This is a genomic window from Pedococcus sp. 5OH_020 (genome assembly GCF_027812955.1).
GTDB lineage: Bacteria > Actinomycetota > Actinomycetes > Actinomycetales > Dermatophilaceae > Pedococcus.
Map to the genome: position 1 here is coordinate 167,644 of NZ_JAPYZV010000002.1, position 57,671 is coordinate 225,314.

Below are 57,671 nucleotides of genomic sequence, written 5' to 3' on the forward strand. Positions count from 1 at the left end.
CTTGGCGAACAGGTCGTAGAAGCTGTTCTCCTGCGGGGTGAGGCGGAAGCCCACGGTTCTCTCCGGTCATGCGGGGGGATGGCCGTGGATGATGCTACGGCCAAGCGCGGTCAGGAGCGCAACTCGGCCGGGGACCAGTTCAGGCGTTCTGCCGGGTCCAGGCTTTGAGGGGGTGTCCTGCCGGCTCGCCGGTCGTGATCGGGTGGCCGCGCCGGATCCCCAGGGCCCGGTCGATCTCCTCCTCGGTCAGCTGTCGCTCGCTCGCAGAGGCAGCCACGACCAGGTCGCCCACCAGCTCGATCTCGTGCTGGAGCGCGTCGTCGGTGAGCTCTGCACCGCCGTGCGGGTCCGTGGTCATGGGAAAACGCTAACGGAGGTTCACAGGAACCCGACATCAAGTTTGCTATCTCTTGACCAGTGGACGGTTCGAACCACCCATTCGGGTCATGGACGGACTATCCGGACTAGTCACAAAGGCCTATGCCACATAGTGGTCGCATGCCGTCCCCAGAAGACGCGCCCGCCGTTCCGGAGAGCGGCGACGTGCAGGACCGTGGCTCCTTCAGCCACGGGGTATGCCGCTGGTGCGGCTGGCGGGGACCAGGTCGCCGCTCGCGGCATGTCTCACGCCAGGACGCGCTCACCCATCAGCTGGGCTGCCCCTCCCGGCCCGTGGACTGACGGAAGTCTTCGCGCGTCGGGCCGGGAGCGCCTCACGGCGCGTGGCCGCTCGTAGCGGCTTCAGTTGGGACCCGGGGCTACCGCGGCCCGACGCACAGTTGACTCTAACTCGCCGAACCCCCTGAGTGTTCCCCGTTCCCCATGCGAGTGTCAGATGAGCTCGCCGGCGATCTCAGATCAGCTCGCCCGAATGCCACAGGGCAGCGCTGGCTTCGAGGTCACCGGCGGTGGACAGCATGGAGGCCGCGCGTGCCGTCTGCCTCCCCGCAGCCTCCCGGTCCTGGACATCGGTCGTGTGCGCTCGGTCCGCGCGCCCGGCGGCGACCACCCGACAGAACGCCGCCGCGCGTTGCAGGGCTACCGACAGGTCGCCCTCGAAGACGCCCCGAAGGATGGCGTCGGTGAGAGCGCGCAGCTCGTCGGGCCCAGGGGGCTCGGCGACGCCCGCGACAGCATGGTTGACGTCGGTGAAGCGGACCCCGGCGGAGTAGTCGGCGCTGGCCTCGGCCGGGTCGCTCTGCACCCACTCGCGGAGGGCATACAGCCGCCACAGCGCGCCGGGCAGACTCCGCGCCGGCCGGTCGGCCCATAGCTCCGCCACCGTCGACAGCCCGAGCTCGTCGACCAGGGAGACCAGCCTCGCGGTGAGCTGGGGGTCGTCGGAGGCCCGGCCCGTGCCGACCAGCACTGCCGCCGTCTCGTGGGCGATCTCGGTGACCTCGGCCGGGTCAGGGACCGTGCCACCCTGCGACTCCATCGCCGCCGGGCTGAAGAACGCCGGCCGCCGGGGGCCCGGCCGACCACTGGGCTCGTTTCTCATCGCCCCAAGTCTCGCACCGACGAGGGCCGACACAAGTGCGTGGCGACCTGCGGTGGTCGGCTACGGAGTTCGGGGGTAGGCATGGGGAGTGGCTGACAGAGGGCTGGACCGCTACCGCAGCATGCGCGACCCTTCGCGGACACCCGAACCGGTGCCGCCTCCCGGACCGCTCCCCGTGGGGCACGACACCACGTTCGTGATCCAGGAGCACCACGCGACTGCCCTGCACTGGGACTTCCGGCTGGAGCGGGACGGAGTGCTCGTGTCGTGGGCCGTGCCGAAGGGCCTGCCCCTGGACCCGAGGTCGAACCGTCTCGCCGTTCCGACCGAGGACCACCCGATCGAGTATGCGGACTTCGAGGGTGACATCTCCGAGGGCGAGTACGGCGGAGGACGGGTGCGGGTCTGGGACCGCGGCACGTACGAGACGGAGAAGTGGACCGACCGCGAGGTGAAGGTCGTGCTGCACGGCTCGCGGGTCGAGGGCCGCTACGTGCTGTTCAAGACCGGTGGACGAGCCTGGATGATGCATCGCATGAGCCCGCCGCCGCAGGACTACGAACCTCTTCCCGAGCGCATCGCCCCGATGATGGCGACCCTTCGCGAGGAGCTTCCTCCGGACGACGACCGCTGGGGCTACGAGATGAAGTGGGACGGCGTGAGGGCGGTCGTCTACGTCGAAGGTGGGCGCCCGAAGGCTATGTCCCGCAACGACATCGACGTGACTGCCACCTACCCGGAGCTGCGCGCCATGGCGGAGTCGATGGGCTCCACGCAGGCGGTCCTGGATGGCGAGCTGGTCGCCCTCGACGCGGCAGGGCGCCCCAGCTTCGAACGGCTTCAGCCGCGGATGCACGTGGTCGGGGAGGCCGCGGTGCGGCGGCTGACGAAGTCGGTGCCGGTCACGTTCTTCGTATTCGACGTGCTGCACCTCGACGGTCGGTCCACCCTGTCCTTGACGTACGCCGAACGGCGAGTGCTCTTGGAGTCCCTGCAACTCGACGGTCCGACCTGGAGGACTCCCCCCGCCTGGTTCGGGCAGGGCGCGGCCGTTCTGGCGGCTGCGGTGGAGCAGGGGCTCGAAGGCGTGGTGGCCAAGAGACTCGACTCGCCGTACAAGCCGGGGCGCCGCGCCGAGACGTGGCTCAAGGTGAAGAACCTGCGCACCCAGGAGGTGGTCGTCGGCGGGTGGAAGCCCGGGGAGGGGCGCCGGGAGGGCACCATCGGGTCCCTGCTGCTCGGCATACCGGGTGATGGTGGCCTGACGTATGCCGGCAAGGTGGGCACCGGGTTCACGCAGACGTCCCTGGTGGACCTCCAGCACCGGCTGACGCCGCTGGAGGTGGCGTCGTCACCGTTCACGACGACAGTGCCGGCGGCCGACGCCCGGCTGGCCCACTGGGTGCGACCGGAGGTCGTGGGCGAGGTCCGTTTCGCCGAGTGGACGCGGGACGGCCGGCTACGTCACCCGGCCTGGCGAGGGCTGCGACCCGACAAGGCGCCCGGGGACGTGGCGCGCGAGACATGAAGAGAGCCCTGGAACGGCGCCGACTCGGGCGAGGTCGCTGAGTCGCACAGCAGCGCGTCCGTGCCTGTGCCGGCGCCATGCTGAGCCGGGTATCCTCGCCGCACGTAGGGGTCCTCCACGGTGCGCATGCTCATCGAGCCGTGACCGCGCTTTCCCTACCGGGCCTCTAGCTCAACGGCAGAGCTGCGGACTTTTAATCCGTAGGTTGTCGGTTCGAATCCGACGGGGCCCACTCATGTTTCTGCAGGTCAGAGCGCGACGGCGCCATGGAGCAGGGCCGGAAGCGCGCTAGCCAGGGGAGCGTGGTAACCGTTTGGTAACCCGCATACCGGCAACAACACTCTTGCCGAAGGGGGCCGCGACGAGAGACTCCGATTGATAATCGGAAGGTCGGCAGTTCGACCCCGCCCCTGGCCACCACCCGGAGCCGCAGGTCGCAACAACGCTGGTCTGCGGCTTTGTGCATCCAGAAGTCCCGTCGAGCGGCCGGCTGAATACCGTGACTCACCCTTCCAGAATGCCGCGTGGTTATACGCGGAGGGCGGGAGCCTGCCGACGAGCAGGTCCAGGTCCTCCCAGCTCAGAGTGACCGAGTCGGTGACAGTGGTGAGCAGGGCTCGCAGCGGTCTCCAGTCGGCCATGGGCAAGTCTGTCCCAGTTGTCCGACAGAACTCCGGAATACGGGCAAGAACCTCCACTACGCTCCGCCATACCCAGCAAGAACCGGTTTCGCTACCTGGAAGGCCACGTCGCCATGCCCGAGCCTTGGCTGTCTGCCGACGACATCGCCGTCCACCTCGGCGTCACGAAGGACACGGTCTATTCGTGGATCTCCGACAAGGCGATGCCGGCCCACAAGGTGGGGCGCCTCTGGAAGTTCCAGGCGAGCGAGGTCGATGCCTGGGTCCGGAGCGGAGGCGCCGCGGTCGTCGATGACGCACACCCGCCGGGCTGATGAGCTCCGTCCGGCGGTTCTGTCGGACGGCCAGGATATCCTGATCAACTTTGTTCAAGGCAGAGGGGAGGCACACACCATGACCGCAGCCGCGCGCTATGCGCTGTCGTTCACCAGCGGTGCCCTTCTTGTGCGTGAAGCCCTGGTGGCCGCACCGCTCTACCTGAGAGTCCAGGACTGGGCGAAGGTCCGTGAACTGATCGAGGAGGACAACCTCCTCCAAGCCCGCACGCGCTCGTCGGGCTTCCGGCTCGCCCGTGAGGTCGCTCAGCGGCTTTCCGTGCTCACTGATGGCGAGCTCGAACTGCTCCTCGACGCCACGCCGACCGAGCGTGGCTACCTGATGTGGGCCGCCGCCTGCCGCCGTTACGACCTCATCGGCGAGTTCGCCGAAGAGGTTGTACGCGAGCGGTACCTCGTTCTGGCCCAAGCGCTCGGCCACGACGACTTCGACAGTTTCATCCGGGGCAAGGCGCTCTGGCATGAAGAAGTGGCCAACCTAAAGGACACGACCTTGCGCAAGCTCCGCTCCACCGTCTTCCGCATGCTTATGGAGGCGGGCCTGATCGCGGACGACGGCCGCCTCAATCAGGCCGTCCTGTCCGCGCGGCTCAAGGACGCCCTGTCCGACGACCTCCACTTCTTTCCGACAGGCGGCACCGCATGACGAGTGCCGCCGATCTCCACAAGCAGGAGGAGCACCTGTTCGCTGTCCTCAGCGGGAAGCGCTTCCTCCGGATGGAGGGCCTGAGCAACGAGGTCCCGTTCTTCATCTACCCCTACCCACCAGAGGCGTCACTCGCGGTGGCGCAGGTGAAGAAGCGCATCAAAAGCAAGCTCTCCACGAAGCACGGCATCACCGTGCGCGAGGTCAACCTCTACGACCTGGCCGTCGAGATCCTCAAGGAGCGCGGCGTCTGGGAGCGGATCCTCCAGGCGGAGCCAGACCTGGAGAAGGACGACTTTCGCGAGATGCTCCAAGGGATGCTGGACCCGCAGCTCCACATCGCGCCGGCGATCCGCGCCAAGATCGAGGACGGCGAGTTCGACATCTTCTTCCTCTCCGGTATCGGTGAGGTCTTCCCGTACATCCGGTCCCACAACGTGCTCAACAACCTTCAGAGCGTCGTGACCGGCAAGCCCATGCTCATGTTCTTCCCCGGCCGCTATGAGCAGTCCGACACCCTCGGCTCGTCTCTCGTGCTCTTCGGGCGCTTGAAGGACGACCAGTACTACCGAGCCAAGAACATCTTGGAACAGGAAGCGTGACGCGATGCAGCTGAACGAAATCTTCGCCAAGGACGTCCAGCGCCCGATCGAGGGCGTCATCAAGGCGGACGACGTCGCACACCTTGGCACCGAGGTTGAGGAGTACGTCCTCACCAACGAAGCCGCCAAGGGCCTCGAGCTTCTTCTTGAGGCCTACACGAACTACACCAACGCCAACGGTGTCTGGATCTCGGGATTCTTCGGCTCCGGTAAGTCGCACCTGCTCAAGATGCTGGCGCACCTCCTCGGGGACGTCGAGGGTCAGGAGTTCGACCGTGCACAGGTCTCCGAGAGCTTCCGGTCCAAGGCGACGGGGGCATTCCTGCCCGCCCTCCTGACCAAGGCTGAGCGCATCCCAGCAACGAGCCTCCTGTTCAACATCGACCAGAAGGCAACGCTGATCACCAAGGACCAGACCGATGCCTTGCTCAAGGTTTTCGTAAAGGTTTTCGACGAGAGCCGGGGCTACTACGGCAACCAGGGACATGTCGCGCGCTTTGAGCGCGACCTCGATACGCGGGGCCAGTACGAGGCGTTCAAGGAGGCGTTCGAGCGCATCGCTGGCATTCCGTGGTCGCAGGGTCGCGAGCAAAGTGCCCTGGAGGGCGCGAACATCGACGCCGCCTTCGCTGAGGTCAACGGCGAGGCGGCTACCGGCATCATCAAGCAGTACCAGGCGTCGTATGCCGTCTCGATTGAAGACTTCGCCGACGGGGTCAAGGCGTGGCTCGACAAGCAGCCTCACGGCTACCGCCTCAATTTCTACGTCGACGAGGTCGGCCAGTTCATCGGCTCCAACACCCACCTAATGCTGAACCTCCAGACCATCGCGGAGAGCCTCAACACGAAGTGCGGCGGGCGCGCCTGGGTGATGGTCACCTCGCAGGAGGACATGGACAAGGTCGTCGGCGACCGCACCCGGCAGCAGGGAAACGACTTCTCCAAGATCCAGGCGCGCTTCAAGACCCGCGTAAAGCTCACCAGCGCGGACGTCGAGGAAGTCATCCGGAAGCGACTGCTCGATAAGAACAGCAAAGGTCAGACCGCGCTCGAGGGGATCTACGCCGTCCAGTCGGCCAACTTCAAGACGCTTTTCGACTTCGTCGATGGCGCGAAGACCTACCGCAACTTCACCGACGAGAGCCACTTCGTTGGCACTTACCCCTTTGTCAGCTACCAGTTCCCGCTGTTTCAGGCGGCGATCGAGGGCATCTCTGACCACAACGTCTTCGAGGGACGCAACAGCTCGGTCGGTGAGCGGTCGATGCTCGGTGTCGTCCAGCAGGTTGCCAAGGACATCGGCGACGTTGAGGTCGGCACGTTGGCCACCTTCGACCACATGTTCGCCGGCATCCGAGCCTCGCTGAAGTCCGCGGCGCAGCGTTCCATCGACGTCGCGGAGCGCAACCTGGACAACCAGCTCGCCATCCGGCTCCTCAAGGCACTGTTCCTCGTGAAGTACGTCGACAGTTTTCAGGCCACCCCACGCAACCTGACTGTGCTCGTTTACGACCGGTTCGGCCTCGACTTGCCCGCGCTCGCCGAGGACGTCAAGGGGGCGCTTGCCGAGCTGGAGCGGCAGACATACATCCAGCGCAACGGCAACGTCTACGAGTACCTGACCAACGAAGAGCAAGTGATCGAGGAGGAGATCAAGAACGTCGACATCGACGCCTCCGAGGTCAGCGCCCAGCTCTTCAAGATCCTGTCCGGCGACGTGGTCAAGACGAACAGGATCCGGTACGCCAAGAACGGTCAGGACTTCCCGTTCGGCTTTAAGCTCGATGACCAGGTCCACGGCCCCCAGCGCGAACTCTCGGTCCACTTCATCACCCCGGAGTACCCGTACGAGGCGGCGCAGATCCGGATGCATAGCGCGGGCAAGGACGAACTCCGGGTCATCCTCGACCCGGACGATCGTGTGCTTTCGGATCTTCGTCTGCTGCTGAAGACCGACAAGTACACCAAGCGGAAGCGGATCTCTTCGCTCTCAGCGATTGAGGAGCAGATCCTTCAGTCGAAGGCCACGCTGAATCGCGAGCGTGAGAAGCAACTGGTGCAGCGGATCCGGAGCGCGGTGGGCAAGGCCTCTCTAGTCATCAACGCGGCCGATGTTCCCGCGTCCTCGCAGGATGCAGTCGGCCGTGTGACCGAGGGGTTCCAGGAACTCATCAGTCGCAGCTACACCCAACTCAGGTTGCTGGGTGGCGTCACCTACACCGAGCAGCAGGTGGCGGGTGCTGCCAGTCCGGACAGCGGCCTGTTCGACGCCGACGCGCTGCTCAAGACCAGCCAGCCCGCCGAGGAGGTCTTGTCGACAATCCTTCGCAAGGACGGTCAGGGCGAGCAGGTGACGATGAAGGCCATCGTCGACACCTTCCAGGCGAAGCCCTACGGCTGGGATCTCGGGTCGATCGAGGTCATCGTGGCTTCGCTGATCGGTGCATCGAAGATCACCGTGACAGTCGATGGCAACGTCCTCAAGCGCAGCGAGGTCGCAAACGCGCTACGCAACACACAGAAGCACGGTCACGAGATCCTCGCGCCGCAGAAGACGTTCGATGAGCGCAAGGTCGCCAACTTCCGCAAGTTTTGCACCGACTTCTTCGACGAGGGCAACGCGCCGAAGGACCCGTTGGAGCTCGCCCGCCACGGGGCAGACAAGCTGAGAGGCAAGCTCGATGAGCTGAAGGCGACAATCAGTGGTTCGAAGTACCCGTTCGTCGAGCAGCTCGGCGCGCCCATCGCGCTCCTGGAACAGGTCATGGGCAAGCCCGACCACTGGTACCTCACTGGCTTCGACCTCGGTGACGACCTGCTGGAAGCCAAGGAGAACCTGATCGACCCCATCCAGTCGTTCCTGCACGGAGCGCAGAGGTCAATCTACGACGAGGCGGCGACACTCCTTTCGACGCACGGCAGCAACCTGAGCTACCTGCCGCCGGGCAGCGACGAGCCGATCAAGAGCGCTCTCGCGGACCCAAATGCGTTCCGGGGCAATAGGATGGCCCAGCTCAAGCAGGCAACCGATCACCTTCGCAGCCAAATTGACGACATGGTTGCCACGAACCGAGCGGCGATTACAGCAGCCATCGAGGGGCGCAGGAACGAGCTGCTTGGCGGGACCTACTACGCCAACGCAACGCCAGAGGCGCAGCAGCGAGTGAGGCAACGCATCGACAAGACACTCTCCCGTGTCGCCACCGAGAGCCAGGTTGCGCTCATCCTCCAGATCGGCGCGAACTTCGAGGCGAGTGACTACCCAAGCCTGCTGGACCTGCTCGCTGCCTCGCCCATGGAGCCGGACCCCGAGCCCACACCCCAGAAGCAGACGGTGTCCGTGAAGACGATCGCAGTTTCGGGCACTTCAGGCATTCTCGAGTCCGAGGCGGACGTCGACAAGTACCTCGCCGCTCTCCGTGGCGCGCTCATCGAGACCCTCAACGACGGAAAGCGAATCACCCTCTGATGGAAACCGCTCGGCTGAAGAACTTCGCGACCTGGGCTCGCAAGGAACTCATCCGCGAGGTCACCGCGCGCATCGCCGCGGTGCTGGCGCCCGGATCGTCAGAGCGAGTGGAGCAGGCGAAGGCGGTTGCCGCCTTGGAGAAGGCAGTCACGGCTGCCGGCGGCGGAGACAAGGGCCGCGCTGCGGTGGCGGACAAAGTCGCCTACACCTGGTTCAACCGGATCATCGCGCTCCGCTTCATGGACGCCAACGGCTACACCGGGATCGGCGTTGTCTCGCCACAGGCAGCAGTGGTGGTGGGCCAGCCCGAGATCCTAGCCGAGGCAAAGCGCGGTGTCATCGACGCCCCCGTTGTCAGGGACGCGACGCGCGGGGCCGTTGCCGGCTTGCTGGACGGGACCCGTGCGAGTGGTGATCCACAAGGCGAGGCTTACGCGCTGCTCTTGGAGGCGTACTGCAACCATTGGCACAAGGCCATGCCATTCATGTTCGAACGCGAGGGTGACTTCACCGAGCTGCTTGTCCCAGCGAACCTGCTCGCTGACGACTCAGTGCTCAACCGGTCCGTCAAGGTGCTGAGCGAGGACGTCTGCAAGGACGTCGAGGTCATCGGCTGGCTCTACCAGTTCTATGTCTCGGACCGGAAGGACGAGGTCTTCGCTGGGTTCAAGAAGAACAAGAAGGCCGGCGCCGACGAGCTCCCGGCCGCCACCCAACTCTTCACTCCACATTGGATCGTCCGCTACCTCGTCGAGAACTCCCTAGGCCGACTTTGGATGCTCAACCGCCCGAATTCGGGCTTGGTCTCGCAGATGGAGTACTACATCGCCCCGGTCCAAGACGAGACCGACTTCCTCAAGATCACGAGGCCCGAAGAGCTGAGGGTCATCGACCCCGCTTGCGGGTCGGGCCACATGCTGACCTACGCCTTCGACCTGCTCTTCGCGATCTACGAAGAGGAGGGCTACAGCCCCGCGGAGATCCCGAGCCTGATTCTTGCCAACAACCTGTACGGCACTGAGATCGATCCGCGCGCGGGGGCGCTTGCCGCATTTGCGCTCACGATGAAGGCCGCCGCCAAGCGCAAGCTCTTCCTCAAAAACGCCGCCGGGCCGAACGTCTGCGTGATCGAGCCGATCTCCTTTGGCCCCGACGAACTCGCCTTCCTGGTCACCAAGGACGGTGACAAGCACGCCGAGGAGGCGTTCTGGAACCAGTTCGCCGAGGCAGACACGCTAGGCGCTCTCATCGGCCCGGACGGCGAACTATGTTCTCGCCTAGCGCGTCATCTTGAGTCCATGCGTGGCGCGCAGGACCTCATAACTACGGTCACGCTTGGGTCAGCTGAGCGAGTGATCGACCAAGCTACATACCTTACACGTCGCTACTCAGTCTTGGTCGCGAATCCGCCATACATGGGAGCCGGAAATGTGAACAGTGGGGTCTCCCAAGAACTAAAGCGGCGCTTCGCTGGCTTTCATGGGGATCTGTTTTCCAGTTTCATCGCACGGTCGGCGACTCTTGTCATGCAGGGCGGGCGCGTCGGGATGATGACCCCCAATGTGTGGCTGTACATCGCAACGCAGGTGTCGGTGCGTAGGCTGATGATGGGGAAGTTCCCGCTTCGGACTCTGGTTGAGTTGCCACTGGGCGGCTTCAAGGGAGCAACGGTCCAGGTCTGCGCGTTTGTCTGTGGCGTCGGGACGGCCGCTCGCAACGTCGATTTCGTCCGGTTGGCGAAGGAGCCGGGTAATGAGGAATTGCTTAGAGGCCTGCTGGCCCAAGCCCTGCGAAATCGAGATAATGATTGCCGATACTTCGAGCGCGATCTGACGCAATTTGATCATCTGCCGAACAATGCATTCGCCTACTGGTTGACGGAGGGAATGCTCCGCGCCTTCAGGAAGGGCCGTACCGTCGCTGAAATTGCGGAGCCTCGCGTCGGGCTACAGACCAACGACAACGGGCGGTTCATTCGGTACTGGCACGAGGTGTCCGCAGAGAAGATTGGTCGGGGGCTGTCGCGTCCCGAAGCAGCCGCCTCTTCGTTCAAATGGTTCCCATACAACAAGGGTGGCGACTACAGGAAGTGGTACGGGAATCAGGACTTCGTCGTCAACTGGGAACGCGACGGCGCGGAGATCATCGAATTAGCCGCAGCCAAGTACGGTAGCGCTACCCGAACAGTGAAGAACCTCAGGTACTACTTCGAGCCTTCAGTTTCCTGGTCTAAGATCGGGACTGGGATGCCAGCGTTCCGCTACTTTCCCAAGGGGTTCATCTTCGATCACGCTGGAACATCTGCGTTTAGTAGTGCGAGCGAACTCGTGAAGTTGGCCGGAATATGTAACTCCAACGTCGCACGTCAGATGCTCGCAGCGACGTCTCCGACTCTCAACCTCGAGGTTGGAACGTTAGCGCAACTTCCCGTCGTGGATCTGTCAGCACGGAGTTCGGAGATTGTCAAAGACCTCATTGAGCTTCACCGTGACGACTGGAATCGATCCGAAACTGCTTCCGACTTTTCTCGTCTTGATCTGCTCTGCGCCGGCGAGAAGTCGGTCGCACTAGCCGTCGCTGACGCACTCAAGTGCGGCGAATCGTGTGCGGAGCATGCACGCACACTCGAGATCGAGCTCAACGCCGAAGTAGCCCGCCTCTACGGGATCGATGCTGAGGTGGAATCCGATGTCCCGCTCAACCGCGTGACTCTTGATGGGAATCCGGCATTCAAATACGGCATCGGGGTCAGTCCTGCGGACGCGACGCGCCGGTTTGGGGAGGACCGCGTCCTTGACCTCGTCTCATATGCAGTCGGCTGCATGTTCGGTCGCTTCAGCCTCGACCAAGCGGGCTTGATCCTCGCTGATGAGGGCGGGACGGTGCAGGACTACTTGGGGAAGGTTCCCTCGCCAACATTCATGCCGGATGTGGACAATGTCATCCCAATCATGGACGGTGACTGGTTCGAGGACGACATCGTCGAGCGGTTCCGCAAGTTCCTGCGCGCCGCGTTCGGTGAGCAGCACTTTGAGGAGAATCTGCGCTTCGCTACCGAGTCGCTCGGCGTCAAGAACCTTCGCGACTACTTCGTAAAGTCGTTCTACAAGGACCATGTGCAGCGATACAAGAAGCGTCCGATCTACTGGCTCTTCTCAAGCCCGAAGGGCTCATTCAACGCCCTGATCTATATGCACCGGTACACGCCATCGACCGTTTCGACCGTGCTCAATGAGTACCTTCGCGAGTTCCAGGCCAAGCTCAAGGCGAGCCTTGAAAACGCCGAACGTTCGAGTAATGCGAAGGAAGCCGATGGGCTCCGCAAGATCCTGCTGGAGCTCGATGAGTATGAGCACGACGTGCTCTACCCCCTGGCCTCCCGGAACGTCGCCATCGATCTCGACCACGGTGTGAAGGTCAACTATCCGAAGTTCGGCAGCGCTCTCAAGAACATTGTGGGCTTGGAGGCGACTTCATGAGCGAAGTATCGGCTGTCCGTCCGCACCTGGAGCGCCGATTCGCGGACCAACGAGTCGTGTTCTGGCACGACCCTCTAGGTCAGTACGCCGCCGACCTCGACGGCCTCGACTTGGCGGGCGTCACGACCCTGCGTGTCGCCAATGACGAGTACGGCATCAAGCACCGGTTGCTCCAGAAGCAGCCTGACGACAAGTTCCTGGTCTACCGCACCGGTCAGCCACCCGTCGGCACCCGCAACTGGCTCCTCGATCTCGAGCTGGCCTACGGCGTATTCACCGCCGACCGAAGCTCGCTTGTGTCGCAGGACCTCGGGCTGAGGGCAGACGGCATCGACGAAGTCGTGCAGGCTCACGAGAAGTTCTTCAACGCGAGCAAGCGCGTCCAGAGCCTCAAGGCACTGTTGACACCTGACGATGACGCAGCCCGGCTTCGAGCCAAGATGTCCGCCGTTGTGCTCGGTCAGAAGGAGCACAGTCTTCTTGAGATCACCCGGACACTGTTCATCGAAAACGGCAAGGGCGGGCGCACCAAGTACGACGCGCTCGTCGACTATGGCGTGGAGGATTTCTACTGGCGAGGCGTCGCGTCGATCTATGGCTACGAGGCGACCTCACCGGGCATTGACGACTTCATTCTCTGGATCTTCCGCAAGGCCATCGATGGCTTTAGGTCCGACCGCCCCGGCGGACTCCAGAACATCCAGCTGGACTTTGCGAGCTTCCGCAACGACCGGCGCAGCCAGCAGGCACTCGCGATCCTGGCGAGGCGGGCGTCCGCCGACCTCGACTACAAGGCAAGTATCGAAGAGGCCGGATTCCGCGAGCTGGTAGCCGTCGACCTGTTCGAGGAGACCGATCGCAAGATCATCGCGGACCTCGCGCGGGCTGTCACGGAACAGGCGGTGACGGCCCGTGAGGTAGCCGAAGTGGTCCGTGCCCGCCAGAGCAGCGTATGGATCGACGGCTATCGCCCGCTCTATACGGCCATCGCAGCGGCAGCAGACCTGTTGTCGGAGTTGGGCACGATCGACTTCACGTTCTCGACGTTCGACGAGGCGTTGGAGCGTTACCGCAGCGAGTGGTTCCGCATCGACCAGCTCTACCGCCAGTTCACCTACGCCCGCCGAACCTTCGAGGGACCTCACCCACTCGACTCGCTGCGCGAGCAGGTCGAGAAGCGCTACACCAACAAGTTCGTGTACGAGCTCGGCAACGCCTGGCAAAAGCAGGTAGACCAAGCCGAAACCTGGCGCTCCGCCACGGTCAGGTCTCAGAGATCGTTCTATGGCGACTACGTCGAGCAGCTGGTCCGCGAGGACAAGAAGGCTGTCGTCATCGTCTCCGACGCGCTCCGCTACGAGGTCGCCGACGAGTTGCGCTCGCGCATCCGGCAGGAGGACCGATTCGATGCAGAACTCGAGGCTGTTCTGGGGGTGCTGCCCAGCTACACCCAGTTGGGGATGGCCGCCCTCTTGCCGCACCGGACGCTCAAGCATTCGCCGGACGGCAAGACTGTCCTCGCTGACGACCAGCCGACCAACGGGACCGCATTCCGCAAGAAGATCCTGGAGACGGTCGGCGGGACGGCGATCCAGGCCGAGGACTTCAAGGCGCTAAGCCCGGAAGAGCGGCGTGAGCTCTTCAAGAACAACCGCGTCTTGTACGTCTACCACGACGTCATTGACGCCACCGGTGACAAGCAGGGCACCGAGCGCCGCGTGTTCGAGGCGGCTGAGCAGGCGCTGAGCGAGCTGGTCGACCTGGTGAAGAAGGCGGCGAACGCGAACGCGACCAACATCTTCGTGACCGCCGACCATGGCTTCCTGTTCCAAGACGACGAGCTGCCACAGCAGTTCTTCCTGTCTGAGGCGCCCCACGGAGACAAGATCCTGGTCAAGAACAAGCGCTACGTCCTTGGTCACGGACTCAAGCTCGACTACGCGTTCACCACGTTCAGTGGAGTCCAGCTCGAACTCGACAGCGACATCGAAGTGCAGATCCCCAAGTCGATCCACCGACTCCGCCTGCCCGGCGGGGGAACACGATTCGTGCACGGGGGAGCGACCTTGCAGGAGGTCGTCGTCCCGGTGCTCGCGGTCAACAAGAAGCGCAAGAGCGACACCCGGTTGGTCAACGTCAAGGTGCTGCCCGACACCGACAAGATCACCACCGGGCAGCTTGTTGTGAAGTTGTTCCAGTCCGAACCGGTGAGCGACAAGGTCCAGGCGCGCGTGCTGCGAGCTGGCCTCTACGTTGGGGAGACCTTGATCTCCAACGATCCTCAGCCGGAGCTGACCTTTGACTCCGCTTCGGGCGAGCAGCGTGACCGGTACCAGAGCATCCAGCTCCTGCTGAACAAGGATGCCAACGACTACAACAATCGCGCCGTCGAGTTCCGGCTCGAAGAGCGCATCCCCAACACGAACCAGTGGCGCGTCTACGAGAAGGCGATCTACACCCTCAAGCGCTCCTTCACCTCGGACTTCGACTTCTAGGGCGGGCTGACATGACTGAAGACACCGATCTCCATGTGATCGATGACGACTTCCCCGACGACCTCACAGCGGAGCAGACCGAGGACCAGACCCCTGAACAGTCCGAACTCGACAAGAAGATCAACCAGCACTTCGCCGGCGTCGTGGTTCGCAAGGATCTGGTCAAGGCGGTCAAGGGCAACGCCATCGTCCCGTCGTACGTCCTCGAGTACCTCCTTGGTCAGTACGCCGCGTCGGACGACGAGGCCACGATCCAGGCGGGCATCGGTTCGGTGCGCCAAATTCTGGCCGACCACTACGTCCACCGGAACCAGTCGGAGCTCGTGAAGTCGACCATCCGCGAGCGCGGCCGGTACAAGATCATCGACAAGGTCACGGTCACCCTCAACGACAAGGAAGACCGATACGAGGCCGAGTTCTCCAACCTCGGAATCAAGGGCGTCATCGTCGAAGCGGCCACCGTCAATGCCCACCCCAAGCTCCTGGTCGGCGGCGTCTGGTGCATCTGCGACATCGACTACTTCCACTTCGACGATGCACGTGTCGTTCCGTGGCAACTCGGCTCACTCAAGCCGATCCAGCTGTCCAACTTCGACTTCGACGGCTACACAACTGCGAGGCGCGAGTTCACCACCGACGAGTGGATCGAGGTGCTGATCCAGTCAATCGGCTTCAACCCCAAGCTGTTCGGCCGGCGCGCCAAGCTCATCCAGCTCGTGCGGCTGATCCCCTTCGTCGAACGCAACTACAACCTGGTCGAGCTCGGCCCCAAGGGAACGGGCAAGTCGCACATCTTCTCGGAGTTCTCTCCGCACGGCATGCTGATCTCCGGCGGAGAGGTCACCGTCCCCAAGCTCTTCGTCAACAACTCCAACGGCCGCATCGGCCTGGTCGGCTACTGGGATGTCGTGGCCTTCGACGAGTTCGCGGGGAAGAAGAAGCGCGCTGACAAGGCGCTCGTCGACATCATGAAGAACTACATGGCGAACAAGTCGTTCTCGCGTGGTGTGGAGACGCTGGGTGCCGAGGCGTCGATGGTCTTCGTAGGCAACACGTCTCACAACGTGCCGTACATGCTCAAGCACTCCGACCTGTTTAATGAGCTGCCCGAGAGCTACCACGACTCGGCCTATCTCGACCGTTTGCACTTCTACATCCCAGGATGGGAAGTCGACACCATCCGCGGGGAGATGTTCTCGGAGGGCTATGGCTTCGTCGTCGACTACATCGCCGAGGTGCTCAAGTCGATGCGAAACGCTGACTACTCAGATCGCTATCAGCAGCACTTCACTCTGGGCTCCGACATCTCCACTCGCGACCGCGACGGCATCCACAAGACGTTCTCCGGCTTGATGAAGATCCTGCACCCGCACGGCGGCGCGACGAAGGAGGACATCGCCGAGATCCTCGAGTTCGCCATCGAGGGACGCAAGCGTGTGAAGGACCAGATCCTCCGCATCGACACCACGATGGCCGACGTCAGGTTCGGCTACCTCGACAAGGCCGGCGACTGGCACGCAGTCACGACCTTGGAGGAAGACGAGTACCCGGCGTACTACTACAAGAGCCGTCCCGACCATGGCGACGGGGACACGGCGGGCGCGAAGGCACCTGGCGGCGTCGAGGTCGCGGACGCGGTCCTCGGCAAGGACGCCGCAAGGACCGAACCACTCTTCGAGGGCCATCGCGAGCTCCAGGAAAACCAACGCGGCGTCTCCTACGAAACCCTCCTGCTGCCGTATCTCGCCGGGGCCTCCGAGATCACGATCGTCGATCCGTACATCCGCCAGTTCCATCAAGCTCGCAACCTCATGGAGCTGATCGAGGCACTTGCCCTCGTGAAGGACCCGGCGGATGAACTGAAGGTCTTCCTCGTGACGAGCGAGAACACCGACGGCCCCGAGAAGCTGCAGAAGCAGATGGAGTTTCTGCTTCGCGTCAAGCAGGCTGCTGCGGTCGCCGGGATCACGCTCGACGTGAAGTTCGATGGCACGATCCACGACCGCTCGATCGTCGCCAACTCCGGCTGGCGCATCAATCTCGGGCGGGGCCTAGACATCTTTCAGTACGTCGCGAACGACGCGTTCGACCTCGCGGTGAAGCTCCAGCAGTACCGCCAGGTCAAGGCCTTCGGCGTAAGCTACATCAGGGAGACAGCGGGCAGCGAAGTGGGCTAGCCACCTTTGTCAGACCCGGAGGCGAACGCGAGGGCGGTGCGCGCAACTCTTGCCGAAGGACCTGGTGCAGGTTGGTGGTGGCAAGATCGCGGTCCTCGAGCGTTGCCGCTAGGGCGTGTTCTGACTTTCGTAGGTCGGGTCGTTGCGTGCGGATCTGCTGCACAAACAGGTAACCGTGGTTAGTCACGCCGCCTGAGTGGCGGGCGTGGTCATGATGGGCTCATATTCCATCGGGGTCAACCGGCCGAGAGGGTCCTGGCGACGTCGTCGGTGATATGTCCGTTCGACCCAGGCCACGATCGCGATCCGCAGGTCCTCACGGGTGGTCCAGGGTTGCCGGTTGAGGACGTTCTTCAACGTCAAGGTCGTGCCGCAGGCCGAGTACGAGGCCCTTTTGAAGCAGGCTGAAGACCGACTCCATCGCTGCGTTGTCGCCCGCGGCGCCGACGCGGCCCATAGAACCCACTTCACCAGGTCGTCGTGTCGGCGGACCGACCTTCTTGCCCCTGCCGCGCTTCTTCCCGAAGGCCGACGTCCGAGCAGATCCGCCACGCGGTCCGATCAGCCATCTACTGCCCTCCGTGACGGGCTTCATTGGCGAGGATTCTGTGGCCGAACTCGGAGTCGTCCCTATGGGCGTCGAACAGGGCGTTGGCGCGATACGCCTGCTTGAGCGGCGTCGGCGACCGAGCCGGCCAGCCAGCGGTAGAAGGGCTGGCGGGCGATCTTCAGCACCCGGCACCCTCACCGTCGCGGATACCGTCTTCGGCAAGGACTTGGACGAGCGGGTAGCTCATGTTTCCGGCAGATGCGTCTGCGAAAAGTAGCCGCAGCCCCACGCAGGACCTCAACCTCTTGCTGCAAGGTCCTATCCGCCGCTCCGCCTCCCGCAGCTCAGCCGAGTGCACGGCCGTCGGCCCGTCGCGGTTGCCGTCCTCGACCTCGGCCTTCTTCATCCACGAGTACAGGGTCGTGAAGCGGATCCCGTAGTCCGCCGCAATCTCATCGAGGCCGACACCCGGCTCACGGCTACGGGCAAGCCGACAACGTGCTCGCGAAACTCCCTGGGATGCGGCTTCGACACGGTGGCATCCTTCCAGCCCAACCATCGGGTTAGGCAGATCGGTTGTCACCTATCCGTGCAGCAGACCCCTCACCCCTAACGCTAGCCCTGGTCGCTGGTCACGCATGTGCGTCTGAGCCGAAGACTGTCTCGGCCGCCCGAACGGCCGCCTCTTCACCGAGGGCCGGTAGGACATGGGAGTAGGTGTCGAGGGTCAGCGCGATCGAGGAGTGACCGAGTCGCTCGCTGACCACTTTGGCGGGGACGCCGTTGGACAGCATCAGCGTGGCGTGGGTGTGGCGCAGGTCGTGGAACCTGATCCGTTTCAGGCCGGACTTGAGGACCAGGAGGTCGAAGTGATCACTGACGTGGTCAGGCTTCTCGGGCGTGCCGTTCTCCCGCGCAAACACAAGATCGTGGTCCTCGTAGGCACTCCCCCAAGCGAGCCTGTTCTCTGCTTGTCTCGCTCTGACTCGCCGCAGCACTTGGATGGTTCGCGGATCGAGCGCGATCGACCGAAATCCGCTGCGTGTCTTGGGCGCTCCCTCCTCGAGCAGTCGCCCACGCTGGGTGATCTGCCGTCGTATCGATACTCGGCCAGCGTCAAGGTCAACGTCTGACCAGCGCAACCCAACGGCCTCGCCTCTACGAACGCCGGTCATACCCACGAAGAGATAGACCGGATAGAGCGGATCGTCGGTAACTGCGTCGAGGAAGGTCCGCAACTCGGTGCCTGACCACACGACGATGTCTGGCTTTCGGGGTACTTCGAGTTTCAATCCGACGGCCGGGTTGCGGAGGATGAGGTCGTCAGCGAGTGCCGCGTTGAGTGCTACTCGGACTGTCGCGTGCACCCGTCGCAGGGTCGAAGCAGATAACGGCTTTCGGACCCCGTGTCCGGCGAGGGTAGCGAACATGGTCCTGAGATCCCCCCGCGAGAGTCGTTGGAGCAGAACATGACCTACGTGCGGGATCAGGTAGATGTTGACGTGGCTCTCATACGCCCGCTTGGTGCTGGGCCTGACGGTCAGCGAGGGCAGCCATTGTTCTGTGAGGTACTCCCCAACGGTCGTCCGATCGGGCTGGACGTAAGCGTTCTTCTGAAGCGCGGCCAGGACGTCGGTCAGGTGGGACTGCGCCTCTCGGCGGGTCGTGAAGCCGCCCTTCTTTCGTTGCCTGCGCTTGCCGTCTGCGCCACGCGGCTCGTCCCACATGACGGCCCATGTGTTGCCTCGCTTGTGAACGTGACCTCTCACGCCCTCACCTCCAGTCCATCGATGTATCAACTACTTCTGGCGTGCATTTGACAGCTACAAATCCGGAACTTCACGCCACACAGTTGCTCCTTCGCCTTTCCGGCCTCTCGAAACGGCGACCGGTGGTGGCACACGGCGACATCGGTTGGCATGTCGGCAGCCGTAGTAGTTACTCATTGCACCAGTCAGCCCTGACAGGCTCGGTCGGGCGCGTATTCATGATCGACCTAGGCTTTAGGCAGTGGCCTGAATGGCAGCCGAGGCGGCTACCGCTTCGCGTGCAAAGTAGGCGTCAGCGTCGCGGTAGAACAAGGCCCCGGGGTTCCGCATGCTGTCGTCCTCTTGGCGGTCCGCAAACCACTGCGTCACTGCCGCGACTACCACTCGCCTGCCAAGTCGCTCCGCTCCGTGGTGCATGACCCCGGCCAGCAATGAGATGTCGACGGGGACGGTCTCCGGCAGCGAGTGTGCGGCCTTTAGGGCGAAGATAGACGCAGCCTTCAGGCTCCAGTCCGTCGTCAGGGAATCGGAGCCCGCATCTGGATAGGCGGCCGCGAGCTCCTCAACCGTGGTCTCCTGGGTCACGGTGAGGACCGGCCGCAGAGTACGTGCATTGCTAGTCTTCCGCGCCCCAGCATCCATGGTGGTGTGTTCGTTAGAGACGTTCAAACCGTTGGTTACGTTAGTAGGACATCCGGGGGACGCAGACATCTCCTTCGGGCCTCCGCCGGCCTCGCCGACTTTCTGCGCTGCGAGGGCCCTGGCCAGAGGACCAGCAACGCTCGAGGACTGGATCTGCCAACCACCGGCGGCCGGAGAGGGTTGGCGGATCAGGTTGTAGTCGATCGAGTAGTTGTTCGCTCGGCCCCCGGGACGCGGCGTGATCAACATCCCCTGCGCGTTGCGCGGCGCGCTGGCCAGCCGGTCGACTCTGATCAAACCCATCGTCTCTAGCTCGCCGACGGCCCGCTGAACGGTCTTGGCCGAACGTCCGATCTCCTTGCCGATCTTCTCGCAGCCCCAAAACGAGGCCCCGGTTTCGTAGTTCTGCCAACGGGAGATGTGGCGGAGGACTTTCTGCTGGGATGGCTTGGGCAGCACCGGACACCAGTGGTCGAGCCAATCATTCTTCATCTCAACGAACTGCTCCTTGGACAGCTCCGCCCACGGGGTGACGACCTCCGAACCGTGCCGCGCCATGCTGCTCTCTCCTTTCAAGGGTGATGCGTGCTGTGACTGCCTGCCTCGGCCTTCGACCTGGTTCGACTGGGCTTGGGCAATGCCTGACCGGGGCCTCGGTGGCGGCCCTGCCCTGCCCCACCCGTCATGTTGTTCAGGGTTGGGGCAGGGGCAAGGCGGCCGTCCGCCCACTTCTAGAGGGATCGGGTTCCCGGCGCTATGGGTGGGAGTCGCTTGCTTGACGTCGCGGCCTGTTCGAGGAGGGCTTCTAGTGAGGCGGCCGGCACAACGATGCGTCTGCCAAGCCGAAGGCTCGGCAGGTGGCCTTGCCGCACCATCTCGTACGCGAGCCCGCGGCCAATGCCTAACGCCTCCGCGGCCTCGATCACGGTGAAGGTCAGCCGGTGACGCGCGCGGGCGCCCTGCTCGGCGGCCGCGGTGGAGGCGCTCATCCCTTAGCCCCGACCGCGTCGGCCGTGTGATCCGCCGCGGCCGCTTCTTCCCTGGCGGCTCGGCTCTGCGCTCGCTGGGCCAGCCTCTCCGCATAGGTGCTGGTGGGTGAGAGTTCGACCTGGAGATCGTCAATCTCCTGCGCCTGGTCGTCGAGGATGTCCTCCAACCACGCCACCTGACGCAGCAGGATCTCTACTGCTCCCCACGCATCGTCTGCCGGGATCGGGTCATCAGGCAGTGGCCCGAATTCGTGTAGCGCGTTCAGCGTGACCATCTTGACGCCGTCAACCATGCGTTCCATTTCAAACTTCATCGGTCATCCTTTTCTAGTTCACCTTGTGACGACGACTGCCGCCAGGGTGAAGTAAAGAGGAAATGTCGAATGTCAACCAACACAGCTGAAATGCTTGTCACTGCCATTTAGTTGCTACTTCAAAATCAAAGAAAATCGTCAATAATGCCAAAAATTGGCAATCGAACCCAAACGGCCACGCAGAGACTCGCTAGATGTGACCTGTATCACGTTGCCGGATCGCGCCTCCGTCCCCGGCTGTGCACCGTAGGATTGGGGTAGCTCACGAGCGGCAGCGACAAGCACCTGGCTAGCTGTCCAGCAACCTCCTCCGCGGAGGTGCTCCAGGGGAAGAGCAGACCGCACCCATCAGAGCGCGGTAAAGGCGGATCTCCACGGGCGACCGAGGGGTCCAAGGACCCTCGAGGAGCACTTCCTATGCCCACCAAGAACACCCTCAGCCGCACTCGAGCCACGCAGACCGCGTCCGGGAGGCGAGCCTCACCCCATAACGGGGACTATGGGAGCTACGGGGTGGTGCTGGCCTTCCCCGCCCGCCTGCCCAATCCGGGCACCCGGGCCCAGTCGCTGGTAGCCGACTTCCTGACCTGCCACCGCGGCAACACCGCAGCCGCCTACCGGCGCGACCTGGCCGACTACCTGGCCTACTGCCACCGGCACGCCCTGGACCCGCTGCGCGCTCGCCGCGTCGACCTTGCCCGCTACCTGCAGGACTGTGAGGACCGGCCCTTGGCCCCGGCGACCATCGCCCGTCGCCTGACCGCGGTCAAGGGGTTCTACCTCTACTGCCACGACGAGGACCTGATTCCCGCCCCACCGGCGGCCCGGCTGACCTACAGACGTCAGCGCTCGCAAACCCGGATCCACGCCCTGACCGCCGCTGAGCTGTCCACCCTGCTGACCGCCGCGGACCAGCATTGCCCCCGCACCTCCGCCCTGACCTGGCTGCTGGCCACCACCGGCCTGCGAATCAGCGAAGCCTGCAGCGCACGCCTCGAAAACTTGCGGCACACCTCCGACGGCACCTGGCTGGACGTCACCTGTAAGGGCGGGGTGCGCCGCAGTGTCCCCGTGCTTGCCCCTGCACTGCAGCGGATCCAGCTCTGGACACGTGAGGCTCCAAGCGGACCAGTCTTCGCCACCCGCACCGGCACCCCCCTGGACCGGCACGCCGCTGCCCGGACCCTGCGAGCCGTGGCTGCGGCCGTCGGGATCGCCCCGTTCAGCCCCCACGTGCTGCGCCACACCTTCGTCACCTTGGCCCGAGCCAACGGGTGCGCCCTCGAGGACGTCCAAGACGCCGCCGGCCACGCAGACCCAGCCACCACCCGCCGCTACGACCGGACCGTAGCCGGGACCGCCAGGCACCCAGGTCTGCCACTGCTGGCCACCCTCACGGACCACGGCCGGAACGGCACTTCTGACCTCGCCGACCACGACTGACTAGCTCAACAAGGGGGCACCCTTAAGCGCTCGCTCCCGTAAACCGGTCCCCCGCCCACTCGAACGCCACTCCCTCAGCGGCCGCCGGACAGTGGCCGTTGCCCACACCAGCACAGACCTCACCCTGCGACCCGAAAAGGAACTCGATGCATGACACCGTCACCGCACCCCCACATCCACTCCCGGCGAGGTCGGACACGCTGTGGGGGGTGGACGCCGAACGGCCGCTGGCCAACGAGGACTCCTGCACCGGGCGGCCCAGTCACCACGCCCAACTCGTGCACAGACCGCCGCCGCAGCGGTCCACTGAACACCGCCTCCCGGCCAGGAGCACTCTCGCCAGGACGTCCGCAACCGGCCGGGTACGCTTGACCTTCCATCCGACGTCAACTCGGGCTCAGTCGGATACGCCTGACACACCCGCGCGACACCGGCACCCCGCCTGCCTCTCAACGCCGCCCATCGCGTTGACGGCGACAACGACGAGCAGCGGGCTGTTCAGGGCCCCGCTTCCCACGAGCGGGCCGAGGCGCGCCCATGAGCGCTGAGCCGTCGACCGGCCACGAGGACATGCTGGCGCTCGCCGGTGTCGTTGCCCGCAACGCCCAGTCCGTGCTCGGCAATATCGAAGGCGGGGATCTGCTCATGGCGCACGGTCACACCATCATCCTGACCAGGCAACTCACGGAACTGGTGAAATCCCTGGACGAACAGGTCGACCAGCTTCCTCCCCCACTTCGTGGTGGCCACGACAGCAACCCCTACACCGACCCACTCGAGGGTCGCTTCGGAGACCCAGGCGCCTTGCGTAGCGCGCTCACCGCAGCGCAGCTGTGCGAGCACGCCGGGTTCTGGAACTGGCCTACTACCGGCAGAAGGACGGCCACGGGCGCTGGTGGTGCTCCAAAATCATCTCCGCAACCCAGCGCGAACTCGCCGATCGCGGTGAGGATCCACAGTCTTGGCACACGGGGAAGGAGCAACGATGAGGCACTCGCGACTCAGTTCGACCCTCGGTCACCGCGGTGCTAAACGGGACCCACGACTGTTCGACCGCGCACGGCCGCAATGACGTCGGCCAGCGAGTCTTCTCTGACCGTGCTGATAGATGACGCCCGGAACTTCAAGGATGGCCGACCGGTCATGACGGCCCGAACCTCGGCGAATGCGATCACCCTCCTCGCATCCCTTCAAGGCAGCCGGATCGGTGACCTGTGGTTGGACAACGACCTCATCGGCGGAGACACCGTGCAACCCGTCCTCGACCCCCTACTGGCCCTCGCCACGATGGGTACCCCCTTGGACGTGGTCAGGATCCATGTCCACAGCTCCAACATCCGCGAAGGCCACCGGGTATGTGCGGAGCTGGTCCAAGCCGGATACCCGGCCCGACGCAGCTACGCCGCGAACATGTGGGTCAGGGCACGCTTTCCGTCACCGCCGCGAGGCACTTCGTTGCCACGGCCGCACCGGGACGACCAGCCAGTGCGCACGGCGTCGCCGACCAGGGTGTTCCATGACTAGCACCACTTCCAGGTGATCTTGGCTGATGAGGCGAAGGCGAACGGACTCCTCGCAGAGGGCACGCGCAGCGGCCCCAATCAGCCGCGGCCCCGGTTGCTCATGTAGTCCCAGATGGCGGCATCCAATGCCCCCACGTCCCAGGTCCGTTGTTTCGCAACCGCCGCCAGCACACCCTGCAACTGGTCATAGCGCAGGCCTTGCACGCCGGCCTCTTCGCCGAAACGACGAAGGTGGATGTCGATTGCCGCCTGGTCCGTCAGGCCCACCAAGATCCCCAGGTAGTCGAGGGTCTTGGGGCCGACTCCCTTGACTTGACTTAGCCGAGACACCGTCGCCTCTAGGGTGCCCTGATTCGTGAGGCGAGCCTTAAGGTCGTCGACTGTCTCGACCCGCAGGTCCTGCATCGCGTCTACGAGCCCCAATAGAGTCACCAGCTTCTTTCCACGCCAACGGAGGACTACAGCGACATCCTCGTTTAACAATCTACTGGCCATCCCCGAGGTGGTGTTGGCATCGGGCCACGCGCTCATGAGGTGGACTACCCGAGGGCGCACCGTGGTGCGGTATCCGACGCCTGCCTGAAGCGAAGCGTCAACCAGGACCGCCCCCATATGCGGCCACCCTCGAGCCACTGCCACCGGCCGCAGACGGAGGGCGTCGATGTGGTGGGCAAGCTTCCGCACTTCATCAGGGTCAGGCACACCGCCAGTATGTCGCCCGGCGCCCCGCGCGCTCAGGTGCGGTGTGTCGGCCGGCACTGACACGCTTCTCGAATGCACAAACACCTAGCTGATCAGGTGGCGCGATGACGCAAGCCCCGTGGCAGCAGATACCGGAAGGTTGGCCAGTACTGCACCCCCAGATGCGCGCGAGCGCCCGGACAGTGGCCGCTGCGCTGCTGGGCGAGCGCGAGGGTGCGGTGGCTGCCTAAGTGTTGATCAAATGGCTGCAGCCCTGAGACGGCGCGCGGGCCTGTCCTGTCTACCCTCCTTCCTATCGATCCGCATGACCTCACGGCGGTCGACGTGCTTGGGGTCAACATGGCGGGTGTGTCGATCCCGGCTCGTGCCGCGCTAGCACTCCTAACCCTGGCCGTCCTCGCCGCCGAGCACTGGAAGCGCTTGCAAGCGTTTCCAGTGACGGTGAACTGCATGTTGCCGACTCCTCGACCTCATCCTGATGGACGAGGCCCACCTCACCCTTCGCGAGACGCCTACTGCATCTGGTGATCAGCAGCCCTGGGTTTCGGTCCTGTTTGCCCGCAAGCGTCCAGACCTTTCCCATTCTTGGACGGAACGCTCCAACTACTCACGGGCAGCGGAACCACATTGCCTGCCACGAGCCAGCGGTTGCTCTGCCGGGACCTGCTCGGCGATCCCCTGGTGGCCAATGCCCTAGAGAACGCGGTCAATCGCTCCCGGCAGATCTGCGGCAAGCGGCTTCACCTCGGGCCGTCCCGATTGCGCATCCTTCATACGGTTCTAGAGCGACTCGTCGGCTTGATCATCCTCGCTAGGCCCATGGAGACGCAGTCTGCTGACGTGACTGAGTGACACGCAACCGAGGAGCACCGCCCGTGCGCCTGCCGCCAGGGACTCCGGTCCACGCGAAGTCGGCCATTTGGGGTGCCGGTCGATCCCTGAACGGATACCGTCGCCGAATGTCCGCTGAGGTGCGATTTGCCTAACCTGTCCGAGCTCACCGACCCGCGTGCAGTGAGACGTGCCGCTGAGGAGTTCAGGGACCTCGGGCGCGATGCCTTCCTGGCCAAGTACGAACTCACGCGGTCTACGGACTACTACGCCCTTATTGAAGGGCAGCTCATCGACTCCAAGCCTCTACTCGCGGTTGCCTACAGCAATCAGTATCCCGATCGAGGCCTGCTTCCCGTTGCCCGCTTCAGCGGTGGCACGGGGGGCGCGGTCCGGGCTCTCACGCGCCTGGGATTCGCAACGACGACACGCGCCCTCCAGCAGCCTCCAGAGCTGGGCGATGAGTATCGAGACCGCACGGCCATCCAGGATGCGTACGGCGGTGACAGGGTTGCGGGCATCATCCGCTTCCCCGGTGACGCTGTCGTGAATGTCTTCTCTGACGCCAGCGGTCCCTACGCCGATGACTCCCCATCGCTCCTGACTCCTTTCGGGTATCGCGGCGAAGGGCTCAGCGGGCCGCAACGCCTGGACCGAGGCGGCAACGCCCGCCTCGACGCGGCATTCCAAGCCGCGGTGCCTGTCCGGTTCTGGTACCGGCCAAAGGGCGAGCCGTTTCGGTTTCTTACGTGGGTGGTAGTGCTAGGTCGGGCGTGGGTGGCCGGCACTGGCCAGGATGGGCTGGACCGACCCGAGATTGAGTGGGAACTGGAGGCGGTTCCGGGCCCTGACTCGCACACGTGGCCCACGAAGGTGCACGAATCGCTAATTGACGCTCGAGAAACGACGGACAACAACCCTCAAGCCCCCGAGTCGCGGAGTCACACCTCATATGCTGACCTGGTAGATCGAGTAGACCAGCGGGGGCAAGGGCGGAGGTCAACCGGCGTGGTTCGTACCGACTACGCGCGGAGTGCTGCTGCTCGACGAGCGGTCCTCGACCGGAGTGGCGGAGTCTGCGAAAGCGCAAGGTGCACGGGGATGCCTGCGGAGCTCAATCGACAGGGGCGGGCAATCCTTGATGTTGACCACATAAAGGACCTAGCACTCGGCGGTGAAGACCATCCGCTGAACATGGTCGCCCTATGCCCCAACTGTCACGCGTGCAAGACACGCGCCAAGAACGCCGTCGGCTGGCGCAAGGAGCTTCTTGCACACGCGCGGCAGGCACACACAAGGGCCCTAGCCGATAACGGTGCTGCAAACAACAACCCCCACCCCGGACAGCAGCTATGATCTCCCTGCCGGCGTTCCGCGGCTACGTGCTCGAGGAAGCCCTTGCCTACCTCCTCCAAAACAGCGGATACCGCCTGCTGGTGACTGCGAGCCAGGATCCCGATGCCTTATGTGCCGCCAGTAGTGGACTACGCGTGCGTGGCAGAGGGGCGGACCATCAGGTTGATGTGCTGGGCGAATTGCTTGTCCCCACACCATTCTCACTACCGATGCGCATGTTCGCGGAGGCCAAGTGCGTCAGCGATCCGGTTGGACTGGCCACGATACGGAATGCGCATGGCGTGATTCATGACGTTAACGAGCAATTTGCCACAAGCAACGTCGCGGCGCGAGCAGTACCGCTACGCCGACATCACTACCGGTACTCCCTGTTTTCCACCTCGGGCTTCACCGCTCCCGCACAGTCTTACGCCATGGCTCACCAGATCACCCTCGTCGATCTTTCTGGACCCGCATTCGCCACCCTTATCAGCACGGTCTTCCGCACGGCCGCGGACATCATGAACCTCATTCATGGTTCGGGCGTCCAGACCTTCCCAACCGCCGAGGTTCGGTCCCTGTTGCGCCTTGCCCTTGGCACGTGGACCGATGTGGACACTCACTCTTGGCTGGCCGACCTGCCGAAAGACAACGGGGAACTCCTCGAGGCTGTCGACGCCACCACACCCATGAGTGGACTTCTCCCATGGGAAGACCTCGCAACTTTGGCCCTGCGCCTTCGCAAACGGTTGGGTCAAGACCTACTGTTTGGATTCCCCCAAGCGCCCTTCAGCCTCGTACTTCGCCCGGACAACTTGAAGGACTTTCTCAGGGCGATCGGCCGACGAGACGAAGTCCCTGTCAACATCCGCTTCGCCCGTCGGGGGGACGTAAGCGGGGACTGGGTACTGGTCCCAAGCGACGGCAGCGCTTCGTTCGTCCTGAGGTTCGGGATACCGGCCGTACTTGAGACCTGGCTACTGTCAGGCGGGTCTGGGGATACACCTGCATCTGCAACCCGATTGGCTCGAGCTGCAAAGTCTCAACTGCTAGGCGACATCGCGGTCTTCCATCACCAGCGCGTTGTCCACTTGAAATACGCACCGACCGAGTACGAACGCCCTCTGGACGAACAGCCCACGGAGTCACAAGCCGACGACTCGCAGCTGCGTAGGGCCCTTAGAGATGAAGATCTCGGCCTCCCCCTGCCCGATGGACGACCGACCGCAAAGTGGTCCCCGGACTCAATACGCGAGCTCATGGCCAGACTTCGAACCCAACGCGCACCGCAAGCCGATGTCATCCAGGCAGCCGCGAGGGCAGGCGGCGCACTGTCCCGCTCACAGGTCCTTGAGATCTGCGGCCCCGACATGGACCAACGATCACTCACGTCATTCACGAAGCCCGTGAGTCGAGTAACCCGTCTACTTATTGCGCTCGGATCCGTACCGTCGCACGTCGAGCCGGCGTTGACTCCTCGGCCGGGATTCACGCAAAAGTCCGCAGCGTTCGAGGTCCCGCCTGAGTTCATCCACGTCTTGGGCTTGGGGCACGATGACGAGCCCACCAGTTAGACACTCCCTGCCGGACCGGCAGACACGCGGGGCCACAGAGCGGCACGAAGTCACCTTGGCCGAGCCTCGACAGGGCAGGCGACGATTGCGGCGCTACCGGTCAGGTTCAAGTCGGTCCCTGTCACGCCGACAACTGAGCCGGACGGAAGCTTAAAGCAAACACTCTCCCCAGTCGGCTTGGGCTCCGCCATAACCCCCACAGCAACAACAACCAGAATGATCAGCAGCGCCGCGTAAAGCCACGTAAACAGACGGGTAAGAGACCTGCGCAGGGTCGACGGCCACCGCAAGTTGCGAAGATTCCTGGACATGCCGAATTCAAACGCATCCAGGTTCTTGAGTAGGCGCTCCTGAGCCTCGCCAGCCAGAGGTCCGTTAGCTTCCAAAGACCAGCTCACGCGACTTTGAAGAATTCGCTCCAGCTTTACTGAACGCCCGTGTGCGATATCGCGAATAAAGCTGTTCCGAGTATCGATAAGGAAACCAACAACAATGATTGGGATGCCGGCTAGGGCCAGTTCCCAGCTGTGACTCGTGGCCGCCAGACCGGCCAATGCGGAAGCGAGAGGGATGACAACCGCCCGCGCCGCGGTTTCAATGTTGATCATGCGTGCGATGAACTCTGTGGTGCTTCGATAGTCTGCTTCGACGAGCCGTAGAACTTCCTCTACATTCTCATGAGCCTCGCTCATCATTACAGCCCCATGGCTTTCTCGTAGACGCGCAGCGACTCCTCCGCTGCCGCCAACGCGGCCGCCTCGGACTCCTCCTCACTGAGCCAATCGACAATCTTCTGCAGCAGTTCATGGAAATACTCCAGGCGAAACGCTTGAGCGTCGTCCTCAGAATTCCCATAACTCAATTCTGGAACCAAACTAAAGAGCGGTTCCAAGTGAAACATTAGCGATTGCGCTTTGAGGGAACGCGGCGACTTCTGCAACTTTCGCCGTGCACTAGTCATTTCCACCTTTGACCGCGAGGTGAATCCTACGATATCGCGGCGAAGAAAATTCTTGGAGAACTGAGCAACGAAGTTCTCGGCGAAGATTAGAAGAACGTCGTCGCCGCGTATGGCGTCAGAGACGTTTACACGACTGGCCTCAATGTCGGCTGCGTATTCAGTAATGTAATCGAAGAGGGTGGCCTCGATGAGACTCGCCATGCGCTACTAGCTCCTGGCAACCTTGACGACGGCATCCATAGCCGACTCAACCGCAGCGCGATCCGCCCTTCGACGATCCGGCGCAGACGCTCCCCGGTCGTGCACAAATTCATAGTATCCACGCAGATTCTTCAACGTAGCGATTTCACCGGCAAGGGAGGGCTCGATTTTCGAGTACGCGTCGAAGACTTCACCCCAATCGTACTTACGTACGCCCCGCTGCATAAGCTTTACGATAATCACGGAGCGAGCCAGCGTATAGAGCTGAGACAGTGTTGGTAAGAACTCGCCATTCATCCGCTCGAGATGACCCAATTTTTCGAGCAACCTAGTTCTGTCTTGCAATTCCTCTTCGAGGGCGCGCTGGTTCAATGGCGTAAGTGCCTCCATCTGCTCGTCCAACGCATCGAGCGCAGGCGTTCGATAGAGCACCACCCCCTCGTCGGCAAGATGACCGCCGAAGGACGGCCTCGCCGCCAGTTCTCTTGAAAGGGAGGATGGCGTGAAGTAGATGGGGGTGAGTTTGTTCGCCAGAGGGGTGTCTGCCGATGCCTTACGCAACACGCTGCTGATGGGACCTCTGTCCGTACCCTCTGCGAGGAGAACGATCAGGTCGACATCGCTGGAGGGTGTATCGCTACCTCTCGCCAATGATCCGAAGACGATCACGCCCAACACGTCCTTTGACGCACCCAACCTTGCGGCTAGGGCTTCGAGGATCGTCCAGTACTCGGGTCGGCGTCGGGTCGCAGCGTTTGGGTCTATCTCGTTCATTCCAACACCCCCGCGTCTGCGAGTCCGGTTGCGTGGTGGCGCATGCCGTGAGCCTAACGGAGAGACCCGACAGGCAGATGAGGTCCGCTCAGAGGACGGAGGCAAGTCAGCGCTACCGGGGTGCGGGCGCGGTCGGTGAGCGTCTCGGACGCCTCTCATCCTTGGTGGTTCAAAAGATCAGTCAGAGCCCCCTCAAAATCACGGTAGCCAGCCCTCAGGAGCCAGTCCGACAGTACGCCCACCGATACTTCCTCGGGCGACGGCGAGAAGCTAAAGGTGCCCTCTCCAAGGGATCTGATCTCCAGGGAGATTGCCGTCCCGAAGTCAGCCCTGGCGGAAGTCCCCAGGCGGCGTGCGTGGCGCAAGTCCACAGCAGCCCCTAATCCCCTCGGGGACTCAACGGCGATGTCGACGAGGGCCGCTGAAGCGCATTGCACCTGCGGCTGGGCCACAGCCAGGATTCGGATCGCGTCGCTCGCCGCTGCAATCATTGCCGCCAGCAGGTTAGTCGCTTCCCTCAGCGTTAGGGCCGCAGGAAACGGGGACTCGGCGGAGCGGGCATCCGATGGCCGTCGGTCTGGTCCGAGCTCCGCCATCCACAGTCCTACAGCAAGGGTGTACACCACAGGTGCGTTCTCCAGTTCACTCAATCGATGCGGTTCGGGAACCAGCACCTGAGCTCCGATACGTAGGGGCGGTTGTCGCGGGGAAGGGGACGCCTGGTCGCCAATTGCGCTCGTTCCCAGTTGGGCCTCGAGACGGCGGCCTGGATCTGCGTCTTTGAGCTCCCAAGACCCGGGTCGCACGTGCCACGAGGGGGCCGTAGAGCGCAACCAGCGTGCTACAGGGCTGTTGCTCAGGACGTCTTTGATCTGCCGTTCGACTCCCTGCCATCCGACCGGTGTGAATGGCTGACTTGCCACTTCGTTGGAACCTGGCTCTGTCGACACTTGCACGGCCACTCGGACAAGGAGGTCCGGCGCCTGCCCAGGGGCACGCATCAAATCCGGCCTATGGTTCAGTAAAGCCTGGCCGCGAGCCATAGGCTCGAGAGTCGGAAGTGATTGCCCGACGAGCGGGTCGTCCTGAAGGGTGCGGACGATGCCGGCAATGGCAATGAGCCGGCGATTCTTCCAACTCACATTATTCTCGTCATGCCCGCCCTCTGGCCGCTGTGCCGCCAGGGCCTCTTGGACGCCAGAATCGCTTCGGACTCTTTCCAGTCCCACACGTGTAGCAAAAGCGGTCGGGTCGAAACCCATAAGGGTTTCGTTTTGACCCGAAAGATCGGTCGCGGTCTCGACGAACCGTGCAGCAAGGTGCGGGACCTCAACCCCCATCTCCAGGGCCGCGCGGAGGCGACGGTCAATCTCCGCGCGCCCCACGGACCCCTCAAGCCAGTTCAGATACATCCCGGCTGGCTCTTCAGGTGCTTCATCGCCGGCACGGACGTTTTCCAAGAAGCGTAGCCAAACCAGAGATACCGTGGCGTCGACCATCCGCGCATACCAGCTGGGTCCCACCGGGACCGCGTCACGGCCGCTCTGACCATCGTCACGAGTTAGTCGGATCGCGCGAAGTAGGTGAGGCAGGGGAGACGCGACTCCAGGAGGCTTCGTGAATACCTGCAGCAGGTCGGCCGGCTCTGGCCCGTCAGCAATCGCAAGGAGCCTAGAGACCCAGGCCACCAAAGCACCCTCGAGGCCTACAGCGCCCCCTCCTAGACCAGACTTGTTCGGCAGAAGGCCAACAACGACCCGCAGCAAGTGAGCGGCTTGAGGTGGGGACAACTGGTCAGTGCGTGAGGACGCGCGGCGCACAATGATCGCAGCCGCGTCACACGCGCCCGCATCGCCCAGATCCGGCGTGAGCATTCTTCGCACGGCAAGCGCGTCCGCGCTTTCAACTTCATCTCCCACTGTCCACTCGTCCAAGACTGCGAGCAGAGTGGCGTCTGGGAGGTCGCCGCTTATGGGGCCAAGAGCGAAGTAGCGCGCCACAGTGTCCGGATCGCTGACCCTGCGATCACGCCGTCGGCGATCTTCTTCATAGACGTACTGGCTGTGCCCCTCCCCGCCAAGCAACGGAAACAACCTCACGAGCGCGGCCCGCACCTTCGCTTGGTCGGCCAAGGGCACGCTGAGATCAGTCAAGGTCACCTCCGTCAGCAAGGCGCTTCGGAACTCCTGGCCTTCCTTTTGGTGACGCCGCACAAGCAGCATTCGCCGCGCCGTCAGCCTTCTGTACAGCGCGGGGTAGGTCGTCCGGAGCAGTGTGACGACAAGAAAGTCGACGATGTCGATTTCGGAGTGGCCAATGAGCGGTAAATAGATGCGGAGTTGGGAAAGGAATCGTCGGATGGTACGCGGCTCGGTGAGGGCACTGTTGAGTAGCTGCTCGCGCTCCTCCGCGATGCGCTCTTGCTGGTCTTCGGTGAGAGCCGCGTGGCCAGTCAGTCGGAGCACTTCAGTCAGCCCATTCTCGAAGAGGCTTTGTGCTTGCTCCGGTCGGGTGGGCGGCTGTTCAAGGGGCAGCGCGACGATCTTCTCGAGAAATGACAACGGTCGCGACGTGTCGCGTGCGGCGAGAGCCGTGCTGGACAACACGTCCAGGAGCGTCTGCTGGTCGTAGGCCAAGAGGTAGTGCACGTACGGCAGCCTTCCCAGCACACGGACGGCCTTGAAGAGTGCTAAGAGTTCGTCGGGCTGCAGGCGGTCGACGTCATCGACAATGAGGAGAATCGGCTGGGCAAGGTCCGTCAACGCTTCTGCAAGGTCCCGCGTCCGTTCATGAACGGTTCCTTCGCCTGACACTCGCTGCAAAACAGCATCGGTAAGGCCTTTGGCCGCAGCGCCGGCGAAGGGAATGGCAAGCAGTGCGGGAGAAACGAGCGAGCCATACTTCTTTAGGGCTTTTTGCGCAGCTTCGCCCCGACTTCCGGTCTTGGGTATGGCAGCCGATATGGCAGCCAGGAGTTCAGCAATGATGGCGTCCGGCCCGGAGACGGCCCATGGAGTCAGGTGCTTGACCCGCCAACGGCTCGTCTCTAGACCCTCGACGATCATGTTTACCGAGCTGGTCTTGCCGCTACCCCAAGGGCCCACCACTCCAATTACTGTGCTGTCCGACGTCGAGGCGATCTCATTCAACAGCTCACGGGCCCTGCTGATGAAGGCTTTACGGCCCAGACCGTCCTCGGCGGACCTCTCAAGTGCGGTGTCAACCAGCCAGCTTCTGCCAGGCCCAGCGTGGGCGTCCACGGAGTGTGTCTCAGCCATGATCACCTTCCCTGACGATTCGAGCCTGAAGCACCGAAGCCACGATTCAGCGGCGCGATAGGGAAGCAGGGTAACCGCAGCGGCTGGGCAGCGAGAGGAAGACGTGCATTTCGGATCGCCGCACTAAACGGCTCGTGCGTCAGACGAGTCGTATTCAGCCTCGGGCGCCCAGGCCGCAGTAGAACAGAATGGATTTTCGCGGAGCCAGGTGTTGCCTGGTTCGAGTTGCCTAGGGAAAGCTGGTACGGCCTGCAATCCTGTGCACCCGGCGCTTGGCGGCCGAAACATCCGCCCAGTCCTTGTAGAGGGCGGCCCGCTCAACTGCCCTGTTGCGCGCTACGACATTGAGGCGGTAGCCCACAAGTAGCACAAGTATGCCACCTGTGACCCAGTATGGCGGGGCTGCCAGGGTGCCGACGAATGCGTGAGGAACCCTAAGTAGGTTTGCGCCCACGATCACGGAGCCAAGGGTCATCAGAATCTGTCCCATTGCCCCAAGACTCACCGACGCTTCCTCGCACAGCCGTGCGTAGTGCCTCGCCGCCGCAGGGGTCATGCGCGGCCCCGGTTGCGGCCAGCGACCTCCAAAAAGCGACGTGTGAACGACACCCTCATGTTCCACTTCCTGCCATGCATCCAGTGCTGGTCTGCCTCGGTGGCTCAACTGATCTCGGGCCGCGCGAAGAGCAAACACTGCCGTGGCGAGGATGAAGCCGCATGCTCTCCCGAGGCTCAAACCGGCAATCATGGCAACGGCCAACGCAACCAGGGCACTTCGCAAGGTTGCGAGGTCCGCCAAGCGCATCATGAGAAGCAGAGTGACGAAACAGGTGAGGCGAAAGGCCCATCGCTCTAGCCGTCGGGGCCAGCCCGTTCCCACGGGTGATCGCCACTGATCGTCAGAAGCAAGAACTACGAGGAAGGCGCAGAGCACGAGAGTCAGAGCCCATCCCGTGACACCGGTCTGCAGGTCGCGCACGGCTAGCCCAAGCCAACCAAGCAATACAGATGGCACTCCTGCAGAAGCCACAAGAAGTCTCGCCCCCGCATCGGCTAGCGCTGAGATCCGATAGACGGGTGGGAGCGGCGCGCCCACGGGTCGGCGCGCGATCATGAGTCGGGGGCCCTTTGGTGGATGCATAACCGAGTGAACCTCCCCCTTCACGCCTGGACCCTAATGTGGTCCCCCTCTATGGCCAAGTCGAATCGCCGGGTGCCTTCAACGGAGGCCAGGTCGGGCTCGTCTTCTGTGGTTCCGCACAGCCGCCTGAAACGTCTTGGGAGAGCGGGTCGAGCCTCGAGCTGTTCCAAGTGCGCGCTCGCCCCCAAAGCCTGTGCCGAGCGTTCAGGCCGATCGACGGTACAAGCCCAGTGGGCCGCCTCTTGGTAACGCATATGGTAACCAAGCCAGCGGAACGTGCCGTCAGCCCGCGACATCCCCAGCCCCTGTTGCTGCACCCATCGTGCTTGCCGGGCAGCGAGCGACACTGCACATCATGGTTCATTAGGCACTTTTAATCCGTAGGTTGTCGGTTCGAATCCGACGGGGCCCACCAACGCGCCGGTGGGCACTCCTCGGCGCCCCCCGCTGTGGCGCACCCACCGCTGCACATCAGCGCGGGCGTGACTCTCGCGAGACGGCGGCGGGTCGCTGGCCAGACGCTGCAGCCGCCGCCGCACTACCTGCCTGACTCCTTCGCAGGTTGCCGGGCGCCCGGACCCTGGCTGGTGAGTGAGCGCCGGGATGAGAGACGCCGCATCACGCGAGCACGACCGCCGCAACGTCTGCCGGGTGGGTGAACGGGTTGTTGTGCGAGCCGGGGAGCACTGCGATCCGCGCGTCCCCACGGCTTGCAGCCGCGAGCGTCTCCAGCCAGGCCAGGGAGGCGAACCCGTCGTTCACCCCGGCCGTGAGGGTGAGCGGTACCGACAGCCCGGCAAGCCGTTCCTCCGGACGGTGTCGGCGCGCAGAGTCGGTCAGCCGTACGACGTCCAGACGCGCCTTCGCGAGGTCGCGCAGCACTGCGAGCTCCCGCGGCGAGTCCTGCCGGTACGCGGTCAGCGCGGCCCGCGCCATCGCCGGCCAGGACCGGTGGGCCGGTTGGAAGGTCGGGCCCGCCATCACCAGCGACAGCCCCTTTCCCTGCGCCAGAGCCAGGACAGCCTCGAGCCCGACCTGGGCTCCCGTGGAATGACCGAAGACGGTCAACGGCGCCGGACCCTGTGCCTGGGGTGCTGGTGCCACTCCAGCAATCGTCAGCGCCTGGGCGCAGGCGACACCCATCGCCTCCATGCTGGGCTGGACGCGCGGCCGCGGCCCGCGCCACGCCAACAGGTCTACGAGCAGCACCCGGCTCCCCGCGTGCGACAGAGCGTGCGCGAGGTGGAGCAGGTACCGCGGAAAAGCGAGCCCTGGCGTGATGGCCACCGTCGGCGCTCCAGGCTCTGCGCTCCACTCCAGCAGACGCACCCATCCGCCAGGGCAGCGCACCCACTCTTCCTGCGGCTCGCGAGAGGCAGCCTGCTCGAGCTGACCGCTGAGCCCGCCACGGAGGTTCGTCACGGGGCCGTGCGTCTCGAGCGGGGGCGGACCGCGCGGGCTGCTCGGTAGGCCGGCTCACGTAAACGACTCACGACCGCATACTGCTCGGTGCCCGGTAACTGGTGCAGCACGGGGTCATGTCGCTCCTGCTCGGTCTCCGGGCCCTGTAGCGCCCCGACCACCACGTCCCCGACATCCCGCCAAGGTCCGGTGCCGTGGGCGTACGACAGCACCAGCGCAGCCGGCATGGACAGCTCTTCCACCGGCGAGGCAGTAGCGGCTACGAGGCGCAGGACCAACGGACCCTTCGGCGACCGCACCGGCAGCAGTGTTGTCAGCGGCCCCGCCTCCACGCCCGGCCGCAGCCGCAGGACGAACCGTCCACCGGCAGAGTCGCCGGTGCTCGCGAAGAGCAGGTCGAACGGTCCAGAACCGGGAAGGTCGACCCGTAGAGCGACGCCGTAGATGTCGGGCAGACTCAGCGGCAGCCCCATCGCACGGGACACGCGCAGCACCGCGTCGTACCACCCTGGTTCGTCGAGCCAGGGCACGGCGCTGCGGGCCTTTCCGGACATGGTCACCCGCGCCGCGTAGGTGGCGCCCTGCGGATGCAGCGGCCGGCCGCCGCGGACCCGGGCCACCGCGCCGAAGGCCCCACCGAGGACCCGCCCGCCGACGGAGGCCGCCGCCGTCACGACGCGCGAGCCCGTTGTCGTCTCGGTGTCCGGAGTGTGCTCCTCCTGGTGCGCGGCCACAAGCGCCCCTCCTTCGTTCGGCATCGCCTCTACCCTGCCACCGGTCCCGGGTCCGCGCTGTTTGCGAGCCTGGGCCGGGGGTATCGGCCCGGTATGCAACGGACTGACCAGCAGGGCCCGTCGACGGTGCCGAAGGTGGACTCGACGAGCGGTCAGGACGGCGCTAGGCGAGAGCTCGCGGGCCGCGTGTCGGTCACGCTCAGACCGGTCGCATCGCCCACCAGCCTGGGCCTGTTCGGCCTGGCAGCAGCGACTTTCACGTTGTCCGGGCTCCAGCTGGGGTGGGTCCCGCCGTCGGAGGGCCGCCACGTCGCCCTGGTCCTCGTGGGGTTCGCCGCAGTAGCGCAGCTCATCGCTTCGCTCGCCGCGTTCACCGCCCGTGACGGCACGGTCGCGACGGTCATGGGTGTGCTGGCCCTCACCTGGCTCTCCGTCGGCCTGGTGATGTTGTCCTCGCCTCCGGGGAGCCACTCTCCAGCTCTCGGACTGCTGCTCCTCTTCAGTGGGGTGGCGGTGGGTCTCACCGGCGTGACCGCCCTGCTGACCAAGCTCGGAGCGGCAGTCGTCTTCCTCACCGCAGGGCTGCGGCTGCTCCTGACAGGCGTCTTCCACCTCACCGGCTCGGCCGGCGTCAAGGACACCGCGGGCGTCGTCGGCCTCGTCCTCTTCCTGTTGGCCATGTACGTCGCGTGGGCCTCCGAGCTCGAGGATGCGACCGGTCGCACCGTCCTCCCGGTGGGCCGCAAGGGCAAAGGGCTGACCGCGATGCACGGAAGCCTGCTGGAGCAGACGAAGGACCTTGCCACGGAGCCCGGGGTGCGCACGCGGCTCTGACGGGGGCCGGCGCTACCAGGGGAATGTGGACTCGTCCAGCGACACGTGAGTCAGATCAGGAGGAGTGATGGAAGCTGAACGCGTGAGGGATGTCTGGGGCCGTCGAACGCCGCATGGCGCAGATGGCAGCTGGCCGAGCCGGGTGGACCAGCAGCTGCTCGACGGCGTGGACGCGGCGATGGTGACCTGGCACCAGTCGGCCTGTGTCCTGTGCTCCAACGGGTGCGGCCTCGACATCGGCGTCGTGGACGGACGGATGGTGGGAGTACGCGGACGCGCCGACGACCGGGTCAACCGCGGCCGGCTCGGCCCCAAGGGAAGCTATGGCTGGCAGGCGAACCTGAGCCCGGACCGCCTGACCACGCCACTCGTACGCCGCGAAGGTCAGCTCCAGCCGGCGACCTGGGACGAGGCCATGGAGCTCGTCGTGGCACGCAGCCGAGACGTGCTGAACCGTCGAGGTCCGCTCGGGATGGGGTTCTACACCAGCGGACAGCTGTTCCTCGAGGACTACTACACCCTCGGCGTCCTCGTCCGCGGCGGCATCGGCACGCCGCATCTCGACGGCAACACGAGGCTGTGCACCGCAACCTCCGACTTCGCACTGAAGGAGTCGTTCGGGAGCGACGGCGCACCCGGCTCGCTGACCGACTTCGACCTCTGCGACACCATCTTCGCGGTGGGCCACAACATCCCGGAGACGCACACGGTGCTGTGGGCCCGCATCCTCGACCGGCTCGACGGTGGCGACCCACCCCGCCTCGTCGTGGTGGACCCCCGGAGCACCCGCATCGCGCAGGCCGCCACGGTCCACCTCCCGATCCGTCCGGGCACGAACGTGGCTCTGCTCAACGGCATCCAGCACGAGCTCGTCGCCAGAGGGTTCGTGGATGAGACGTTCGTGCAGGAGCACACCATCGGGCTCGAGCGGCTCCAGAAGACTGTGGCGGAGTACTCACCTGACCTCGTCTCGACGATCTGCGGGGTGCCGGCGGCCGACATCAGCGCTGCCGCAGAGGTCCTTGGCCAGTCGCAGCGCCTGGTCTCGACCTGCCTCCAAGGCGTGTACCAGTCGAACCAGGCGACCGCCGCGGCGTGCCAGGTCAACAACATCACGTTGCTGCGAGGCATGATCGGGCGTCCCGGCTGCACGGTCTTCCAGATGAACGGCCAGCCCACCGCCCAGAACACCCGCGAGACGGGTGCGGACGGTGACTTCGTGGGAATGCGCAACTGGCAGAACCCCGACCATGTCGCCGAGCTGGCGCAGCTGTGGAACGTCGAGCAGTCGCAGATCCCCAGCTGGGCGCCGCCGACGCACGTCATGCAGATGTTCCGGTACGCCGAGGAAGGCTCGCTGGAGTTCCTCTGGATCACCGCGACCAACCCGGCCGTCTCACTGCCGGAACTCCACCGGATCCGCTCGATCCTGTCCCAGGACAGGGTCTTCGTCGTCGTCAACGACGCCTTCCCCACCGAGACGACGCAGCTCGCCGACGTGGTCCTGCCGGCAGCCCTCTGGGGTGAGAAGCTCGGGACGTTCACCAACCACGACCGGACCGTCCACCTCTCGGAGAAGGCCGTCGAGCCTCCCGGCGAGGCACGCGCCGACCTCGACATCTTCCTCGACTACGCCGCACGGATGGAGCTGCAGGACAAGGACGGCAAGCCGCTGCTGCACTGGCGAACACCGCAGGAGTGCTTCGATGCCTTCAAGGAGGTGACGCGGGGGCGGCCGTGTGACTACAGCGGCCTGAGCTACGAGGTGCTGCGCGGCAGTCCCGGGATCCAGTGGCCTGCGACCCCTGAGAACCCTTCCGGCACGGAGCGGCTGTACACCGATCACCACTTCCACACCGAGACGGACTACACCGAGGACTACGGGCACGACCTCGCCACGGGCGCGAGCCGGGAGCGGAAGGACCACGTCGCCCTCGGCGCGGACGGGCGCGCCATGCTTCTCGCCGCGGCATACGAGCCGGCCAACGAACAGCCCGACGAGGAACGGCCCCTGCTGTTCACCAGCGGTCGAACCGTCCACCACTTCCACACGCGGACCAAGACCGGCCGCACGCCGGAGCTCGAGATGGCCGCCCCGGAGCCGTGGGTCGAGCTGTCCCCCGCCGACGCCGACGCGCACGGGATCGAGGAGGGAGACCTGGTCAGCGTGGAGTCGGCCAGGGGCAGGATCGAGGCGCCCGCGCGGATCTGCGGGAACCGGGAGGGCGTCGTGTTCGCGCCGTTCCACTACGGCTACTGGGACAGCTCCGCAAGCCTCGACGGTAGCGGCCCAGGAGACCGTCCCACCGCCGCGAACGAGCTGACGATGACGTCCTGGGATCCCGTCTCCAAACAGCCCACCCTCAAGCTGGCCGCCGTCAGCATCGCCAAGGTCTCGCCATGAAGATCGACCACGCCATCAACACCGTGACCGAAGCGGAGCAGGACCTGGCCGACCAGCTCGAACGGGTCGCCGGACGGCACGGCGCCGAGCACGACGTCTACCACCTGGGTCACAAGCAGGCCGTCAAGGCGGCGGCCAGGGCACGCAGCCTGACCGACTTCGCGCAGAAGTACGGCGCCGACGCTCCGAGGCAGTCCGACCCCGACCCCGGTGTCATGGACACCTTGCGGCGCCAGACCAGCGAACTCCTCGGCCGGGCACAGGCGCCGGGGCTCATTCTCCTGAGGGACCTTCAGGAGACGTACCTCCAGGCCCAGCGCGCGGAGATCGCCTGGGTGGTTCTGCAGCAGGGTGCCAAGGCGTGCCGTGACCTCGAGCTCGTGGAGGCGGTCACCTCGGCACACGAGGAGTGCGAGACGACCGCGAAGTGGCTGCGGACCCGCCTCAAGGTCGCGGCGCCTCAGGTCCTGGCAGTCGGCTGACCGGAGGGCCCGGCTGACAAACTGTGCTGACCGACTGTGCTGACCCCAACCGACTCGCCTGACGGCACCCGCTCGCTGTCGCCCCGGTGCGACACTTGACGCATGAGCAACGGTGAGCTGCAGCCACTGGAGCAGGTGTGTGCGCCCACTGCCTCAGCCGCTGGACCGCTGGAGGTCCTTGAGCCCCGCGACGTACCGCTGGGCGGTCCCCGCGCCATGACGGTCCGGCGGACCCTGCCGCAGCGGCAGCGCTCGCTCATCGGCGCCTGGTGCTTCGCGGACCACTACGGTCCCGACGACGTGAGCCGCTCGGGCGGCATGGACGTGCCACCCCACCCGCATACCGGACTGCAGACCGTCAGCTGGCTCTTCGCCGGCGAGATCGAGCACCGCGACAGCCTCGGCTCGCACGCCACGGTGCGCCCCGGCGAGCTCAACCTCATGACCGGCGGCTACGGGATCGCGCATTCCGAGGTTTCGACGCCCGCGACCACCACCTTGCACGGCGCCCAGCTCTGGGTGGCTCTGCCGGATGAGCATCGCAACGCTCCCAGGCACTTCGAGCACTACGCACCCACGCCGTCCAGGCTGGGCCAGGCGACCGTCGCGGTCTTCCTGGGGTCTCTGGCGGGACAGTCGTCCCCGGTGCAGACCTTCACGCCGCTGCTCGGGGCGGAGGTCGTGGTGGACGCCGGCGCGAGCGTCGACCTGCCGCTTGACGCGGTGTTCGAGCACGGTGTCCTGGCCGACGACGCCGGCCTCCTGGCCAACGGCACCCCCCTGGCTCGTGGCTCGCTGGGCTACCTTCCCGTAGCCAGGCCGGAGCTCACGCTGGCCAACCTCGCCGAGGAGCCGGCCCGGCTCCTGCTGCTGGGTGGCCCTCCGTTCGAGGAGGAGATCGTCATGTGGTGGAACTTCGTCGGGCGCAGCCACGAGGACGTGGCACAAGCGCGCGAGGAGTGGATGAGCCACTCTGCCCGTTTCGGGGACGTCGAGGGGTATGCCGGACCGGTCCAGCACCTGCCCGCGCCCCTCCTGCCGCCTGTGCGGATCCGCCCGCGCAGCAACGCTGCCCGGTCGGCGCGTGATGCCTGACGAGCGACGTCGTGGGCAACCGCGGCGCCCGATGCCGCCGATGCTGCCGGCACGTCCGAGCGGCCTGACCGCCACGTACGGCAGACTGGCGCCATGAGCCCTACTCCAGGAGGGCCACCGGGACAGCGGTCGGCCGCCGCAGCCTTCGGGCCGATCGTCGTCGCGGTGTGTGCGATCGTCCTGGTGCGCGAGGGGCTGGGGGCCCTGGCACCGCGGTTGAGCACGTGGGTGGTGTTCGTCGTTGCCCTCGCCGTCGGCTGGCTGGCGTACACAACGGTCGAGCGCTACTACACGCGCCGCGAAGGGCCTCGTGCCGCGCGGGCGCCCCGGACACCAGAAAGGCCCGGAACAGCCGGACAACGCCGGAACCGCCGTAAACCGCAAGGACCCGGAGAGCCTCGACCGAAGGACGACCAGTGAGCGGTAGCCCGACCGGCCCCATCCTCGTCACGGGGTGCTCCTCGGGCATCGGCGCCGCCATCGCGGACCTGCTGCTGAAGGCCGGCCACACCGTGTACGCGACGGCGAGACGCGTGCAGACCCTGGAGGCCCTGCGGGTCGCGGGCGCGCGGACGCTCGAGCTCGACGTGGCCTCGGAGGCGTCCATGGCCGCTGCGGTGGACGCCATCCAGGCCGAGCACGGCCGCGTCGGCGTACTCGTCAACAACGCCGGGTACGGGGAGTACGGCACGATCGAGGAGACTGACCTCGACAAGGTCCGGCAGATGTTCGAGACCAACGTCTTCGGCCTGGCGCGGCTCATCCAGCTCGTGCTCCCCGCCATGCGGACTGCACGCGCGGGCCGCATCGTCAACATCGGCTCCATGGGGGGCCGCATCACCTTCCCCGTCGGTGGCTACTACCACGCGTCCAAGTACGCCGTCGAAGCCATCACCGACGCCCTGCGCAACGAGGTCCGGCCGTTCGGCATCAAAGTCAGCCTCGTCGAGCCCGGTCTCATCCGGACCCGGTTCGGCGAGACCGTGCTCACCTCCGAGGGCGCCTCCCTCCACGACCGCTCCCCCTACGCACCGCTGCTGGCCTCCAGTGCGAGCAGCACGTCCGGCGGCTACGCCAGCCCGATCCTCAGCGCCGGACCGGAGACCGTCGCCGCCGTTGTCCTGAAGGCCGTGGAGTCGCCGGCGCCCAGGTCGCGGTACGTCGTCACGCCGGCGGCCCGGGCCATGATCACAGCCCGCACGCTCGGCGGCGACCGCGTGTGGGACCAGATCGTGCGCCACCAGTTCCGGCACTGACGGTCTGAGGGACCGCCCCTAGACTCGGGGCCGTGCAGTTCCTCAACGGGCTCCAGCCCCAGTTCGACCTGACGTACGACGACGTCTTCATGGTCCCGAGCCGTTCGGACGTCGCGAGCCGGCTCGACGTCGACCTCTCCACCTCCGACGGCAGCGGGACGACGATCCCCCTCGTCGTGGCGAACATGACCGCGATCGCGGGCCGGCGGATGGCCGAGACGGTCGCCCGTCGGGGCGGTATCGCCGTCATCCCGCAGGACATCCCGGTCGACGTGGTGGCCGAGGTGACGCGGTGGGTGAAGGAACGCCACCTCGTCCACGACACGCCGATCACCCTGGCCAGGACGGAGACCGCAGGAGCCGCCCTCGGCCTCCTGCCCAAGCGCGCCCACGGCGCCGCCGTCGTGGTGGACGAGTCGGGCAAGCGCCCGGTCGGCGTGGTCACCGAGGCGGACCTGACAGGCGTCGACCGGTTCACACAGGTCCACGAGGTGATGACCCGGGAGCCCGTCCTCGTGCAGGACGGCACTGACCCGGAGACCGCCTTCAACGCGCTTGCGAGCGCTCACCACCACGTCGCCCCGGTCGTCGACGACGGCGGCAACCTGGTGGGGCTGATCACCCGGGCCGGAGCGTTGCGCGCCCGGCTGTACCAGCCCAACACGGACGGGCGGAACAGGCTCCGGATCGCCGCTGCGGTGGGCATCAACGGCGACGTTGCGGCCAAGGCGGCGGCCCTGCTCCAGGCGGGTGTTGACCTGCTGGTGATGGACACAGCCCACGGGCACCAGGAGAAGATGCTCGAGGCCCTGCGGACGGTGCGCGCCCTCGACCCGCAGGTGCCGGTCGTGGCCGGAAACGTCGTCTCCGCGGCCGGCACGCGGGACCTGCTGGAGGCCGGCGCGGACATCGTTAAGGTGGGCGTGGGCCCGGGCGCCATGTGCACCACCCGCATGATGACCGCGGTGGGACGTCCCCAGTTCTCCGCCGTGCTGGAGTGCGCGACGGAGGCCGGGCGGCACGGGCGGCACGTATGGGCGGACGGCGGCGTGCGGCACCCTCGCGACGTCGCCCTCGCCTTGGCGGCCGGGGCATCCAACGTCATGGTGGGCTCGTGGTTCGCAGGCACCCTGGAGAGCCCCGGCGACCTGTACACCGACGAGCGCGGGCGGCGCTACAAGGAGTCGTTCGGCATGGCCTCCAGCCGGGCCGTCCGGAACCGGACTGCGAGCGACAGCGCCTACGAACGTGCTCGCAAGGCGATGTTCGAGGAGGGGATCTCCTCGGCGAGGATGTTCATCGACCCCGCCAGGCCCAGTGTGGAGGACGTCATCGACCAGATCGTCGCGGGCGTTCGCTCCAGCTTCACGTATGCCGGGGCCCGAACGATCGCGGAGTTCGCGGAGCGTGCCGTGGTCGGTCTCCAGAGCACCGCGGGTTTCGCCGAGGGTCGCCCGCTGCACACCTCCTGGTGAGGGGTGGTACGCCGCGTGGTCACCTCCGTCGAGCCGCTGCAGGCACCCGTCGAGCCTGATGAGGCGCTGCGCAGGATCGCGTTCCTGCTGGAACGGGAGAGAGCGGGCTCGTACCGGGTGGAGGCCTTCCGCAGAGCCGTCGTGACGGTGCGCGAGACGCCGGCCGAGGAGCTCGCGAGCCGGCACGAGGACGGCACCCTCCAGCAGCTCGCAGGCATCGGGAAGTCGACCGCCTCGGTGGTCGGCGAGGCACTCTCCGGTGAGCTCCCGGCATACCTCCAGACGTTGCAGGACAAGGCGAGACCGCTGGTGAGGGGCGGTGAGGAGCTGTTCGCCCACCTCAAGGGGGACTGTCACTCCCACTCCAGCTGGTCTGACGGCGGAAGCCCCATAGAGGAGATGGTGCTGACGGCGGTCGAGCTCGGACACGAGTGGCTGGTCCTCACGGACCATTCCCCTCAGCTGCGCGTCGCGAACGGTCTGACGGCGGAGCGGCTCACCCAGCAGCTGCGGATCGTCGACAGGGTGAACGCGTCGCTCGGCGACACGTTCACCCTGCTCAAGGGCATCGAGGTCGACATCCTCGACGACGGGTCACTCGACCAGACCCCCGCGATGCTCGCCAAGCTGGACGTCGTCACGGCCAGCGTGCACTCCAAGCTGCGCATGAACGCCGCGCCGATGACCCGTCGCATGGTGGCGGCCGTGTCGAACCCCAGGGTGAACGTGCTCGGCCACTGCACCGGCCGTCTCGTCACGGGGTCCCGGGGGACGAGGCCTCCCTCGGAGTTCGACGCCCGGGCCGTCTTCGAGGCCTGTGCCCAGCATGGGACGGCGGTGGAGATCAACAGCCGTCCGGAGCGGTGTGACCCGCCGGACGAGCTCGTGAGGCTGGCCCTCGACCTCGGCTGCCTGTTCGCCGTCGACTCCGACGCGCACGCCCCCGGACAGCTCGAGATGAAGGCGTACGGGTGTGAACGCGCCGAGCGGCTGGGCATCCCCGAGGACCGCATCGTCACGACATGGGATGTCGAGAGGCTCACCGAGTGGGCCCGGCCGGCCTGACGCCGACTCAGCCAACTCGCCGTTTTGGTCATCCGGCCCTGCACCCCGTATGCTTTCGCGAGTCCTCGACGGATCCGAGCGCTGCTCGCTGGCGGCGGGGGATCGGTCGAACGGTCCCCATCGTCTAGCGGCCTAGGACCCCGCCCTTTCACGGCGGTAGCACGGGTTCGAATCCCGTTGGGGATACGCACCACCAGCACCATCAAGGCCCCGTAGCGCAGTTGGTTAGCGCGCCGCCCTGTCACGGCGGAGGTCGCCGGTTCGAGCCCGGTCGGGGTCGCTCTCTCCACGAAGAGGCCCGCACGCGAGTGCGGGCCTCTTCGTCGTCCCGAGCCATCCTCGCCGTCCCAGGCCGTCTTCGTCGTGGCCGGCGGGCGGACTGCCGGGGTCCGCTGAGAAGGGCGCCCGGTTCAGGCCGCTGGGCCTGTGGGATGTACCGTCGACCGACCATCGACCTGGTCGGCCGGCCCTTACGCCAGCCAGGCCAATGCGGCAACCACCAAGGCGCTCGTGCCCGTGTCGAGAGTCGGCTGGAGGACCGGCGCGAAGAGCGGCGAGTGGTTGACTGGGATGTCCTGCGCCACTCGGCCACCGGCGGCAGCTGTGCGATAGGCCTCAGCGTCGACGCCGCCGATGCCCCAGTAGCTGTAGGGCACGCCCAAAGCGTGGGGTATGTCGCTGAAGTCCTCACTCGCGCTCTGCAGCTCGAGCTCCTGAGCATCGGGACCGAAGTAGTCGGCGAACGCCGCCCGCACGCGTGCGGTGGTGGCGGGGTCGTTGACCGTCGGCGGGAACCGGTCGAAGAGCTCGAACTCCGGCTCGCTTGGTGACCCGGACGCCTGACACTCGGCCGTGACGATCCGCCTGACGGCGTCCAGGACGGTGGACCGGGTGCCCTCGTCGTAGCTGCGCACATTGAGCTCGAGCACCGCGTGGTCATCGATGACGTTGCTCTTGCTGCCCGCCCGAATGCTGCCGACGGTGAGGACCGCGGGGCTGGTCGGTGCCACCTCACGAGACACGACGGTCTGGAGCCGGACGACGATCATCGCGGCCAGCACGACGGGGTCGACGGAGGCCTGAGGCATCGACCCGTGCGACCCGCGACCGTGCACGGTCACCCGCATACTGTCGGCGGCGGAGAGGACCGCCCCGCTGCGTGTTCCGACGGTCCCTGACGGCATCGGGAGAACGTGCTGCGCAAAGGCCACGTCCACCGGTCCGACCAGCCGCACCAGGGAGTCCTCCACCATCCGCCGCGCACCGTCTCCGAGCTCCTCTGCAGGCTGGAACAGGACGACGAGCGTGCCGGTCCACTGGTCCTGGTGGTTGGCCAACAGTGCCGCGGCGCCGAGCAGGCAGGTGACGTGGACGTCGTGCCCGCACGCGTGCATGACCGGCACCTCGGCACCGCTCAGGTCCGTCGCCGTCACGGTGCTCGCGTACGGCAGGCCAGTGGCCTCCTCCACGGGCAGGGCGTCCATATCGGCGCGCAACAGCACCGACGCCCCGACACCGTTGCGCAGCATGCCGACCACTCCGGTCCCGCCCACGCCATCCGTCACCTCGTATCCAGCGTCGCGCAGCCGCTGCGCGACAGCACCGGCCGTGCGGTGCTCCTGGTGTGACAGCTCGGGGTGCTGGTGGAGGTCCTCGTAGAAGCTCTCCTGCCAGGCCCGCGTCCCCTCCAGGTCGGCGAGGACGTCCAGTGGGGCTGAGCGAGCTGTCATGACTGCTCCGGAGGGCTGGTGGAGTCGGTGGTCGGGTGGGAGCGCGGCCGGTCGGTCGGCGTACGGTCGGCGTTGCGCCGCATCCGCCTTCTGCGGCGGGCATGGACGACGTGTCCGCCGAGTCGCCTGCGGTAGCGGATCGGGACGACGTTGGCGGGTGACCAGGCATCCGCACTCGGCAGGATCCAGCCACGCCACCGAGCGACGAGGCACAGTCCAGCGCCGACGACGAGCCCGCTGACCGAGCCTTCCGTGGGGTGCCCAGCGTTGTTCACCACCACGAAGGCGCCGGCGCCAGCCAGGGCTGCCGTGGCGTACAGGGTGTTGCCTCCCAGAACGCCCGGAACGCGCCGCAGGACGACGTCTCGGACGGCACCTCCGCCGACCGCGGTGACCACGCCGAGGAGCACCGCGGGAAGCCAGCCGAGCCCGACGGCGAGGGTCTTCGTGGCGCCCGCGGTGGCCCAACATCCCAATGCGATGGCGTCGACCACGGGCCAGATCCGGTCCCACACCGGTCCTTGCACGTCCGCGAGGTAGCTGGCGGCCGCGCCGGCGAACGCCGTCAAGAGGTAGGCATAGTCCGTGAGCGCCATCGGCGTCCCGTGCTGAAGCAGGACATCGCGGATCAACCCTCCCCCGAGTCCGGAGAGCACTGCGAGCGTTGCGAACCCGATCGGGTCGAGCCTCTCCCTGCGGGCGATGACGCCACCGAGCAGGGCGTTGGCGAAGACCCCGCCGAGGTCCAGCAACCGAAAGGCGTCGCTCAGACCATCGATCGGCACGACGCTCCTCCGTCATCTCGCGCTCGGTCACCCGTGGACCGGTCTGGACGCTGTCCAGCATCCTCCCCGCCTGAGTGCCGTGCGCGCTGAGGGGTCGCGATGACTGCCACGCCAGACTCCATCGCGGCGTCTGGGACAGGTCAGGGCATGCGCTAGGATGGTGCCGCCGCGACAGGCCTACCTGAGGTGACAATGCAGGTCAGACCCGTCGCGGATGCATGTCAACACCACCACGGCCAGGTAGCTCAGTTGGTACGAGCGTCCGACTGAAAATCGGAAGGTCGGCGGTTCGACCCCGCCCCTGGCCACCACCCGAAGCCGCAGATCGGGGACCCCCTGACGTGCCGCTTTGCGCGTCTCTCGTCGTTCCTTGTTGGAGGGACGGCTCGCCACAATGACGGCGAGTGACTGTTGTGCCGGGAGCTGGCTGTGCGAGCTGCGGTATTGGGCGGTGTTGGAGGTGCTGGACGGCGCGTCGGTGACCGAGCTCACCCGCCGGTTCTGGGCTCCTCCGAGCTCGTGCCGAGTCGCGACGACGGCCGCCGGCCTGCCGTCGCCCAGCCTGTCCTCACACTCGGTGTCACCTCAGCCTCCAGCATCGTGCCGATCGTCCAGTACCGCCGTCCTGAGGGCGGTGGACTCGCGGGCGGTGACGCCCCTTCTGTTGTGGATCATGTCCCGCCCGACGCAAGACTGTCCGACCTGGCAACGCGACAAGGCCGTGCGGCGGTCGAGTCATGGCCGGCGGTTTCCTCCGCTCATTCGGGTTCGTTGTAGCCGCCGATGACGCGTTCGATGTGGCGGGCGACGTCGATGGCGGTGCGGTCTTCGAGGTAGGGGGCAATGACCTGCACGCCGACGGGCAGTCCGCCGGTCGTCCGGCCGACGGGTGCGACGGCTGCCGGTAGGTAGGAGGCTCCGGCCAGGCCGGTCCAGATCGACTGGTCCACGTAGGGTCGGGCTTGCCCGTTGACGGTGATCGTGCGAGTGTCCGGGGTGCCCGCGTGGTCGTGCTCGATCGCGGTGACCGGCGAGACCGGCGTGAGGATCACGTCGAACGAGCGGAAGAACGCCTGCCATTGCGCCCGCAGCTGCTCGCGGCGTTCGTTGGTGTGGTTCCAGTCCGCGGCACCGGGCGACACCGCGGCCTGGAACAGCTTGTCGAAGGTCGCGTTCGACTCGGCCAGATCGACCGGTCGGGCGTCGTCGTTGATGTGCGCGCCCGCGTGCCGCAGCTCCTGAACTGCCGAGGCGAGCACGCGCAGGACGGTTGAGTCGACGGGCGCCGCGGCGTCGTCCAGCCATACCGCGATGCGGTAGTCGCTCAGTGATCGACCGCGGGGCGCGGGCAGGCGCAGGCGCCACGCGGTCGCCATGGCGGCGTCCGGTCCGGCGAGCACGTCGAGTGCGAGGTCCAGGTCATCGGCGCTGCGAGCCAGCGGGCCCACGACGGCCAGGTCCGGTGAGCTGAGGGTGCCGGGTGGCCCGGGGATATGGCCGCGGACCGGGACGAGGCCGAAGCTCGGTTTGAGCGTGAAGATGCCGGTGTTGTGGGCGGGTTGCCGCAGGGAGCCGCGGATGTCGCTGCCGAGCTCAAGGCCGGTCAGTGCGGCGGCGATGGCGGCGGCGGCGCCGCCGGATGAGCCGCCAGGCGTGCGGGCCAGGTCCCACGGGTTGTTGGTCGTCCCGAAGACCGGGTTGTACGTCTGCCAGTCCATGGCGAAGGTCGGAAGGTTGGTCTTGCCGAAGATGACCGCCCCGGCGGCGCGCAGACGCGCCACCGCATCGGCGTCGCGGGCGGGGACATAGCCGGCGAGGTCGGGGGCGCCGGACGTGGTGCGCATCCCCGTCGTCTCGAGTGAGTCCTTGATGGTGATCGGCAGGCCGTGCAGAGCGCCGAGGTCATGGCCTCGGGCGGTGGCCTGGTCGGCGGCGGCGGCAGTGGCGCGGGCGCCCTCGACGTCGAGGGTGACGACCGCGTTGAGCGCAGGGTTGCGTTCCTCAATGCGGGCCAGGTACTGCTCGAGGAGTTCCCGGCTGCTGATCTCCCGCCGTCGCAGAGCACGCATGAGGTGGGTTGCCGGGGCGGCGGTGATCGTGGTGGTGGCGGTCATCGGAGTGTCCTTTCGAGGTTCGGGTACCCCACACGGTGACGGCGTCCGGCCCCCGGCCACATCGGTGAACCCCCTCGATCAACCCCCTAGGTGACGCGGCAATCCGTAGGATTTCCGTGTGTCGTCGGAGCCGATCGACCCGGTCACTGCCGGTGGCCTGGCGTATGTCGATGACCGGATGGACGAGGCTCGCGCTCACTGGGAGAGGGCGTTCCTCGAGCTGCGGGACGCCGGCCAGATCGCCGTCGCTGCCCGTGTCGCTGCCCTTCTCGGCGAGCTGCACTGGAGCGGTCTGGGTAATCCGTCCATCGGGCGGGGCTGGCTGGAACGGGGTCGCCGGTTGCTTGACCAGGCCGGTCCCTGCGTGGAATGGGGCTATTGGGAGCTTGCTCGATTGGCCTGCGACCGTCCGAACACCGCTGAGGTGGAGCGCAGCGCGCGGCGTGCGCTCGAGATCGCCGCCGAGTACGGCGACACCGCCTTGCACACGCGTGCGCTGGCCGACCTCGGCTTCGCCTTGGTGTCGCAGGGGCTGCTCGATGCCGGATTCGTTCATCTCGAGGAGGCGCTGGCCTGCGTGAGCAGCGGCGAGCTGCGAGACCCGTGGGCTCTGAGCACGACCTGCTGCTCGTTGCTGTCAGCCTGTGACCGCGCCGGCGATCTTGAGCGGGCCACCGAATGGCTGCGGATCATCCGTGAGTCGGTTCTCATGCCAGCCGGGGGTCGGCCCCTGATGCTCGGCGTGCACTGCCAGCTGGCACTCGGCGGCGTGTTGTGCACCGTTGGGGAGTGGTCGGAGGCCGAGGCGGCCGTACGCATGACCCTCGACCGGACGATGGGCGCGACCGCGTCACAGCGCACTCAGGCAAGCGCGCGGCTGGCAGAACTGAAAATCCACCACGGCCTTGTCGAGGAGGCGGCCGAGCTTCTCGCGCCGATCGAGGACACCGTGGAGGCGGCCGGGCCGCTCGCCGGACTGCACCTGGCCCGGGGCGAACCAGGGCTTGCCCTCGCTGTCCTGCTGCGGGCCATCCCCGTCTTGGGCAACGACGTTCTGCGCCGCGCCGAGCTGCTTGCCCGCACTACCGAGGCGGGCCTGGCCGGCGGCTCATCCGAGCAGGCAGCTCTCGCAGCGCGCCAGCTGCGTGCTCTGGCGACCCAGAGCGATGCAGGGGTGGTGGACGGGTTGGCCGACCTGGCCGACGGGCTCCTCGCCGCATCAGACGGCCGCATCCACGACGCCGGCCGCCATCTGGAATCGGCGCGAAGCGCCTTCACTCGAACGGCGCGACCGCTGCTGGCGGCGCGAGCCTGGCTGGCATTCGCCGACATCACCAGCTCCAGCGACGAGGCAATCGCTGCCGCGCGGGCTGCCCACGCGATCGCGCTCCGGCTCGGGGCTGGGTCCCTCCGCGACCGCAGCGCGGCGATCCTGCGGCGACACGGTGCGAGCTCTCCCCGCTCGGCACTGCCCCGCACGCTACCCGAACTGACGGCCCGCGAGTCAGACATACTCGCCGGTCTGCGACGCGGCGACACCAACGCCCAGATCGCCGCCCGGCTGTTCCTCGCACCCAAGACCGTCGAACACCACGTGAGCCGCGTGCTCACGAAGCTGGGAGTGCGAACGCGCGCCGAAGCGGCAGCCGCGGCCGCTGCCGCCGAGTCGCATCGGTAGCTCCATCGCCCGATAGCCTGCGAACCACTCCGACGGCGCGGTGCCGGCGTCTCTCTGCGGCGGACGCGCCATCGCGTAGCGCAAGTGCGCAAGAGCGTAGAGCGCCGTGCCAGTCAGGATCGACGCGATGAGCCACAGCGCCAAGCCGATGGCCATGACGCGGGACGTCCGGCGTGGCCGCCTATGAGGGCCAAGGTCGCTGCCAGCGTGGCGAGACCGGCAATGAGAAAGGGGTCAAGCCCGGCCAGGAGGAAGAAGACGCCGATGGACAAGAGGACGCCCGCCGGCCCGTAGGCCGGGCAGATCCGGGTGGTGGCCCTCACCGCCGACTTCACCTCGGTCATGACGTGGTGGACCAGCGGAGGCGTCCGCCGGTTGCACCAGTGGGCGAGGTCGCCGACGACCAACACCCACGCAGCGTGCCACTGTGCCTACCGGCTCAGAACAGTCCAGAGCGCGCCCCCCACCAGAGCCGAGTACGCCGCCAAGAATCCCCACGCTGGCCCTGGCAGGCCGCTCGTGGGCCTGCCCTCGGCGCCGGTCACGATTGCACGTTCACGCAGCCGGAGCATCATGGCGCCGAGCCCCTCTGCTCGCTGGGCCTGCCCGGGGTTGCCGTGCGGCGCGTGGAACGCGCCTGTACCCGAGCGCAGGATGACCCAGGTGCACTGCAGCACCACGAGCACAGCAGCGGGAACTGGAGCGCGCGGACGCCACGACGGCGAGCGTCCGCGCCGGGGCATCTTCGTCAGCACGCGCAGCGCTCTGACACGGACGACCGCGCTAGTGTGGGGCGCAGCCTCACTTCGGGGCCCATGCCCTCTCGCCCGCGAGGGGAGTTAGTTGGAATGTTGGATGCACGCCCAATCAGACTCCAAGACCGACTCTGGCCCAAGCGCGAACGACGTATCTGAGCTCCACAACGCGTCCGTCGACGAGGGCGCTGCGCGGCAGGGTGCTTGCGCGCAGGTGCACCTGCCCACTGGCGCGATGTGCACCCTGCGACACGGCCACGAGGGGTCATGCCAGTTCAGCCCGGCTGGACAGGTGGACACCCTCCTTGCCAGGCGCAAGACCGCCGAGCGGTGGTGACCTGAACCGCCTTCGTGGGAAGCGTCTGAACCTGCCCTCAGCGGGTGAACCACGAGCACGAGCTGAGTGGCGCGGCGCACCAGCCCGGGGTTCACCTTCCCGCCCGGGGCTGTGGAGGTTGTCCATCGTCTGCTTCGGTGGCCGGCCTCAGACGTCTTGGAACTCTCAGCAAGTGGGCCGTCGCCTCGCGGCGGTGCGCGCCCGAAGAGGCACAACACAAGACCCCAGCACGGCGGGGACGTCAGCCCGCCCCACGTTGCGGAGCCGCCATGACGTCCTTGCGCCGGATTGCCCAACGTTGCACACCTAGGGCCACCCGGGAGGGGCTATCAGTGCGGGCACCGGCCCATCCGGGCTCTCGACGGTCAGGACGCCGGGGACGGGCCCTTGAGTACGGCTCGGGCGGCGTCGACCTCCGTGATGCCCGCCTCGGCTGCTGCGGCTCTGAGCACGCTGCGAGCCCGCGCCATGTCAAGGCCGCGCGTTTCGGCGATGTAGCCGGTGGCTCGCTCGATCAGGGCGTTTTCGCCCAGTCGGCCGCGAACATCATCCGCTCGTTCACGCAGGCCCAGGGCTTCGTCGACCTCCGCCTGGGTCAGTGCCCGCGCGGCGATCGCGGCGGTCGCCATGAGCTCGCCCAGCAGCGCGATCTCGTCGGCAAGCGCCTCGTCGGTGAGTTCTTGGGTGTGGTGATCCTGAGAGTCCATGGTGCTGCACCTCGCTTCGCCCAGTGCATCTGCTGACGTCGTCCGTGGCCGCGCTGTTGCACCACGTCCGCCGGTGCCGATACACCCCTACCCAGCCACCCGCCCGGCAATTCATCCGGGAGGTAGCCCCGTCGGGCACCCATTGCCTTGATGCTGCCGCCGCCGACCAGGCCGCGCCATAGCCCTCCGGAGCCATCTTCGAGGCCCACCGGCGTGCACGTGGCATCGGGCTGCGGCGAGCGCGAGCCTTACGGAAGCCGACCGCTGCTCACGCATGGGTTGTCGGTCAACACCTGCCGAAAGTTGCCCACGGTAGTGCCCTCGGGGAACTCTGGATCGCCTGGGTAGTAGGTCGCCAGCTCGGGGCCGTACTCGGCGCTCGAGTTGCCGCCGAACGTATTGGTCGTGCCGGGAATGAAGGTCCCCCCTTCCTGCCATGCGCATCCGCCGCTCGCGCCCGACCGAGTGGAGTAGATGGGGTAGAACTTGGCGCCCGGTGGTGGGTTGACACATCCGTTTCCGTCCAACGCGCAGACTGACAGCGGCTCGATGGCCGGCATATCGGCCTCGAACGCCATCCGGTTGTAGTTACGGCCGTTGGTCTGCGGGCTGGTGAGCTGGAACGACTGCGAGTGCAGCAGCCGGTCGCGGGCGGGGTCGGCCAGCGTGCCGGACCAGTGCGGCTGATAGGACGTCCCATCGAAGTCACTGTCGGTCGCGATGCAGCCACCGACCGGCGCAAGCAGGGAGGCGCTGGCGTTGAAGCAGTCCGCGTCGTCCGCATCCTTCTTCGCCTCACCGACTCCCGGATCGACGCAGCTGCCCCGCACGTTGGCATCGTCGCAGTATTCGAAGTGGCCGATCTCGTCGGAGAAGGACACGTTGTACGTGTGCACCGTCCACGGCACGATCGTGTGTTCGCTCGAGGTGGCGTACATCGGGTGGAACGCGTACGGCTCCTCGGTGCACGTGGCCGCTGCCGGCTGGAACAGCGGGTGCCTGAAACCGTTCGCGACGCTGGCGGTCATCAAACCGCTCTGCCCGCTCGTCAGGTCAGTGATCGAGTTCACGAGCCCGGACGGCGAGTCGTGGATCGAAACCTGCAGGGTGTCGCCGGCGTCCATGAGCAACACGTGCGCCGGGTCGGGAGTGACAGAGGCCGAGGTGGCGTTCAGCGGGTCTGGCGGCCCTTGCGGGACCCCGCTCTTGGTGATGAAGGCGAAGTTCGCCCACTCCTCACCGGCGCGGTTCAGGCAGTCGGCGTTGTTCACCTGGGTGCGGGTCGCGGACAGACCGAACACCACCATCGCCGCGCACCACCTGGTCGGGTCGCACGAGACGCTGGATACCCAGCCCGGTGGGTAGAACTGCAGCTCCAGGAAGCCTGACCCCACATGGTTGCCCATCCAGTCTGGTGAGGTGTGGTCGCTGCTGTCCTTGATGTTCGTGTCCGAGTCCGGCGTGCACGGAACGCCCGGGTTCGGGTAGCTCTGCGTTTCGCACAGATCCATGCCGAACCAGAACGCAATGCTGCGCTGGAAGTTCCAGGTCCCGCCGGTGCCGTCCTGCTTCGGCACCGTCGGCGCCTCGCGCGGAAGCCGCAGCTGCCACGTGTTCGAGTTCCCAGACCCGGCCCTGTTGGAGTAGAAGAGCAATGCCGGCTCGTCGTGGCCCACGTAGTCGCCTTCGTAGTTCTGTCGGGAACTCGGATCCGGACACAATGTCGGATGCCGCTCGCACAACGGATCCAGCGACCCCGGTGCGCTCCCGGACGAAGCCTGCGGAATCGCGAGGACGGCGGCCGCCATCAGCAGCCCGGACGACAACAGCGCACGGGATCGCTTCATCTTCTGCCTCCGGCCGCTCGCTCTTCATCGCTGCACTCGCATCAGCGGCACCGCATTCTGCGTCGTACACGCGCTTCCACACTCCGCCTCATGCCTCCGCATGCACATCGTCACAATGGACGGCCTGGCTCATGACAGATGTCATATGAGCCGGCAGCGCGGAGCTCTCGCATACACTGATCGGGGCGCCGAGGCGACACCGGCTCTCAGCCCGGCCCTCGTCCGCGCGCATCGGCCCCAGCACGATAACGACGGCAGCCAGTGCGTGACGCAACAGCGCCCGGTCCCCAGAATGGGGCCGGGCGCTGTGGCGTCGAGTCAGCGGGTCTTCACGTAGGCGGTGGTGGAGGTACCGTCGGCGGCCGTCGCGGTCATCGCGTAGCAGGTGCCAGCGGTGCTGGGGGTCTTCCAGGTGTAGACGAACTGCCCACTTGCCTCGTCGTACCGGAGTGCCGTGTTACCGCTTGCCGTCAGCTCGACCTCGTCGGTGGGTGCCGAGGTGCTGCACGAGACCGCCTCGGCGGAGACCTTCACCTCGGCAGGTGCGGTGATCTCCCGGTCGCCGGCGAAGACCTCGAACTTCAGCGGGATGGTGTTCCCAGCCTTGACGGTGTTGACGACACCATCCATGTCGATGGGTGCGTAGAAGCCCTTCACGGTCCACGGGACCACCGTCGGGGCGGGGCCTGGCTCGGTGCCGGTGTAGGCGATGGCCGGAGCGGGCGGGGTGGTCATGCCCTGGCCGAGGAAGTAGGAGGTGTGCGGCGGCTGGTTGTAGCCGGTGTTCTGCCACGCCACGCCCAGTCGGTAGACCGGGTCGGACTGCAGCGTGCGCAGCCGGTGGTCGGTGAGGTCCACGGTGGTGGCGATCCGCAGCGCGGTGGAGTCGGCGGTGCGGGTGACGATCTCCTCACGCCAGTCGCCGAACAGGTCCGCCTGCAGCGACGGGTTGCCCTTGGTGCCGTTGTTGGACAGCGTCCCCTCGGCCCGGTACAGCTCGACGGACTTCTTCGCCTGCCAGTCCCACTTCGAGATGGTCGGCACACCTGCTCCCGTGGCGGGGTCGAAGTCGTGGTCGCCGATCTCCCGCAGGAGGTCGCCATCCCACCACGTGAGGAAGTTGGCCGCCGGGATGTCGGTGCTCAGCAGCTCGCCGGAGGAGGCGCGCAGCTCGCCGACCGGGGAGTTGTACGAGGCGTCACCGCCGACCGCCCAGCCTTCGGCACCGGGGTGTGTGGGGTCGATGTCGCCCATCACGGCCCGGCCCGTGTCCCGCGTCGCGGGCATCGACCAGATGATCTCGCCGGTCTCGGCGTCGCGGTAGGTCGCCCCCCGGTTGCCGGACTGGGCCATCTCCTCGTGGGCCGCGAAGACCTCCAGCCCCGGGCGGCTGGGGTCGAAATCCGACACGTGCAGGGTGTCGCCGTGCCCGAGCCCGGTGTTGTTGAGCACCGTGCCGTCGTCATCGAGGGTCAAGGAACCAAGGACGAGCTCGTCCTTCTGGTCACCGTCGACGTCCGCCACCGACAGGTTGTGGTTCCCGTTGTCGCCGTACTGCTTGCCGGCCACGTCACTGTCGAACACCCAGCGTCGGGTCAGCTTCGTGCCGTCGAAGTCATAGGCCGCGACGACTGAGCGTGTGTAGTACCCCCGCGTCATGATGAGGCTCGGGTGCTGTCCGTCGAGGTACGCCGTGCCGGCCCTGAAGCGGTCGACACGGTTGCCGTAGTCGTCACCCCAGGCGGCGACGTCTCCCCGAGCAGGGGTGTAGGGCACCGTGTCGACGGCCTTGCCGGTCGCCCCCTCGAACATGGTGAGGTACTCGGGGCCGGACAGGATGTAGCCGGTCGACTTGCCGGTGGTGATGCGGTAGTCCTTCGAGCCGTCGCCGATGACGGTACCGGCGCCGTCCGTCGTGCCGTCGGCCGTCTTCATCGCGACCTCGGCGCGGCCGTCGCCGTTGTAGTGGAAGACCTGGAACTGGGTGTAGTGCGCCCCCGCGCGGATGTTCTTGCCGAGGTCGATGCGCCACAGCTGGGTGCCGTCCAGCT

At 65.9% G+C, this 57,671-nt stretch carries 48 protein-coding genes, 4 tRNA genes, 1 pseudogene and 1 riboswitch (2 of these 54 only partly in view); of the genes and pseudogenes, 27 read left to right on the forward strand and 26 right to left on the reverse strand.

Annotated features, from left to right (window positions below):
- From PHA84_RS04310 to PHA84_RS04320, 3 genes are all read right to left on the reverse strand, one after another.
- Positions 1–54: the beginning of a DUF47 domain-containing protein gene (locus tag PHA84_RS04310; protein ID WP_270886866.1), read on the reverse strand. It extends 573 nt beyond the left edge of the window; only the first 54 of its 627 coding nucleotides appear in the window; the start codon lies at positions 52–54; the stop codon falls past the left edge of the window.
- An 85-nt stretch (positions 55–139) separates the two neighbouring features.
- A complete protein-coding gene (locus tag PHA84_RS04315) occupies positions 140–358 on the reverse strand; it encodes a hypothetical protein (RefSeq protein ID WP_270886867.1) in 219 nt (72 codons plus the stop codon).
- Positions 359–853: 495 nt separating this feature from the next.
- Complete coding sequence (locus PHA84_RS04320) at positions 854–1,501, reverse strand: hypothetical protein (RefSeq protein ID WP_270886868.1); 648 nt, start codon at positions 1,499–1,501, stop codon at positions 854–856.
- A gap of 88 nt (positions 1,502–1,589) precedes the next feature.
- Here PHA84_RS04320 and ligD point away from each other — a divergent pair, with 88 nt between their 5' ends.
- On the forward strand, positions 1,590–3,029 hold the full coding sequence (gene ligD / locus PHA84_RS04325) for a non-homologous end-joining DNA ligase (protein WP_270886869.1): 1,440 nt from the start codon (positions 1,590–1,592) through the stop codon (positions 3,027–3,029).
- A 160-nt stretch (positions 3,030–3,189) separates the two neighbouring features.
- Positions 3,190–3,261 (forward strand) — tRNA-Lys (locus tag PHA84_RS04330).
- 16 nt (positions 3,262–3,277) lie between these two features.
- On the opposite strand, the gene PHA84_RS20760 is transcribed toward PHA84_RS04330, so the two are convergent.
- On the reverse strand, positions 3,278–3,670 hold the full coding sequence (locus PHA84_RS20760) for a DUF7662 domain-containing protein (RefSeq protein ID WP_442952820.1): 393 nt from the start codon (positions 3,668–3,670) through the stop codon (positions 3,278–3,280).
- Positions 3,671–3,783: 113 nt separating this feature from the next.
- On the opposite strand from PHA84_RS20760, the gene PHA84_RS04335 reads away from it, so the two are divergent.
- The 7 genes from PHA84_RS04335 to brxL are packed head-to-tail and all read left to right on the forward strand — an operon-like array spanning position 3,784 to position 16,873.
- Entirely contained in the window at positions 3,784–3,984 is a 201-nt protein-coding gene (locus PHA84_RS04335; RefSeq protein ID WP_270886870.1) for a helix-turn-helix domain-containing protein, read from the forward strand.
- Complete coding sequence (locus tag PHA84_RS04340) at positions 3,962–4,651, forward strand: DUF1819 family protein (RefSeq protein ID WP_333742208.1); 690 nt, start codon at positions 3,962–3,964, stop codon at positions 4,649–4,651. Before PHA84_RS04335 ends, PHA84_RS04340 begins: the two co-directional genes overlap by 23 nt.
- Positions 4,648–5,253, forward strand: a complete 606-nt coding sequence (locus PHA84_RS04345; RefSeq protein WP_270886871.1) for a DUF1788 domain-containing protein — start codon at positions 4,648–4,650, stop codon at positions 5,251–5,253. Before PHA84_RS04340 ends, PHA84_RS04345 begins: the two co-directional genes overlap by 4 nt.
- A gap of 4 nt (positions 5,254–5,257) precedes the next feature.
- Positions 5,258–8,722, forward strand: a complete 3,465-nt coding sequence (gene brxC / locus PHA84_RS04350) for a BREX system P-loop protein BrxC (RefSeq protein WP_270886872.1) — start codon at positions 5,258–5,260, stop codon at positions 8,720–8,722.
- Entirely contained in the window at positions 8,722–12,201 is a 3,480-nt protein-coding gene (pglX, locus tag PHA84_RS04355; RefSeq protein WP_270886873.1) for a BREX-1 system adenine-specific DNA-methyltransferase PglX, read from the forward strand. Before brxC ends, pglX begins: the two co-directional genes overlap by 1 nt.
- A complete protein-coding gene (gene pglZ / locus PHA84_RS04360) occupies positions 12,198–14,696 on the forward strand; it encodes a BREX-1 system phosphatase PglZ type A (protein ID WP_270886874.1) in 2,499 nt (832 codons plus the stop codon). The genes pglX and pglZ overlap by 4 nt, the downstream gene beginning before the upstream one ends.
- A gap of 11 nt (positions 14,697–14,707) precedes the next feature.
- Positions 14,708–16,873 (forward strand): BREX system Lon protease-like protein BrxL, encoded by a 2,166-nt coding sequence (gene brxL, locus PHA84_RS04365; protein WP_270886875.1) that lies wholly within the window; start codon positions 14,708–14,710, stop codon positions 16,871–16,873.
- Positions 16,874–17,056: 183 nt separating this feature from the next.
- Here the strand turns inward: brxL and PHA84_RS20765 are convergent.
- The 6 genes and pseudogenes from PHA84_RS20765 to PHA84_RS04390 all read right to left on the reverse strand — a co-directional run.
- Positions 17,057–17,381 (reverse strand): annotated as a pseudogene (locus tag PHA84_RS20765) (hypothetical protein); the annotation flags it as partial.
- Positions 17,382–17,601: 220 nt separating this feature from the next.
- Positions 17,602–18,006 carry a hypothetical protein gene (locus PHA84_RS04370; protein WP_270886876.1) on the reverse strand — a complete coding sequence of 135 codons (405 nt, stop codon included), beginning with the start codon at positions 18,004–18,006 and terminating at the stop codon, positions 17,602–17,604.
- 49 nt (positions 18,007–18,055) lie between these two features.
- Positions 18,056–19,150, reverse strand: coding sequence for a site-specific integrase (locus PHA84_RS04375; protein WP_270886877.1), 1,095 nt, complete (start codon positions 19,148–19,150; stop codon positions 18,056–18,058).
- Between the two features lie 276 nt (positions 19,151–19,426).
- Positions 19,427–20,392, reverse strand: coding sequence for a hypothetical protein (locus tag PHA84_RS04380; RefSeq protein ID WP_270886878.1), 966 nt, complete (start codon positions 20,390–20,392; stop codon positions 19,427–19,429).
- A 173-nt stretch (positions 20,393–20,565) separates the two neighbouring features.
- The gene (locus tag PHA84_RS04385; RefSeq protein WP_270886879.1) at positions 20,566–20,823 is read right to left on the reverse strand and encodes a helix-turn-helix domain-containing protein; all 258 of its coding nucleotides are present in this window, start codon (positions 20,821–20,823) and stop codon (positions 20,566–20,568) included.
- Positions 20,820–21,137 carry a hypothetical protein gene (locus PHA84_RS04390; protein ID WP_270886880.1) on the reverse strand — a complete coding sequence of 106 codons (318 nt, stop codon included), beginning with the start codon at positions 21,135–21,137 and terminating at the stop codon, positions 20,820–20,822. Before PHA84_RS04390 ends, PHA84_RS04385 begins: the two co-directional genes overlap by 4 nt.
- Positions 21,138–21,397: 260 nt before the next feature.
- Positions 21,398–21,508: riboswitch (SAM riboswitch) on the forward strand.
- 46 nt (positions 21,509–21,554) lie between these two features.
- On the opposite strand from PHA84_RS04390, the gene PHA84_RS04395 reads away from it, so the two are divergent.
- Entirely contained in the window at positions 21,555–22,580 is a 1,026-nt protein-coding gene (locus PHA84_RS04395) for a tyrosine-type recombinase/integrase (RefSeq protein ID WP_270886881.1), read from the forward strand.
- Between the two features lie 498 nt (positions 22,581–23,078).
- Here PHA84_RS04395 and PHA84_RS04400 read toward each other — a convergent pair whose 3' ends face one another.
- Complete coding sequence (locus tag PHA84_RS04400) at positions 23,079–23,330, reverse strand: hypothetical protein (protein WP_270886882.1); 252 nt, start codon at positions 23,328–23,330, stop codon at positions 23,079–23,081.
- A 318-nt stretch (positions 23,331–23,648) separates the two neighbouring features.
- Between PHA84_RS04400 and PHA84_RS04405 the strand changes: the two genes are divergently transcribed.
- Positions 23,649–24,104 (forward strand): cyclic-phosphate processing receiver domain-containing protein, encoded by a 456-nt coding sequence (locus PHA84_RS04405; RefSeq protein WP_333742210.1) that lies wholly within the window; start codon positions 23,649–23,651, stop codon positions 24,102–24,104.
- A 77-nt stretch (positions 24,105–24,181) separates the two neighbouring features.
- On the opposite strand, the gene PHA84_RS04410 is transcribed toward PHA84_RS04405, so the two are convergent.
- Positions 24,182–24,805 carry a hypothetical protein gene (locus PHA84_RS04410; protein ID WP_270886884.1) on the reverse strand — a complete coding sequence of 208 codons (624 nt, stop codon included), beginning with the start codon at positions 24,803–24,805 and terminating at the stop codon, positions 24,182–24,184.
- Positions 24,806–24,909: 104 nt separating this feature from the next.
- Here PHA84_RS04410 and PHA84_RS04415 point away from each other — a divergent pair, with 104 nt between their 5' ends.
- The 3 genes from PHA84_RS04415 (at position 24,910) to PHA84_RS04425 (ending at position 28,545) form a co-directional block, all read left to right on the forward strand.
- Complete coding sequence (locus PHA84_RS04415) at positions 24,910–25,035, forward strand: hypothetical protein (RefSeq protein ID WP_270886885.1); 126 nt, start codon at positions 24,910–24,912, stop codon at positions 25,033–25,035.
- Positions 25,036–25,783: 748 nt separating this feature from the next.
- Positions 25,784–26,992 carry an HNH endonuclease signature motif containing protein gene (locus PHA84_RS04420; protein ID WP_270886886.1) on the forward strand — a complete coding sequence of 403 codons (1,209 nt, stop codon included), beginning with the start codon at positions 25,784–25,786 and terminating at the stop codon, positions 26,990–26,992.
- Positions 26,989–28,545 carry a restriction endonuclease gene (locus PHA84_RS04425; protein WP_270886887.1) on the forward strand — a complete coding sequence of 519 codons (1,557 nt, stop codon included), beginning with the start codon at positions 26,989–26,991 and terminating at the stop codon, positions 28,543–28,545. Before PHA84_RS04420 ends, PHA84_RS04425 begins: the two co-directional genes overlap by 4 nt.
- 50 nt (positions 28,546–28,595) lie before the next feature.
- On the opposite strand, the gene PHA84_RS04430 is transcribed toward PHA84_RS04425, so the two are convergent.
- The 4 genes from PHA84_RS04430 to PHA84_RS04445 all read right to left on the reverse strand — a co-directional run bounded on the left by PHA84_RS04430 (position 28,596) and on the right by PHA84_RS04445 (position 33,759).
- Positions 28,596–29,237, reverse strand: coding sequence for a hypothetical protein (locus PHA84_RS04430; protein ID WP_270886888.1), 642 nt, complete (start codon positions 29,235–29,237; stop codon positions 28,596–28,598).
- 2 nt (positions 29,238–29,239) lie between these two features.
- Positions 29,240–29,707 (reverse strand): hypothetical protein, encoded by a 468-nt coding sequence (locus PHA84_RS04435; RefSeq protein ID WP_270886889.1) that lies wholly within the window; start codon positions 29,705–29,707, stop codon positions 29,240–29,242.
- Between the two features lie 6 nt (positions 29,708–29,713).
- Positions 29,714–30,481 (reverse strand): nucleotidyltransferase family protein, encoded by a 768-nt coding sequence (locus PHA84_RS04440; protein ID WP_270886890.1) that lies wholly within the window; start codon positions 30,479–30,481, stop codon positions 29,714–29,716.
- A gap of 155 nt (positions 30,482–30,636) precedes the next feature.
- A complete protein-coding gene (locus PHA84_RS04445) occupies positions 30,637–33,759 on the reverse strand; it encodes a P-loop NTPase fold protein (RefSeq protein WP_270886891.1) in 3,123 nt (1,040 codons plus the stop codon).
- A 598-nt stretch (positions 33,760–34,357) separates the two neighbouring features.
- Between PHA84_RS04445 and PHA84_RS04450 the strand changes: the two genes are divergently transcribed.
- Entirely contained in the window at positions 34,358–34,615 is a 258-nt protein-coding gene (locus PHA84_RS04450; RefSeq protein ID WP_270886892.1) for a hypothetical protein, read from the forward strand.
- Positions 34,616–35,518: 903 nt separating this feature from the next.
- Here PHA84_RS04450 and PHA84_RS04455 read toward each other — a convergent pair.
- Together PHA84_RS04455 and PHA84_RS04460 are read right to left on the reverse strand one after the other, a co-directional pair.
- On the reverse strand, positions 35,519–36,322 hold the full coding sequence (locus PHA84_RS04455; RefSeq protein WP_270886893.1) for an alpha/beta fold hydrolase: 804 nt from the start codon (positions 36,320–36,322) through the stop codon (positions 35,519–35,521).
- Entirely contained in the window at positions 36,319–37,080 is a 762-nt protein-coding gene (locus tag PHA84_RS04460; protein ID WP_270886894.1) for a phosphodiesterase, read from the reverse strand. Before PHA84_RS04460 ends, PHA84_RS04455 begins: the two co-directional genes overlap by 4 nt.
- A 69-nt stretch (positions 37,081–37,149) precedes the next feature.
- On the opposite strand from PHA84_RS04460, the gene PHA84_RS04465 reads away from it, so the two are divergent.
- From PHA84_RS04465 to PHA84_RS04510, 10 genes are all read left to right on the forward strand, one after another.
- Positions 37,150–37,890: an acetate uptake transporter family protein gene (locus tag PHA84_RS04465; RefSeq protein ID WP_270886895.1), complete on the forward strand. Its 741-nt coding sequence runs from the start codon at positions 37,150–37,152 to the stop codon at positions 37,888–37,890.
- A 67-nt stretch (positions 37,891–37,957) separates the two neighbouring features.
- A complete protein-coding gene (locus PHA84_RS04470) occupies positions 37,958–40,294 on the forward strand; it encodes a molybdopterin oxidoreductase family protein (protein ID WP_270886896.1) in 2,337 nt (778 codons plus the stop codon).
- Positions 40,291–40,776, forward strand: a complete 486-nt coding sequence (locus PHA84_RS04475; RefSeq protein ID WP_270886897.1) for a hypothetical protein — start codon at positions 40,291–40,293, stop codon at positions 40,774–40,776. The genes PHA84_RS04470 and PHA84_RS04475 overlap by 4 nt, the downstream gene beginning before the upstream one ends.
- Before the next feature lie 102 nt (positions 40,777–40,878).
- The gene (locus PHA84_RS04480; RefSeq protein WP_270886898.1) at positions 40,879–41,871 is read left to right on the forward strand and encodes a pirin family protein; all 993 of its coding nucleotides are present in this window, start codon (positions 40,879–40,881) and stop codon (positions 41,869–41,871) included.
- Positions 41,872–41,964: 93 nt separating this feature from the next.
- Positions 41,965–42,291 (forward strand): hypothetical protein, encoded by a 327-nt coding sequence (locus tag PHA84_RS04485; RefSeq protein ID WP_270886899.1) that lies wholly within the window; start codon positions 41,965–41,967, stop codon positions 42,289–42,291.
- Positions 42,288–43,127 (forward strand): oxidoreductase, encoded by an 840-nt coding sequence (locus tag PHA84_RS04490; protein WP_270886900.1) that lies wholly within the window; start codon positions 42,288–42,290, stop codon positions 43,125–43,127. The genes PHA84_RS04485 and PHA84_RS04490 overlap by 4 nt, the downstream gene beginning before the upstream one ends.
- Before the next feature lie 32 nt (positions 43,128–43,159).
- Positions 43,160–44,602, forward strand: a complete 1,443-nt coding sequence (locus tag PHA84_RS04495; RefSeq protein WP_270886901.1) for a GuaB1 family IMP dehydrogenase-related protein — start codon at positions 43,160–43,162, stop codon at positions 44,600–44,602.
- Positions 44,603–44,617: 15 nt separating this feature from the next.
- Complete coding sequence (locus PHA84_RS04500) at positions 44,618–45,667, forward strand: PHP domain-containing protein (protein ID WP_270886902.1); 1,050 nt, start codon at positions 44,618–44,620, stop codon at positions 45,665–45,667.
- Positions 45,668–45,780: 113 nt separating this feature from the next.
- Positions 45,781–45,853: transfer RNA gene (locus tag PHA84_RS04505), tRNA-Glu, on the forward strand.
- A gap of 20 nt (positions 45,854–45,873) precedes the next feature.
- Positions 45,874–45,947, forward strand: a tRNA-Asp gene (locus tag PHA84_RS04510).
- 190 nt (positions 45,948–46,137) lie between these two features.
- Here PHA84_RS04510 and PHA84_RS04515 read toward each other — a convergent pair.
- Positions 46,138–47,397, reverse strand: a complete 1,260-nt coding sequence (locus tag PHA84_RS04515; RefSeq protein WP_270886903.1) for an amidohydrolase — start codon at positions 47,395–47,397, stop codon at positions 46,138–46,140.
- Positions 47,394–48,182 (reverse strand): trimeric intracellular cation channel family protein, encoded by a 789-nt coding sequence (locus PHA84_RS04520; RefSeq protein WP_270886904.1) that lies wholly within the window; start codon positions 48,180–48,182, stop codon positions 47,394–47,396. The genes PHA84_RS04515 and PHA84_RS04520 overlap by 4 nt, the downstream gene beginning before the upstream one ends.
- 234 nt (positions 48,183–48,416) lie before the next feature.
- On the opposite strand from PHA84_RS04520, the gene PHA84_RS04525 reads away from it, so the two are divergent.
- Positions 48,417–48,493: transfer RNA gene (locus PHA84_RS04525), tRNA-Phe, on the forward strand.
- A 447-nt stretch (positions 48,494–48,940) separates the two neighbouring features.
- Here PHA84_RS04525 and PHA84_RS04530 read toward each other — a convergent pair.
- Entirely contained in the window at positions 48,941–50,296 is a 1,356-nt protein-coding gene (locus tag PHA84_RS04530) for an amidase family protein (RefSeq protein ID WP_270886905.1), read from the reverse strand.
- Between the two features lie 118 nt (positions 50,297–50,414).
- Between PHA84_RS04530 and PHA84_RS04535 the strand changes: the two genes are divergently transcribed.
- Positions 50,415–51,974: a helix-turn-helix domain-containing protein gene (locus tag PHA84_RS04535; protein ID WP_270886906.1), complete on the forward strand. Its 1,560-nt coding sequence runs from the start codon at positions 50,415–50,417 to the stop codon at positions 51,972–51,974.
- A gap of 113 nt (positions 51,975–52,087) precedes the next feature.
- Here the strand turns inward: PHA84_RS04535 and PHA84_RS04540 are convergent, their stop codons facing one another.
- The 5 genes from PHA84_RS04540 to PHA84_RS20685 form a co-directional block, all read right to left on the reverse strand.
- The gene (locus tag PHA84_RS04540) at positions 52,088–52,384 is read right to left on the reverse strand and encodes a hypothetical protein (RefSeq protein ID WP_270886907.1); all 297 of its coding nucleotides are present in this window, start codon (positions 52,382–52,384) and stop codon (positions 52,088–52,090) included.
- 21 nt (positions 52,385–52,405) lie between these two features.
- A complete protein-coding gene (locus PHA84_RS04545) occupies positions 52,406–52,729 on the reverse strand; it encodes a hypothetical protein (protein ID WP_270886908.1) in 324 nt (107 codons plus the stop codon).
- 702 nt (positions 52,730–53,431) lie between these two features.
- The gene (locus PHA84_RS04550) at positions 53,432–53,773 is read right to left on the reverse strand and encodes an ANTAR domain-containing protein (RefSeq protein WP_270886909.1); all 342 of its coding nucleotides are present in this window, start codon (positions 53,771–53,773) and stop codon (positions 53,432–53,434) included.
- Positions 53,774–54,021: 248 nt separating this feature from the next.
- Positions 54,022–55,620 (reverse strand): hypothetical protein, encoded by a 1,599-nt coding sequence (locus PHA84_RS04555; RefSeq protein WP_270886910.1) that lies wholly within the window; start codon positions 55,618–55,620, stop codon positions 54,022–54,024.
- Between the two features lie 318 nt (positions 55,621–55,938).
- Positions 55,939–57,671: the 3' portion of a rhamnogalacturonan lyase family protein gene (locus PHA84_RS20685; RefSeq protein ID WP_333742211.1), read on the reverse strand. Its footprint extends 1,585 nt past the window's final position; the window shows 1,733 of its 3,318 coding nt (coding positions 1,586–3,318); the start codon falls outside the window, past its right edge — the gene reads right to left on this strand; its stop codon occupies positions 55,939–55,941.

Bases quoted from the DNA above. Each gene is read 5' to 3' on its own strand.
- brxC (WP_270886872.1), top strand. From the start codon at position 5,258: ATGCAGCTGAACGAAATCTTCGCCAAGGACGTCCAGCGCCCGATCGAG.
- pglX (WP_270886873.1), top strand. From the start codon at position 8,722: ATGGAAACCGCTCGGCTGAAGAACTTCGCGACCTGGGCTCGCAAGGAA.
- PHA84_RS04320 (WP_270886868.1), bottom strand. From the start codon at position 1,501: ATGAGAAACGAGCCCAGTGGTCGGCCGGGCCCCCGGCGGCCGGCGTTC.
- PHA84_RS04530 (WP_270886905.1), bottom strand. From the start codon at position 50,296: ATGACCGCCACCACCACGATCACCGCCGCCCCGGCAACCCACCTCATG.
- PHA84_RS04430 (WP_270886888.1), bottom strand. From the start codon at position 29,237: ATGAGCGAGGCTCATGAGAATGTAGAGGAAGTTCTACGGCTCGTCGAA.
- PHA84_RS04390 (WP_270886880.1), bottom strand. From the start codon at position 21,137: ATGAAGTTTGAAATGGAACGCATGGTTGACGGCGTCAAGATGGTCACG.
- PHA84_RS04380 (WP_270886878.1), bottom strand. From the start codon at position 20,392: ATGGCGCGGCACGGTTCGGAGGTCGTCACCCCGTGGGCGGAGCTGTCC.
- PHA84_RS04395 (WP_270886881.1), top strand. From the start codon at position 21,555: ATGCCCACCAAGAACACCCTCAGCCGCACTCGAGCCACGCAGACCGCG.
- PHA84_RS04425 (WP_270886887.1), top strand. From the start codon at position 26,989: ATGATCTCCCTGCCGGCGTTCCGCGGCTACGTGCTCGAGGAAGCCCTT.
- PHA84_RS04345 (WP_270886871.1), top strand. From the start codon at position 4,648: ATGACGAGTGCCGCCGATCTCCACAAGCAGGAGGAGCACCTGTTCGCT.
- PHA84_RS04555 (WP_270886910.1), bottom strand. From the start codon at position 55,620: ATGAAGCGATCCCGTGCGCTGTTGTCGTCCGGGCTGCTGATGGCGGCC.
- PHA84_RS04335 (WP_270886870.1), top strand. From the start codon at position 3,784: ATGCCCGAGCCTTGGCTGTCTGCCGACGACATCGCCGTCCACCTCGGC.
- PHA84_RS04435 (WP_270886889.1), bottom strand. From the start codon at position 29,707: ATGGCGAGTCTCATCGAGGCCACCCTCTTCGATTACATTACTGAATAC.
- PHA84_RS04375 (WP_270886877.1), bottom strand. From the start codon at position 19,150: ATGTGGGACGAGCCGCGTGGCGCAGACGGCAAGCGCAGGCAACGAAAG.
- PHA84_RS04340 (WP_333742208.1), top strand. From the start codon at position 3,962: ATGACGCACACCCGCCGGGCTGATGAGCTCCGTCCGGCGGTTCTGTCG.
- PHA84_RS20760 (WP_442952820.1), bottom strand. From the start codon at position 3,670: ATGGCCGACTGGAGACCGCTGCGAGCCCTGCTCACCACTGTCACCGAC.
- PHA84_RS04470 (WP_270886896.1), top strand. From the start codon at position 37,958: ATGGAAGCTGAACGCGTGAGGGATGTCTGGGGCCGTCGAACGCCGCAT.
- brxL (WP_270886875.1), top strand. From the start codon at position 14,708: ATGACTGAAGACACCGATCTCCATGTGATCGATGACGACTTCCCCGAC.
- PHA84_RS04415 (WP_270886885.1), top strand. From the start codon at position 24,910: ATGACGCAAGCCCCGTGGCAGCAGATACCGGAAGGTTGGCCAGTACTG.
- PHA84_RS04465 (WP_270886895.1), top strand. From the start codon at position 37,150: ATGCAACGGACTGACCAGCAGGGCCCGTCGACGGTGCCGAAGGTGGAC.
- PHA84_RS04440 (WP_270886890.1), bottom strand. From the start codon at position 30,481: ATGAACGAGATAGACCCAAACGCTGCGACCCGACGCCGACCCGAGTAC.
- PHA84_RS04460 (WP_270886894.1), bottom strand. From the start codon at position 37,080: ATGCCGAACGAAGGAGGGGCGCTTGTGGCCGCGCACCAGGAGGAGCAC.
- PHA84_RS04475 (WP_270886897.1), top strand. From the start codon at position 40,291: ATGAAGATCGACCACGCCATCAACACCGTGACCGAAGCGGAGCAGGAC.
- PHA84_RS04480 (WP_270886898.1), top strand. From the start codon at position 40,879: ATGAGCAACGGTGAGCTGCAGCCACTGGAGCAGGTGTGTGCGCCCACT.
- PHA84_RS04550 (WP_270886909.1), bottom strand. From the start codon at position 53,773: ATGGACTCTCAGGATCACCACACCCAAGAACTCACCGACGAGGCGCTT.
- PHA84_RS04405 (WP_333742210.1), top strand. From the start codon at position 23,649: ATGACGTCGGCCAGCGAGTCTTCTCTGACCGTGCTGATAGATGACGCC.
- PHA84_RS04315 (WP_270886867.1), bottom strand. From the start codon at position 358: ATGACCACGGACCCGCACGGCGGTGCAGAGCTCACCGACGACGCGCTC.
- pglZ (WP_270886874.1), top strand. From the start codon at position 12,198: ATGAGCGAAGTATCGGCTGTCCGTCCGCACCTGGAGCGCCGATTCGCG.
- PHA84_RS04445 (WP_270886891.1), bottom strand. From the start codon at position 33,759: ATGGCTGAGACACACTCCGTGGACGCCCACGCTGGGCCTGGCAGAAGC.
- PHA84_RS04385 (WP_270886879.1), bottom strand. From the start codon at position 20,823: ATGAGCGCCTCCACCGCGGCCGCCGAGCAGGGCGCCCGCGCGCGTCAC.
- PHA84_RS04485 (WP_270886899.1), top strand. From the start codon at position 41,965: ATGAGCCCTACTCCAGGAGGGCCACCGGGACAGCGGTCGGCCGCCGCA.
- PHA84_RS04515 (WP_270886903.1), bottom strand. From the start codon at position 47,397: ATGACAGCTCGCTCAGCCCCACTGGACGTCCTCGCCGACCTGGAGGGG.